This is a genomic window from Aeromicrobium sp. Leaf272 (assembly GCF_001422865.1).
GTDB lineage: Bacteria > Actinomycetota > Actinomycetes > Propionibacteriales > Nocardioidaceae > Aeromicrobium.
In genome coordinates, this window is the sequence record NZ_LMMY01000010.1 from 132540 (window position 1) to 189618 (window position 57079).

The 57079-nt window shown below is 71.9% G+C and carries 49 protein-coding genes and 1 pseudogene (1 of these 50 running past the window's edge); 16 read left to right on the top strand and 34 right to left on the bottom strand.

Annotated elements, in window-relative coordinates:
* From ASF38_RS19040 to ASF38_RS05965, 12 genes and pseudogenes are all read right to left on the bottom strand, one after another.
* Positions 1-923, bottom strand: a pseudogene (locus ASF38_RS19040) (preprotein translocase subunit SecA); the annotation flags it as partial.
* Positions 924-1032: 109 nt separating this feature from the next.
* A complete protein-coding gene (locus ASF38_RS05920) occupies positions 1033-2238 on the bottom strand; it encodes a winged helix-turn-helix domain-containing protein (RefSeq protein ID WP_235492859.1) in 1206 nt (401 codons plus the stop codon).
* A 77-nt stretch (positions 2239-2315) separates the two neighbouring features.
* A complete protein-coding gene (locus ASF38_RS05925; protein WP_235492860.1) occupies positions 2316-2981 on the bottom strand; it encodes a response regulator transcription factor in 666 nt (221 codons plus the stop codon).
* Positions 2982-3013: 32 nt separating this feature from the next.
* Complete coding sequence (gene hpf / locus ASF38_RS05930; protein WP_055968873.1) at positions 3014-3670, bottom strand: ribosome hibernation-promoting factor, HPF/YfiA family; 657 nt, start codon at positions 3668-3670, stop codon at positions 3014-3016.
* A 30-nt stretch (positions 3671-3700) separates the two neighbouring features.
* Positions 3701-4468 carry a ComF family protein gene (locus ASF38_RS05935; protein ID WP_056574380.1) on the bottom strand — a complete coding sequence of 256 codons (768 nt, stop codon included), beginning with the start codon at positions 4466-4468 and terminating at the stop codon, positions 3701-3703.
* A gap of 85 nt (positions 4469-4553) precedes the next feature.
* Positions 4554-6338: a GerMN domain-containing protein gene (locus tag ASF38_RS05940; RefSeq protein ID WP_055968877.1), complete on the bottom strand. Its 1785-nt coding sequence runs from the start codon at positions 6336-6338 to the stop codon at positions 4554-4556.
* A complete protein-coding gene (gene mtrB, locus ASF38_RS05945; protein ID WP_156366811.1) occupies positions 6335-7828 on the bottom strand; it encodes an MtrAB system histidine kinase MtrB in 1494 nt (497 codons plus the stop codon). The genes ASF38_RS05940 and mtrB overlap by 4 nt, the downstream gene beginning before the upstream one ends.
* 91 nt (positions 7829-7919) lie before the next feature.
* Positions 7920-8612, bottom strand: coding sequence for an MtrAB system response regulator MtrA (mtrA, locus tag ASF38_RS05950; protein WP_055968881.1), 693 nt, complete (start codon positions 8610-8612; stop codon positions 7920-7922).
* A gap of 49 nt (positions 8613-8661) precedes the next feature.
* Complete coding sequence (gene ahcY, locus ASF38_RS05955) at positions 8662-10104, bottom strand: adenosylhomocysteinase (protein ID WP_055968883.1); 1443 nt, start codon at positions 10102-10104, stop codon at positions 8662-8664.
* A 42-nt stretch (positions 10105-10146) separates the two neighbouring features.
* Positions 10147-10317: a Trm112 family protein gene (locus ASF38_RS17110; protein WP_082480477.1), complete on the bottom strand. Its 171-nt coding sequence runs from the start codon at positions 10315-10317 to the stop codon at positions 10147-10149.
* An 18-nt stretch (positions 10318-10335) separates the two neighbouring features.
* The gene (locus tag ASF38_RS05960; RefSeq protein WP_056574382.1) at positions 10336-11697 is read right to left on the bottom strand and encodes a phosphomannomutase/phosphoglucomutase; all 1362 of its coding nucleotides are present in this window, start codon (positions 11695-11697) and stop codon (positions 10336-10338) included.
* Entirely contained in the window at positions 11698-12033 is a 336-nt protein-coding gene (locus ASF38_RS05965; RefSeq protein ID WP_055968889.1) for a DUF3499 domain-containing protein, read from the bottom strand.
* A 49-nt stretch (positions 12034-12082) separates the two neighbouring features.
* On the opposite strand from ASF38_RS05965, the gene ASF38_RS05970 reads away from it, so the two are divergent.
* Complete coding sequence (locus ASF38_RS05970; RefSeq protein ID WP_156366812.1) at positions 12083-12532, top strand: metallopeptidase family protein; 450 nt, start codon at positions 12083-12085, stop codon at positions 12530-12532.
* A 36-nt stretch (positions 12533-12568) separates the two neighbouring features.
* Here the strand turns inward: ASF38_RS05970 and ASF38_RS05975 are convergent, their stop codons facing one another.
* From ASF38_RS05975 to ASF38_RS05985, 3 genes are read right to left on the bottom strand one after another with little or no spacing between them, the layout of a single operon-like run.
* The gene (locus ASF38_RS05975; protein WP_156366813.1) at positions 12569-13990 is read right to left on the bottom strand and encodes a DUF5719 family protein; all 1422 of its coding nucleotides are present in this window, start codon (positions 13988-13990) and stop codon (positions 12569-12571) included.
* Positions 13987-16818, bottom strand: coding sequence for a glycosyltransferase family 2 protein (locus tag ASF38_RS05980; protein WP_056574391.1), 2832 nt, complete (start codon positions 16816-16818; stop codon positions 13987-13989). The genes ASF38_RS05975 and ASF38_RS05980 overlap by 4 nt, the downstream gene beginning before the upstream one ends.
* A 54-nt stretch (positions 16819-16872) precedes the next feature.
* Positions 16873-17127, bottom strand: a complete 255-nt coding sequence (locus ASF38_RS05985; protein ID WP_055970219.1) for a WhiB family transcriptional regulator — start codon at positions 17125-17127, stop codon at positions 16873-16875.
* A gap of 149 nt (positions 17128-17276) precedes the next feature.
* On the opposite strand from ASF38_RS05985, the gene ASF38_RS05990 reads away from it, so the two are divergent.
* The 3 genes from ASF38_RS05990 to ASF38_RS06000 all read left to right on the top strand — a co-directional run bounded on the left by ASF38_RS05990 (position 17277) and on the right by ASF38_RS06000 (position 19672).
* Positions 17277-17948 (top strand): TIGR03089 family protein, encoded by a 672-nt coding sequence (locus ASF38_RS05990; RefSeq protein WP_056574394.1) that lies wholly within the window; start codon positions 17277-17279, stop codon positions 17946-17948.
* Between the two features lie 76 nt (positions 17949-18024).
* Entirely contained in the window at positions 18025-18897 is an 873-nt protein-coding gene (locus tag ASF38_RS05995; protein WP_055968907.1) for an ABC transporter permease, read from the top strand.
* The gene (locus ASF38_RS06000) at positions 18881-19672 is read left to right on the top strand and encodes an ABC transporter ATP-binding protein (protein ID WP_056574397.1); all 792 of its coding nucleotides are present in this window, start codon (positions 18881-18883) and stop codon (positions 19670-19672) included. Before ASF38_RS05995 ends, ASF38_RS06000 begins: the two co-directional genes overlap by 17 nt.
* 13 nt (positions 19673-19685) lie before the next feature.
* On the opposite strand, the gene ASF38_RS06005 is transcribed toward ASF38_RS06000, so the two are convergent.
* From ASF38_RS06005 to ASF38_RS06015, 3 genes are all read right to left on the bottom strand, one after another.
* A complete protein-coding gene (locus ASF38_RS06005; protein WP_056574400.1) occupies positions 19686-21320 on the bottom strand; it encodes a CDP-glycerol glycerophosphotransferase family protein in 1635 nt (544 codons plus the stop codon).
* Positions 21314-22789, bottom strand: coding sequence for an LCP family protein (locus ASF38_RS06010; protein WP_055968911.1), 1476 nt, complete (start codon positions 22787-22789; stop codon positions 21314-21316). The genes ASF38_RS06005 and ASF38_RS06010 overlap by 7 nt, the downstream gene beginning before the upstream one ends.
* A gap of 87 nt (positions 22790-22876) precedes the next feature.
* Entirely contained in the window at positions 22877-24334 is a 1458-nt protein-coding gene (locus ASF38_RS06015; protein WP_055968914.1) for an LCP family protein, read from the bottom strand.
* A 169-nt stretch (positions 24335-24503) separates the two neighbouring features.
* Here ASF38_RS06015 and ASF38_RS06020 point away from each other — a divergent pair, with 169 nt between their 5' ends.
* Positions 24504-25646, top strand: coding sequence for an LCP family protein (locus tag ASF38_RS06020; RefSeq protein WP_056574404.1), 1143 nt, complete (start codon positions 24504-24506; stop codon positions 25644-25646).
* Between the two features lie 48 nt (positions 25647-25694).
* Here the strand turns inward: ASF38_RS06020 and ASF38_RS06025 are convergent, their stop codons facing one another.
* The 3 genes from ASF38_RS06025 to ASF38_RS06035 all read right to left on the bottom strand — a co-directional run bounded on the left by ASF38_RS06025 (position 25695) and on the right by ASF38_RS06035 (position 28528).
* Complete coding sequence (locus ASF38_RS06025; protein WP_056574407.1) at positions 25695-25988, bottom strand: GNAT family N-acetyltransferase; 294 nt, start codon at positions 25986-25988, stop codon at positions 25695-25697.
* A gap of 780 nt (positions 25989-26768) precedes the next feature.
* The gene (locus ASF38_RS06030) at positions 26769-27311 is read right to left on the bottom strand and encodes a flavin reductase family protein (RefSeq protein ID WP_082480478.1); all 543 of its coding nucleotides are present in this window, start codon (positions 27309-27311) and stop codon (positions 26769-26771) included.
* 65 nt (positions 27312-27376) lie between these two features.
* Positions 27377-28528, bottom strand: a complete 1152-nt coding sequence (locus ASF38_RS06035; protein WP_055970226.1) for an acyl-CoA dehydrogenase family protein — start codon at positions 28526-28528, stop codon at positions 27377-27379.
* Between the two features lie 123 nt (positions 28529-28651).
* On the opposite strand from ASF38_RS06035, the gene ASF38_RS06040 reads away from it, so the two are divergent.
* The 3 genes from ASF38_RS06040 to mqo all read left to right on the top strand — a co-directional run bounded on the left by ASF38_RS06040 (position 28652) and on the right by mqo (position 31622).
* Positions 28652-29239 carry a hypothetical protein gene (locus ASF38_RS06040; protein WP_056574410.1) on the top strand — a complete coding sequence of 196 codons (588 nt, stop codon included), beginning with the start codon at positions 28652-28654 and terminating at the stop codon, positions 29237-29239.
* A gap of 70 nt (positions 29240-29309) precedes the next feature.
* Complete coding sequence (locus ASF38_RS06045; RefSeq protein WP_055968925.1) at positions 29310-29936, top strand: MSMEG_1061 family FMN-dependent PPOX-type flavoprotein; 627 nt, start codon at positions 29310-29312, stop codon at positions 29934-29936.
* A gap of 162 nt (positions 29937-30098) precedes the next feature.
* Positions 30099-31622: a malate dehydrogenase (quinone) gene (gene mqo / locus ASF38_RS06050; RefSeq protein WP_235497451.1), complete on the top strand. Its 1524-nt coding sequence runs from the start codon at positions 30099-30101 to the stop codon at positions 31620-31622.
* Between the two features lie 7 nt (positions 31623-31629).
* Here the strand turns inward: mqo and purE are convergent, their stop codons facing one another.
* The 5 genes from purE to ASF38_RS06075 form a co-directional block, all read right to left on the bottom strand.
* Entirely contained in the window at positions 31630-32124 is a 495-nt protein-coding gene (gene purE, locus ASF38_RS06055) for a 5-(carboxyamino)imidazole ribonucleotide mutase (protein ID WP_055968927.1), read from the bottom strand.
* Between the two features lie 218 nt (positions 32125-32342).
* Complete coding sequence (locus ASF38_RS06060) at positions 32343-33482, bottom strand: 5-(carboxyamino)imidazole ribonucleotide synthase (RefSeq protein ID WP_200914436.1); 1140 nt, start codon at positions 33480-33482, stop codon at positions 32343-32345.
* 44 nt (positions 33483-33526) lie between these two features.
* Positions 33527-34534 carry an adenylate/guanylate cyclase domain-containing protein gene (locus tag ASF38_RS06065; RefSeq protein WP_055968930.1) on the bottom strand — a complete coding sequence of 336 codons (1008 nt, stop codon included), beginning with the start codon at positions 34532-34534 and terminating at the stop codon, positions 33527-33529.
* Positions 34521-35027 carry a PH domain-containing protein gene (locus ASF38_RS06070; protein ID WP_055968933.1) on the bottom strand — a complete coding sequence of 169 codons (507 nt, stop codon included), beginning with the start codon at positions 35025-35027 and terminating at the stop codon, positions 34521-34523. The genes ASF38_RS06065 and ASF38_RS06070 overlap by 14 nt, the downstream gene beginning before the upstream one ends.
* Before the next feature lie 122 nt (positions 35028-35149).
* Entirely contained in the window at positions 35150-35974 is an 825-nt protein-coding gene (locus tag ASF38_RS06075; protein WP_056552413.1) for a biotin--[acetyl-CoA-carboxylase] ligase, read from the bottom strand.
* A gap of 51 nt (positions 35975-36025) precedes the next feature.
* Here ASF38_RS06075 and ASF38_RS06080 point away from each other — a divergent pair, with 51 nt between their 5' ends.
* The 5 genes from ASF38_RS06080 (at position 36026) to ASF38_RS06100 (ending at position 39587) form a co-directional block, all read left to right on the top strand.
* Entirely contained in the window at positions 36026-37624 is a 1599-nt protein-coding gene (locus ASF38_RS06080; protein ID WP_055968939.1) for an acyl-CoA carboxylase subunit beta, read from the top strand.
* Positions 37624-37893 (top strand): acyl-CoA carboxylase epsilon subunit, encoded by a 270-nt coding sequence (locus ASF38_RS06085; protein ID WP_082480479.1) that lies wholly within the window; start codon positions 37624-37626, stop codon positions 37891-37893. The genes ASF38_RS06080 and ASF38_RS06085 overlap by 1 nt, the downstream gene beginning before the upstream one ends.
* Before the next feature lie 7 nt (positions 37894-37900).
* Positions 37901-38557 (top strand): hypothetical protein, encoded by a 657-nt coding sequence (locus ASF38_RS18385; RefSeq protein WP_200914437.1) that lies wholly within the window; start codon positions 37901-37903, stop codon positions 38555-38557.
* Between the two features lie 144 nt (positions 38558-38701).
* Positions 38702-39304, top strand: coding sequence for a nucleoside triphosphate pyrophosphatase (locus tag ASF38_RS06095; protein ID WP_056552414.1), 603 nt, complete (start codon positions 38702-38704; stop codon positions 39302-39304).
* A gap of 70 nt (positions 39305-39374) precedes the next feature.
* Positions 39375-39587, top strand: coding sequence for a hypothetical protein (locus ASF38_RS06100; protein ID WP_055968944.1), 213 nt, complete (start codon positions 39375-39377; stop codon positions 39585-39587).
* 108 nt (positions 39588-39695) lie between these two features.
* Here the strand turns inward: ASF38_RS06100 and ASF38_RS06105 are convergent, their stop codons facing one another.
* Positions 39696-40877 (bottom strand): acyl-CoA dehydrogenase family protein, encoded by a 1182-nt coding sequence (locus ASF38_RS06105; RefSeq protein WP_055968947.1) that lies wholly within the window; start codon positions 40875-40877, stop codon positions 39696-39698.
* A 140-nt stretch (positions 40878-41017) separates the two neighbouring features.
* Between ASF38_RS06105 and ASF38_RS06110 the strand changes: the two genes are divergently transcribed.
* On the top strand, positions 41018-42796 hold the full coding sequence (locus tag ASF38_RS06110) for a biotin carboxylase N-terminal domain-containing protein (RefSeq protein ID WP_156364659.1): 1779 nt from the start codon (positions 41018-41020) through the stop codon (positions 42794-42796).
* Between the two features lie 6 nt (positions 42797-42802).
* Here ASF38_RS06110 and ASF38_RS06115 read toward each other — a convergent pair whose 3' ends face one another.
* The 7 genes from ASF38_RS06115 to ASF38_RS06145 all read right to left on the bottom strand — a co-directional run bounded on the left by ASF38_RS06115 (position 42803) and on the right by ASF38_RS06145 (position 53980).
* Positions 42803-43189, bottom strand: a complete 387-nt coding sequence (locus tag ASF38_RS06115; protein WP_056574413.1) for a phage holin family protein — start codon at positions 43187-43189, stop codon at positions 42803-42805.
* A gap of 35 nt (positions 43190-43224) precedes the next feature.
* On the bottom strand, positions 43225-44889 hold the full coding sequence (locus ASF38_RS06120) for an N-acetylmuramoyl-L-alanine amidase (RefSeq protein ID WP_056574416.1): 1665 nt from the start codon (positions 44887-44889) through the stop codon (positions 43225-43227).
* A 40-nt stretch (positions 44890-44929) separates the two neighbouring features.
* The gene (locus ASF38_RS06125; RefSeq protein ID WP_056574419.1) at positions 44930-47725 is read right to left on the bottom strand and encodes a SpoIID/LytB domain-containing protein; all 2796 of its coding nucleotides are present in this window, start codon (positions 47723-47725) and stop codon (positions 44930-44932) included.
* A gap of 121 nt (positions 47726-47846) precedes the next feature.
* Positions 47847-49202 carry an NAD(P)H-quinone dehydrogenase gene (locus ASF38_RS06130; RefSeq protein WP_056574421.1) on the bottom strand — a complete coding sequence of 452 codons (1356 nt, stop codon included), beginning with the start codon at positions 49200-49202 and terminating at the stop codon, positions 47847-47849.
* Positions 49203-49253: 51 nt separating this feature from the next.
* Positions 49254-52739: a transcription-repair coupling factor gene (gene mfd / locus ASF38_RS06135; RefSeq protein WP_056552430.1), complete on the bottom strand. Its 3486-nt coding sequence runs from the start codon at positions 52737-52739 to the stop codon at positions 49254-49256.
* A complete protein-coding gene (pth, locus tag ASF38_RS06140; RefSeq protein ID WP_055968966.1) occupies positions 52740-53306 on the bottom strand; it encodes an aminoacyl-tRNA hydrolase in 567 nt (188 codons plus the stop codon).
* Positions 53303-53980: a 50S ribosomal protein L25/general stress protein Ctc gene (locus ASF38_RS06145; RefSeq protein WP_055968969.1), complete on the bottom strand. Its 678-nt coding sequence runs from the start codon at positions 53978-53980 to the stop codon at positions 53303-53305. The genes pth and ASF38_RS06145 overlap by 4 nt, the downstream gene beginning before the upstream one ends.
* 256 nt (positions 53981-54236) lie before the next feature.
* Here ASF38_RS06145 and ASF38_RS06150 point away from each other — a divergent pair, with 256 nt between their 5' ends.
* Positions 54237-56036 carry a cell wall metabolism sensor histidine kinase WalK gene (locus ASF38_RS06150; RefSeq protein WP_056574424.1) on the top strand — a complete coding sequence of 600 codons (1800 nt, stop codon included), beginning with the start codon at positions 54237-54239 and terminating at the stop codon, positions 56034-56036.
* Positions 56036-57079 carry the 5' portion of a diguanylate cyclase domain-containing protein gene (locus ASF38_RS06155; RefSeq protein WP_055968976.1) on the top strand. The gene runs 36 nt beyond the window's last position, so the window shows 1044 of its 1080 coding nt (coding positions 1-1044); the start codon lies at positions 56036-56038; its stop codon lies beyond the right edge, outside the window. The genes ASF38_RS06150 and ASF38_RS06155 overlap by 1 nt, the downstream gene beginning before the upstream one ends.

Sequence of the window (57079 nt, forward strand, 5' to 3'; positions counted from 1 at the left end):
CCGTCGAGGACCACGTAGTCCTTGTCGAGCCGGAACAGCTCCTTGGCCTTGATGGCGTTGTTGAGGAAGCTGATGAGCGGGGTGTTCACCGCGTCGTAGAGGTTGTCGATGCCGAGCTGGTCCTCGACGCGGTCGATGCCCTCCTCGGTGACCGAGACGGTGCGCTTCTTCTCGTCGACCTCGTAGTGCACGTCGATGGTCATCGCGCCCACGATGCGCGCGAACTCGCCGTACCACTTCACCTCGTCCTCGGTGGGGCCGGAGATGATGAGCGGCGTGCGGGCCTCGTCGATGAGGATCGAGTCGACCTCGTCGACGATGGCGAAGTTGTGTCCGCGCTGGACGCAGGCCGCGATGTCGTCGGCCATGTTGTCGCGCAGGTAGTCGAAGCCGAACTCGTTGTTGGTGCCGTAGGTGATGTCGCACGCGTAGGCGTCGCGGCGCTCCGGCGGGGTCATGCTCGGCAGGATCATGCCGACGCTGAGCCCGAGGTAGGTGTAGACCCGCCCCATCCACTCGGCGTGGTACCGCGCGAGGTAGTCGTTGACCGTGATGACGTGCACGCCCTTGCCCGTGAGGGCGTTGAGGTAGCTGGGGAGCGTCGCGACGAGGGTCTTGCCCTCACCGGTCTTCATCTCCGCGATGTTGCCGAGGTGCAGCGCGGCGCCGCCCTGGACCTGCACGTCGAAGTGCCGCTGCCCGAGCACCCGGCTCGCGGCCTCGCGCACCGTGGCGAACGCCTCGGGCATCAGGTCGTCGAGGGTCTCGCCGTTGTCGAGGCGCTCACGGAACTCGGCGGTCATGCCGCGCAGCTCGTCCTCGCTCATCTCGCGGAACTCGTCCTCGAGCGCGTTGACCTGCTTGGAGATCGCGGCGAGCTGTCGCAGGATCTTGCCTTCGCCTGCGCGGAGGATCTTGTCGATGACCTTGGGCACGGTGGACGCACTCCTGAGTTGGTAAGTCGGGCTTCTCGCAGTCTATGCCGAGCGGCCTGACGTCCGGGGTCGGGTCGTGGACCCCGTCTCCGAACCACTACACCCGGTCGCGCAGCCCCTCGACGAGGTCGCCGCGGTGGCCGATCTCGATCGCGGTGAGACCGAGCCAGGCCGCCATGGTGCGCAGCTCCTCGGCGAGCTCGGCCGTGGTGTCGCCCGGCGCGCCGGCCTCGGCCCAGGCGCCGTGCACGACGAGCGTGCCGCGCGACCGGTCCGCCTTGAGGTCGACCCGGGCGACCAGGTCGTCGCCGAGCAGGAAGGGCAGCACGTAGTACCCGAACTCGCGCTGGGCCTCGGGCACGTAGATCTCGATGCGGTAGCGGAAGCCGAACAGCCGCTCCGCACGCTCGCGCTCGAAGACGACCGGGTCGAACGGGCTGAGCAGGGCGCGTGCACGCACCGCGCGCGGCCGGACGGCCTCGTGGTGCAGCCAGGCCGGCCGGTCCCACCCCCGGACCTGGACCGGCAGCAGGACGCCGGCGTCGGCCAGGTCCTCGATGGCGGCCCGCGTGGGTTCGGGGGCGGAGCGGAAGTAGTCGCGCAGGCACGGGGCGGTGGCGACCCCGTGGGCTCGCGCCGCGTGCTCGACCATGACCCGGTGCGCCTCGGCCTCGTCGAGCGCGGGTCGCGCCAGCACCGCCGCGGGGATCACCCGCTCGGGCAGGTCGTACTGGCGCTCGAACTGCGCGGTGCGTCGCGCCGACGTGAGCTGCCCGGTGTGGAAGAGGTACTCGAGCGCGTTCTTCGTGGCCGACCAGTTCCAGCCCCAGTGGGACCGGTCCCGATCGGCCTCCTCGCCGACGGCGGCGTCGACCTGGCGAGCGGTGCGCGGGCCGTGCGCGGCCACGTGCTCCAGCACGGCGTCGACGAGGTCGGGCTGCTCCTGCGCCACGCGCTCGGGTCCGCCCCACAGACCGCGCCGGCCCGCCATGCGGTGCTGCATGGCCGGCCACAGGTCGACGTCGACGAAGGTCGCGACGTGCGCCCAGTACTCGAACATCGCGCGCGGTGCGCGCCCTGCCGCGCGATGGAAGACCTCGAGGTCGTACGGCCCGACGCGTGAGTACAGCGGCAGGTAGTGCGCCCGTTGCAGCACGTTCACCGAGTCGATCTGGAAGAAGCCCAGACGGCGCAGGGTCGAGACCAGGTGGCGCCGCTCGACCGCGTCGGGGCGGGGCCGCGTGAAGCCCTGCGCCGCGAGGGCGATCCGGCGGGCCTGCAGGGTCGAGAGTCGTTCGGTCACACCGTCGATCCTGCCCTGCCGCACGGACGGATCCTGCAGGAGCCGTCAGCGCGGATCGACCACGACCCCGGGAGCGCTCAGACCGAGTCGTCGAGCAGGTTGCTGCGCACCGCGTACATGGCTGCCTCCATGCGCGACTTCATCTGCAGCTTCTCGAGCATGTTGCGGATGTGGTTCTTGACCGTGTTCTCGCTGATGTAGAGCTCCTCGGCGATCTCGCGGTTGCTCAGCCCCTTCGCGACCAGCCGCAGCACCTGCAGCTCGCGCTGGGTCAGCTGCGCCGTGGCCGGCGCCGGGCTGCGCGACATCTGCACGAACTCGTCGAGCAGCTTGGTGGCCATGCTGGGGCTGATCAGCGACTGGCCCGCCGCCACGAGCCGGACGGCCTCGGCGACCTGGTCGTAGGTCGATCCGTCCTTGAGCAGGTACCCGGAGGCGCCGCTGCGGATCGACTCGTAGAGGTCGGACTCCTCGTCGCTGGCGGTCAGCATGATGATGCCGGTCGAGGGCGAGATGGCCTTGATCGCCTTGCAGACCTCGACCCCGGAGCGACCCGGCATGCGGACGTCGAGCAGGACCACGTCGGCCGGGGTCTCCTCCACCGCTGCGATGGCCTGGTCGCCGTCGCCGACCTCGACGAGCTCGAGGTCGGCGTCGGCGCTCAGCACCATCGACACGCCACGACGGAACAGCTCTTGGTCGTCGACGAGCAGCACGCGGATACGAGGTGCCCGAGAAGTCACTCCCGCATCATGCCACGCAGCGCGCGTTCGCGTCAGGGGGCGATCCCGCCCTCGATCGAGCCCGACTCGTCGACGTCGAGGTGGATGACGCCGTAGTCGTAGCCCTTGCGCAGGTACACGACGCTCGGACGCATCGAGTCCTTCTCGAGGAACAGGTAGAAGTCGTGACCGACCAGCTCCATCTCGTAGAGCGCCTGCTCGAGGGTCATGGGGACGCCGCTGTGCGTCTTCTCGCGCACCACGAGCGGGCAGTCGCCCTGGACCTCCACGCCGGCGATCGTGGTGGTCTCCACGTCGGGGTCGTCCTGGCTGCCGTCGAGCAGGTCGGTCGAGAGGTCGGCCGGCATCTCCGCGATCGAGGTGGGTCGACGCTTGCCGTGGCTGATCCGGCGGCGATCGGTCGCGCGACGCAGCTGCGCCTCCAGCTTGTCGATCGCCGAGTCGAGCGCCGAGTGCTGGTCGGTGGAGCTCGCCTCGGCCCGGACCGCCGGCCCCCTGGAGCGCAGGGTCATCTCGACGCGGGCGGCGTGCTCGTGCTGACGAGGGTTCTTCTCGTGGGTGACCTCGACCTCGACGCGGTGGATCTTCTGGCGCTGGTCGTACTTCTCGATCCGGTGCAGCTTGTCCTGGACGTGCTCGCGGAATCGTTCGGAGATCTCGCTGTTCCGGCCGTTGACGACGATTTCCATGGAGGGCCTCCCTGCGCTCGGTCGTGCGTTTCACATATCAGTGACCGTAGACCGCCGGGGGCCCATATTCCAGAGGACGGCCGAGTTCGTCCCGAACGGCGGGTGTCCCCGCCCACGACCCCGGCCCTCGCGGACGTCCCTCGTGGTCGATCCGGGCGCCGGACGTGCTGTCACGACGGCGGCACCGAGCACACCGACGCCGTCGGAGACGAGCACGCGGACGGCCTCGGCCAGCGTGGCCCCCGTGGTGACGACGTCGTCGACGACCACCACGTCCGCACCACCGGTGAGGCGACGACGCGACCGTCGCAGCGCGCCGTCGAGATTCCCACGACGCTCCCGTGCAGCCAGGCCCACCTGGTCCCTCGGCTCCCGCTCGAAGGTCAGGGCGGGCACCACCGTCGACCGCAGCCCCACCGCCTCCAGGCGCCGCGAGGCCTCCTGCACCGCGCTCGTCAGCAGGTCACCACCGCGCCGACGTCGGCCGCGTCTGGTGGTCGGCACCGGCACCAGGCAGACGGCGGGGCCCGGCTCCAGCGCGCACACGGACGCCGCGACGAGCGCACCGATCGTCGGGCCCAGCCGCGTGTGTCCGCCCCGCTTCCAGGCCAGCATCACGTCACGCAGCACACCCTCGTGCTCCCCGACCGCCACGACGGGGACCGGTCGGTCCGCGACCAGGCGCGGTCGCGGTGCGATCCTGCGCCGGCACGGTCCGCACAGGTCCACGGCCGGGCACCCGCAGCCCGCGCAGGCAGCGCCGAGCAGCAGGTCGGCCGCGGCGAGCAGAAGATCCACCCCACGAGCGTGGGCCGGCCAAGGACCTCGCACCAGGGGTGCCCCGCAGGGTGTGGACGAGGGGGACCACGACCCGTCGGCGGGGTCAGACCCCTGGGGACAGCGTGCTCACCGCTCCGACGCCGAGCCGCGTCCAGGTGGCTCCGGGCCCGAGGTACCAGAGCCGGTCGCGCCGGTCGACGGCCCAGCGCTGCTCCCCCGCGACCACGAGGGTCCGAGCACCGACGTCGGGCAGCACCGGCGCTCCGCCGGCCCCGCCACCCTCCAGCTCCGTGCCGTCGGCCATGCCCTCGAAGACCTGCCGCCCCAGGTCGGTGTCACCGAGGAACGCCAGGCGCGCTCCGTCGACCCAGGCCACCGAGGCCGGCCGGCCGACGTCCCATCGCAGCGCGACGGACGCACCGAGTCCCACCACGCGGTCGTCGGCGGACCGCTCCACCGCCCCGATGCGGACCAGGCCGCCCCCGCCGGTGCCGTCCTCCGCCCCCGGCCCGGAACCCCCGCCCGCTCCGTCTTCCGCCCCCGGCCCGGAACCCCCGCCCGCGGTCGTGATGGCGTACCGCGACCCGTCGGGCGAGAGGGCGAACGACGTGACGTCCAGCGACGCGAGCGCCGCCGACGGGATCGACCGCGTGGCGTCGGGCTCGACGACCCGCACCCGCGACCCGCCGCCGGGGCGGTCGACGACGACGAGCACGTCGTCGGGGAGCCACCGGGCCGAGACGAGGTCCGTCACCGCGACCTCCACCCGATCCTCGCCCGTGGTCCTGCGGACCACGAGCACGTCGCCCGAGCGGGACAGCGTGGCCACCCGCGACGGCCCCACGTCGATGGCGGCGGTCTCGTCCGGCTCGACGGCCCACGCCTCGGGCACCGGGCGGATCGTGGCACCCACGATCTCGACGACGCCGGCGTCCTCCCCGTCGAGCACGGCGAAGGGCCCCGACTCCACGGCGCGGGGCACGTACCGCCGCCACGACCCGACCGGCTGGACCCGCTGTCCCCGCGGTGTCAGCACGGTGGCGCCCGCCGAGACCCGCACACCGGTCACGTCGCGGACCTGGCTCAGCGTCCAGACCAGCTGTGCCGCCAGACGCCCCTGGTCGGCGACCGACAGCTGCGCGGCATCAGGCCCCAGATCGACCTCGGCGACGCCCTCGGCGTCCACCGGGACCGACGGGCGCAGGTCGCCCAGGCCGGGCACGTAGGTCCGGAGCTGGGCGGTGGGGTCGGACGGACCCCGCGCCAGCGACGTCACGAGCGACGTCGCGAGCTGTTCACCCGCCGGCAGGTGCACCACCGAGGGCGCCAGACGCTCACCGGAGCGGTCGAAGAAGAACACCGGGAACGCCCGGTAGTAGTCGGTGTAGAACTTCTCGGTGACCAGCAGGCCCTCGGGTGGTGCCGAGATCCGCCACTCCCCGTCCACCTGCTGCAGGCCGAACGAGCGTCGTTCCCGGGTGGCGGCGGGCTCGACGCGACCGCGCGCGTCGAGGTCGAGCACCCCCCGTGCGGTCAGCTCCACCTGCATGCCGTCGTCGCGACGGTCCGCACGCACGGCGGACACCAGCGGGTCGCGGTAGACGTGCGTGGCGGCGGCCGGGTTCCAGCGCTCCGCCGCGCCCTGCGTGAGGTACTGCTCGGCCACACCGGTCGACGGCGGGAACGCGAGCATCGCGTCGAGGTAGCCGGAGACCACCTGCTGTGGCGTGGCGCCCGGGCTCGGCGGGGCCGGGGCGTAGCGCACCGTGCTCTGGCCGAGGTCGTCGTCCTCGCGGACCTGCTGCACGGTCCCGCCGGTCGGGATGCCCGAGCAGCCGGCCACGACCACCAGGACGGTCGCCGCGGCGACCAGCCGCAGGCCCCTCACGCGAAGACCCTGCGGACCACGGGCAGCGGCGCGACGGAACGTCTGGCCGGGTCGACGACGCGAGGGAGGGTCAGCACGAACTCGCTGCCCTCGCCCGCCCTGCCCCATGCCTGGAGGGTGCCACCGTGCAGCACGGCGTCCTCGCGCGAGATCGCCAGGCCAAGGCCGGTGCCGCCCTGGGTGCGCGCCGGATCGGCGCGCCAGAACCGGTCGAAGACCCGCAGGTTCTCGTCACCCTGCAGGCCCACGCCGAAGTCGCGGACCGCGAGCGAGACCGCGAACGCGTCCTGGGCGACCTCGATCTCGACGACGTCGGACCCGCTGTACTTCGCCGCGTTGGCGACGAGGTTGCGCACGATCCGGTCGATGCGGCGGATGTCGGCCTGCACCACCGCCGGACGATCTGCACCCACCGCACGGCCAACGATGCCGCCGCGCGCCAGGATCGGGTCCTCGGCCGCGGCGCGGGCCACCCGCGCGAGGTCGACGTCGGCGAGCTCGAGCTGCGCCGCTCCCGCGTCGAACCGGCTGAGGTCGAGCAGGTTCGACAGCAGCTCCTCGAACCGGTCCAGCTCCCGCTTGAGGAGCTCGGTCGAGCGAGCCGTCTGGGGGTCGAAGCGACGCCTTGCGTCGAACAGCACCTCGCTCGCCATCTGCACCGTCGTGAGCGGGGTGCGCAGCTCGTGGGAGACGTCGGAGACGAACCGCTGCTGCAGACGCGAGAGGTCCTCGAGACGTCGGATCTGGCTCTGCAGGCTGGCGGCCATCTGGTTGAACGACGTGGACAGCCGGGCGATGTCGTCCTCGCCACTCACGTGCATGCGCTGCTCGAGGCTGCCGGCGGCGTACCGCTCCGCGATGCGTCGGGCCAGCCGGACGGGCGTGAGGACCTGGCGCGACACGATGAAGGCGACCCCGCCGACCATGAGCACCATGGCCAGGCCGCCGAGCAGCAGCGCGTTGCGCACGAGCGACAGCGTCTGCTGCTGCTCGGAGAGGGAGAACAGGTAGAAGAGGGCGTAGGTGTCGCCCGTCCCCGGCGACCGCAGCTGGCTGCCGACCACCACGGCCGGGCTGGCGTCGGCACCCACGAGCGACAGCTCGGAGTAGCGCCAGAACACGCCCGGACCGTCCAGGACCTCCGCTCGCAGGTCCGTCGGCAGGGACCCCGGGGCGAGCTCGGCCGACGAGCGGACCGGCGGTGCCCCGCTGCCGGAGCCGAGCGGCCCCTCGAGCACGAGCTCGTAGGCACGGTTCTCGCTGTCGGTGTCTGTGACGGAGTCGACCAGCTGGGTCAGGGTGGGAGCCTGCGCCTGGGGCTGCGTCTCCACCGCCGCGTCGAGCTCGGCCTGGGCCTTCTCGAAACCCGTCCGGGCCTCGGCCACCGCGGTGTCGCTGCGGCTCTCGGTGAGACCGTCGGCGACCTGCTGCAGCAGCGCCCACCCCACGAGACCCACCACCAGCGCCACGAGCAGGACGGTGCTGGTCACCACCCGCGTCTGCAGCGAGCGACGCCAGAGCGAGGCGACCCGCCGGATCACGTGGCCCGCCGACGCCGGGTGGCCGGAGCCGGCGTCGTCGTCATGGCGCGATGGCCTGGTAGCCCACGCCGCGCACGGTGCGGATCACCTCGGGCGACTCGGCGTCGTCCTCGATCTTGGACCGCAGCCGGGTCATGTGGACGTTCACGAGCTTGGTGTCGCCCGGGTGGTGGTACCCCCACACGCGCTCGAGGAGCACCTCGCGGGTGAACACCTGCTCGGGGTTGCCCAGCAGGCACGCCAGCAGGTCGAACTCCAGCGGTGTCAGGTCGAGCGGACGTCCCTTGCGGCTCACGGTGTGGGCCGCCGGGTCGAGCACGATGTCGCCGAACTCGAGCACCTCGCCCACCGCATCGGTGCGACGCAGGCGCGCCCGCACCCGCGCCACCAGCTCGGTGTTCTTGAACGGCTTGGTGATGTAGTCGTCCGCCCCGGCCTCGAGACCGCGCACCACGTCGGGGGTGTCGGACTTCGCCGTGAGCATGATGATCGGCACGGCCGAGCCGGCACGGATCTGCCGACACACCTTCATGCCGTCCATGCCCGGCAGCATGAGGTCGAGCAGCACCACGTCGGGCTTGAACGCCCCGAAGGCCGTCATCACCTCGTCGCCGGACCGGCAGACGAGGGTCGTGAGCCCCTCGGCCTCGAGCACGATGGTCAGCATCTCGGCGAGCGACGCGTCGTCGTCGACGACGAGCACCCGGTCGCGCTTGCTGCGCCGGTAGCTCATCGACGCTCGACCGCCGTGTGCCGGACCATCGTGCTCGCTCTCACCACCCTCAGTAGCGGTAGAGGTCCGACTTGTACGGCCCCGCCACGTCGACGCCGAGGTACGCGGCCTGCTCCTTCGTGAGCTCGGTGAGCTCGACACCCAGGGCGTCGAGGTGCAGACGGGCGACCTCCTCGTCGAGGTGCTTGGGCAGCACGTGCACGCCCAGCTCGTACTGGTCGGCCTTCGTGAACAGCTCGACCTGCGCGAGCACCTGGTTGGTGAAGGAGTTGCTCATCACGAACGACGGGTGGCCGGTGGCGTTGCCGAGGTTGAGCAGGCGACCCTCCGAGAGCACGATGATCTTCTTGCCGTCGGGGAAGATCCACTGGTGGACCTGCGGCTTGATCTCGTCCTTGACGATGCCGGGGATCTTGGCCAGGCCCGCCATGTTGATCTCGTTGTCGAAGTGGCCGATGTTGCCGACGATGGCCTGGTTCTTCATCTTCTCGAAGTGCTCGACGGTGATGATGTCGAAGTTGCCCGTCGTGGTGATGAAGATGTCGGCCGTCTCGACGACGGACTCGAGACGCTTGACCTCGTAGCCGTCCATCGCGGCCTGGAGGGCGCAGATCGGGTCGATCTCGGTGACGATGACGCGCGCACCCTGGCCGCGCAGCGACTCCGCCGAGCCCTTGCCGACGTCGCCGTAGCCGCACACGACCGCGACCTTGCCGCCGATCATCACGTCGGTGGCGCGGTTGATGCCGTCGATGAGCGAGTGGCGGCAGCCGTACTTGTTGTCGAACTTGCTCTTGGTGACCGAGTCGTTGACGTTGATCGCCGGGAAGAGCAGCGTGCCCTCGCGGAAGCGGTCGTAGAGGCGCAGCACGCCGGTGGTGGTCTCCTCCGAGACGCCCTTCACGAGCGGCGCGCGGTTCGTCCAGCGCTTGGGGTCGTTCTCGAGCGAGCGGGCCAGGACGCGCAGCACCTCCTTGAACTCCTCGTTGTCGGTGGAGTCCTGCGGCGGCACGGCGCCGACCTTCTCGTACTCGACGCCGAGGTGCAGCAGCATCGTGATGTCGCCACCGTCGTCGAGGAGCATGTTCGGTCCGCCCACCTCGCCGTCAACACCGGGGAAGTCGAAGACCTTCTCGGCCTCGTCCCAGTACTCGGCGAGGCTCTCGCCCTTCCAGGCGAAGACCGGGACGCCCTGCGGGTCGTCCGGCGTGCCGTGGGGGCCGACGACGACCGCAGCGGCCGCGTGGTCCTGGGTGGAGAAGATGTTGCAGGTGGCCCAGCGGATGTCGGCACCCAGGTCGGCCAGGGTCTCGATCAGCACGGCGGTCTGGACCGTCATGTGCAGGGAACCGGCGATGCGGGCGCCCGCGAGGGGCTTCTTGTCCCCGAAGCGCTCGCGCATGGCCATCAGGCCCGGCATCTCGTGCTCGGCGAGCTCGATCTCCTTGCGTCCGAACTCGGCGAGCGACAGGTCAGCGACGTTGAAATCCATGTCGCCCAGGATACCCGGCCCGCCCCTGGTCCGTGGGGGGAGTCAGGAGAGAGCGCGCGCTTCCTCGACCAGCATCACCGGGATGTCGTCACGGACGGGGTAGGCGAGGCTGCAGGCCTGGCACACCAGCTCCGACGCGTCGTGGTCGACGAACAGCGACGACCGGCACTGCGGGCAGACCAGGATCTCCAGGAGTGCGGGGTCGAGGATCATGCGTCCACTCTAGAGGGCTCAGGACCGGATCGCGGCGAGCACCTCGTCGCGCACCCGTCCCATGGTGGCCTCGTCGGCACCCTCGACGTTGAGCCGCAGCAGCGGCTCGGTGTTGGAGGCCCGCACGTTGAACCACCAGTCGGCGGCGGTGACCGTCAGGCCGTCGAGTCGGTCCTGATCGTGGTCGGCGTACGCGCGGACGAGTCGTTCGATCACGGTGTCCGCGTCGTCGACCCGACTGTTGATCTCGCCCGACGCGCTGTAGCGGGAGTACTCCGCCATGAGCGCGCTGACCGTGGAGTCGGTCTCGGCCAGGGCGGCCAGGACGTGCAGCGCCGCCAGCATCCCGGAGTCGGCGAGGTAGAACTCGCGGAAGTAGAAGTGCCCGGAGTGCTCGCCGCCGAAGACCGCGCCGGTGCGGGCCATCTCCGCCTTGATCAGCGAGTGCCCGACGGGCGTCCGGACGGGCACTCCCCCGCGCTCGGTGACGATCTCGGGGACGGCCCGCGAGCAGATGACGTTGTGCAGGATGGTGGCGCCGGGCTCGAGGAGCAGGTGGCGCGAGGCCACGAGCGCCGTGATGGCGGACGGCGCGACGACGTCGCCGTGCTCGTCGATCACGAAGCAGCGGTCGGCGTCCCCGTCGAACGCCAGGCCGAGGTCGGCCCCGTGCTCACGGACCGCGGCCTGCAGGTCCACCAGGGTGGTGTGGTCGAGCGGGTTGGCCTCGTGGTTCGGGAAGGTGCCGTCGAGCTCGAGGTACAGACCGATCACCTCGAGGTCGAGGCGGCCCAGCACGGCGGGGACCGTGTGCCCGGCCATGCCGTTGCCGGCATCCACCACGACCTTCAGCCGACGGCCCTCGACCGGCGCCAGGCGCAACAGGGTGTCGGCGTAGGTGGTCAGGAACTCCAGCGTCTCGACCGTGCCGACCGGTGCCGGCACGGCGGACTCCTCGCGCTCGAGCAGCGGACCGGCCGCCTCGGCCATGGCCGCCAGGCCGGTGGACAGACCGATCGGTCGCGCGCCCGCACGGCACAGCTTGAGACCGTTGTCGGCCGCGGGGTTGTGGCTGGCGGTGACCATGATGCCCGGGACGTCGAGCACGCCGGACGCGCAGTACAGCATGTCGGTGGAGGCGAGCCCGATGTCGACGACGTCGGCCCCGCGCGACCGGATCCCGTCGGCGACCGCCCGGACGACGTCGGGCGAGGAGGCCCGCATGTCGCGGCCGACCACGGCGCGTCCCCCGCCGTCCGCGATGCCGACCTCGTCGGCGAAGGCCTCGCCCAGCGCCCGCGCGATCGTGGTGTCGAGCTGGTCGGGGACCCGACCACGGACGTCGTAGGCCTTGACGACAGGGCGCAGCCGTGCGTGCATTCAGTCCTCGTTCGGTGGGGGGACCAGGGTCAGTCCCGGTGGTCCCGGTGCAGGGCGCGGACGTCGGCGGCCCACCTCGCGCACCGCGTCGGCGAGCGCCAGGAGGTCGTCGTGGCTCGGGCGCACCGTGGACGGGTCGGGTGCGAGCCGCAGCACGCTCCAGCCGTTGGGCGCGGACAACCGGGCTGAGTGGGCCTCGCACAGGTCGTAGGTGTGCGGCTCCGCCGCCGTGGCCAGCGGGCCGAGCACCGCGGTCTGGTCGGCGTAGACATAGGTCAGCGTCGCCACAGCCGGCTGGGAGCACGCGGACCGCGTGCAGCGTCGAACAGCACCCACCCGCCGAGCGTAGCCGTGTGATCGGCCTCCGGGCCGCTAGGCTCTCGGTGTGGCGGGACGTCTGCAGCACCTCGGCGGGGCGGTGAGCGGACCCCGGCCCGGTCGGATGCGGGCGCGCCGACGCGCTGCACGCGGGCCACTCGCCCTGCCCGGCCCGTTGTCACCGGCGAGCGTCCCGGCCCACCGGACGCCCCGCGAGGAGTTCGACCACCTGGTCGCCGGTGTGCTCGCGCCGCTCGAGAAGCACTTCGACGCCGAGCCCGACGAGGTCGATGTCGTCGTCGAGGACGTCCCCCTGCTGCCGGCCGACTGGACCGACGAGGTGCCGCTGAGCAACCTGTCGCGACGCGGCGACGTGGCCCTCGTGGTGCTCTACCGCCGACCGCTCACCGACCGCTGCACGAGCCGGGTCGAGCTCGAGGACCGGGTCTGGGACGTCGTCCTGCACCGTCTCGCCGAGGTCTGGCAGGTCTCCCCCGACGACCTCGATCCTCGCTGACCACGACGACCGGCACGGCCGGGTCGTGGGCGGGGCTCAGGGCGCCGGTCGGACCCGTGGTGCGAGGACGTCCGTCGGGGCAGCGGTCAGCGCCAGGCTCGCTCTCCGGTCGCCGTCGCTGAACTGCGCCGCGCCCACCACGCCCCCGGTCGAGCGGACCACGAGCGACGTCACGCCGTCGAGGTCGAGCTCGTCGTCGGGGTCCACCCCGATCGTCGTGCCCGCGGGGACCGCGACCTCGGCACGCGACACCACCTCGAGGTCGGCGTCGCGGGCCTCGAGGACGACTCGTCGGTCCACGTCGGCGCCAGGGGCGCTGAGCACGAGCTCGGGCACGCCGAGGCCTCCCTTGACCGGCACGACCGCCGGGCCGGTCCACGGTCCGACCGCCTCCGTCGTCGCCGTGTCGTCACCGGTCGGGGACACCGAGGCCGTCGCGACGACCGGGGTGTCGGCGACCAGGCGGAGGGCGACGCGTCCCGACCCCGCGCTGCGCGGGACCTCGACCGACACGACCCGCCCGGCCCCGACCTTCACCTCGCCCAGGCCCTCGGGGACGAACGCACCGTCCGATCCCAGCACCTCGACCGCGACACGGGCCGTCGACCCCGACGGGTTGAGCACGTGGAGCGTGCGGCCGCGTTCCCCGGCCGGGAGCCCGGCCACCACGAGACGGCGCGCGGGCTCGGGTGCCGGGCTCACGAGCTCCGAGCCCTGCGAGGCGCCCGTGGAGGTGTCGAGCACGGAGACCGCGACGGCGCCTCGACGACGGGAGACGTGCACCCCGAGGTCGGGCTCGCCCGCCGCGAGGTCGGCCAGGGGCACCGTGCGGGTGTCGCCCGGCTCGACGACGAGACCGTCTCCGCCCACCGCGTCGACGGGGCCGTCCGCCGACCACAGCGACACGTCGACGACGGCCGGGGTGTCGGCGAGGTTCGTCAGCACGAGGTCGCTCAGGCGGCGCTGACCCGACCCGAGCCCGGCGTACCAGGCGTCGGCGACGACGCCCTGGCACCGGCCGACGACGAGACCCTCGCCCTGGTCCTCGTCGAGGGTCCCGGAGACGAAGCCGACCGCGCCGGACCCCGTGCCGCGCTGCGTGACGACGAGCGCGTCGGCGTCGTCGCCCAGCACGTCGTCGAGCTCCGAGCGGACCCAGCTCCGTGGGTCGGCGGCACCGTCGACGGCGGCGCCACCGGGCAGCGCTCGAGCCGAGGTCGAGGATCCGGCGTCGACCTGGCCCGTCGCGAGGTCGGGCGCACCGGTGCAGGCGTACGTGGTCTCGCGCGCGGGCACCGGGCGCGGCGCCTCGGTGGACCCGGGCGCGGCGGGCGTGAGCCCTGCCGCGACGACCAGGCCTGCCGCGATCACCGGCAGCAGGGCGAGGGCGAGCCCGCGACCACCGCCGGGGGCGGATCGAGATCGCGATCCACCGCGCACGCGTGTTCCGCCACTCATGCCCGGACCTCCTCGGCGTCGTCATCGAGCGCGCTCTCGCGGCGCCGGACCGGTGCGGTGAGCACGATGGCGAGCAGCCACAGCACGAGCTGACCGCCGGCGACCCACGGCCGCCACGGCACCCCGTCGACGGCGGGCGGCGCGGCCGGCTCGACCATCGTCCAGACGCGCGACGTCGGCGCGTCGCTGCCCGAGGGCTCCAGCAGGGGTGCGGCGTCGAGGGCCCGGGCCACGTCGGCGTCCACGTCGGGGGCGTACACCGCGTCGATGCCCAGGGCGCCCAGCCGCCGGATCCCGTCGGCGCCCGGCGCCGACAGCACCGACTCCACCGCTGCCGTGAGGCCCGCCGTGGAGCGCTCGGACGGTCGCAGGCCCTCCTCGCCGATCACGGGCCCCTCGCCGCGGACGACCGAGACCAGGACCCCCTCGGCCGTCGAGCCGGAGACGACCAGCGTGTCACCGGGACGCTCCGTGAGGAAGGCCGGGACGCTGTCGGGACGCGCCCGGTCGATCGGGTCGGCGACACCGCGGGCCATCCACCAGACCCCCGTGCCGACGGGCAGGACCAGCGCGACGACCAGGACCGCGACGCCTGCGCTCCGGCCCCGGTCGGCCATCAGGGTCGGCACGCCGACCAGTGCGGCCGTGCCGAGCGCCAGGACGACGGCCCCGACCGGGACGCCGACCCACGGCTGCACCGGGACCGGGCTTCCCGGGACGGCACCGTCCACGACGACGCCGACGACCGCGACCGCCAGGGCCAGCAGTCCGAGCACCCAGCACACCCCGGCGACCGAGCGCGTGGCCCGCGGCAGGAGCGCGAGGACCGCCAGGACGACGAGCCCCGCCCCGAGCCAGAGGGGCGACTGCTCCGGCGAGCCCGCCCGGCCGACGACGAGTCCGAGCGCGGTCCGCCACCCGGGCCCGGCGCCGGGAAGGAGCTCGCCGCTCTCCCACCACCACAGCATCGGGTGCAGCACCCGGGTGAGCAGCCACGGGCCCACCAGGACCACGGCGACCGCCATGCCGATCAGCGCCGGTCGGGCGAGCCTGCGGTCGACCAGCAGCAGGACCCCGAGACCGAGGACGGCCAGCAGGAGCACCACGGGGGCGAAGGCCGTGCCCACGGCCACCCAGATCCCCCACCGCAGGGCCGTGCGACGCGGTGCCTCCCCGTGATCGGCCAGCTGCAGCGTCGTGGTGACCACGACGGGCAGCACCACGAGGGCGACGACCGTGCCGAGCCGACCCTCGGAGACCGCTCCGGTGGCGACGACCGTCAGCGCGTAGCCGACCGCCCAGACGATCCGCAGCCTGCGGTGGTCGGTGAGGCGCCGTCCCAGACGGTGGGCCGTGAGCCCGGCCAGGGGGACGGCCAGCAGCAGGAGCGGTCCGACGACGAGCCCCGGCGCGAACCACACGGGCGTGGAGGCGAGGGCCAGCAGCAGCACCGTCGTGGGCACCGGGTCGGTGCTGCCCAGGCCGACGTCGTGGCTGCGCTCGAACCAGATCCGCCACCACTCCCCCGCCGAGCCGGGGGTGGCACCGAGCGCCCCACCGGTGAGCGAGCTCCCCGCCGGCCCGACGAAGAGCCCCCGGGCGGCCAGGAGCGAGAGGAGCACGAGCACCGACACCGTGACGAGCCAGGGCCTCCGCCTCCACAGCGACGGTCCGTCGTCGAGGGGCGCGTCGCCGACGCCCTCGTCGGCCGTGGACCGGCGTCCCGTCGTCTCGACGGACTCGGGTCGCACGAGCGCCACGACCGCGTCGCGCGCGGCGTCGTACCCGTGCCGGTAGGGCAGCCAGAACGGCGCGAACAGGTGTCGGACCTCCCGGTCGTCGCGGCGGGCGGTGCCGATCCGGCTCCGCCGGGCGTCGCGCAGCCGGCCGGGGTGTGCGTAGACGGAGACCAGCGCCTGCAGCTCGTCGCCGGCCGCCTCGGGGTCGCGGGCGACGAGGAGACCCAGCGTGCGCAGGAGGGTCCCGGCCAGCAGCCGGAGGTACTGCCACCAGAACCGGCGACCGGACACGTTCGCGAGCTGCACGTGGAGCGCTGCCCGTCGCTGCTCCCAGGGCTCGACGTCGCCCGCCACCCGGCGCCGGGTCCCGCGACGCGAGGCCTCGGCATGGAAGAGGACGGCCCGCGGGGCGATCCGGGTGCGGTACCCGGCCCGTGCCACGCGCCAGCCGAGGTCGACGTCGTCGAAGTACAGAGGGAGCTCGGCGTCGAGTCCGCCCAGCTCGTCCCACACGTCGCGACGCACGAGCATGCCGGCGGTGTTGACCGCGAGCACGTCGCGCGGCCAGTCGTGCTGGCCGGCGTCGGGCTCACCCGTCTCCAGCCCGGTCTCCCTGGCCCCGGTGGACGTGACGGTCAGACCCACCTCGACGAGGCGCCGCAGGGACGGCCACTCGCGGATCTTGGGACCGACCACGGCGATGTCGTCGGCCGTGGTGGCCTCGTCGAGGAGGGCGGCCAGCGTGTCGGGACGCACCGCCGCGTCGTCGTGCAGGAGCCAGATCCAGTCCGTGCGCGGCATGGCCGAGACCGCCCGGTGGACGGCCTCGCCGAAGCCGGTCCCGGCCGGCGCGTAGGTGATGCGGTCCGCACCGAACGAGGAGCGGACCAGGTCGGCCCCGTCGTCGGTGGAGCTGACGTCGACGACCCGCCACAGGGTCGGGTCGTGCTCGAGGGCGGCGAAGGAGGCCAGCACCTGAGGGAGCCACCGGGCTCCGTTGTGGGTGACGAGGACCGCCCCCACCGTCGGAGGCGACGATCGCCAGGCGGAGACGACAGGTGCCTCGTCGTCGGTACCGGGCTCGTCCATGCCCGCCAACCTAGCGGGGGGCGAAAGTGCGGCCGGGTGCGCCCGGACGCCGCCTCAGGCGCGCTTCTTGAGCTTGCGCCGCTCCCGCTCGGAGAGCCCGCCCCAGATGCCGAACCGCTCGTCGTGGGCCAGGGCGTACTCGAGGCACTCGCCCCGGACGTCGCAGGTGAGGCAGACCCGCTTGGCCTCCCGGGTCGAGCCGCCCTTCTCGGGGAAGAACGCCTCCGGGTCGGTCTGGGCACAGAGCGCACGCTCCTGCCACATGAGCTCCTCTTCGGGCGACAGTGGCAGACCCAGATCGAATGACATGTCCGTAATTACACGCCTGGCGCTGCCATACGTCAAGCGGAATTGCACGATCCGCGGAACCTCCGGCGTGTCGCGCCGCCTTCCAGGGGCCGCGCCGTGCTCACCGGCCCCACCCGACCGCGCTCGCGCCACGGCGGGAGGATGGACCCATGCCCACCCTCGCCGACCTCCTCCCCGCCGTCCGCGAACCCGGTCGACCGCTGCTCACCTGGGACGACCGCACGACCGGCGAACGGGTGGAGCTGAGTGCCACGACCACCGCCAACTGGGTCGCGAAGACGGCGTCCCTGCTCGTCGACGAGCTCGACGCCGAGATCGGGACCCGCGTCCGGATCGGCCTGCCGAGCCACTGGCTGCGCTTCGTGTGGCTGCTCTCCTCCTGGACCGTGGGGGCGGTCGTCGTCGACCGCGACGCCGACATCGGGGTCAGCGGCCCCGACCTCGTGGGCGACGAGCCGGTGCGTCTGGCCGCGTCGCTGCGTCCGCTCGGTGGCCCCTTCGTCAGCCCGCCGGAGGGATTCGTCGACCTCGCCACCGTCGTCCCGGGGCAGCCGGACGCGTTCACGCCCCTCGACGTCCCGCACGCCGGGTCGGCCGCGCTCGACCTGGCCGACGCGGACCCGCTCGACCACGCCGGGCTCGTCGAGCTCGGCGCTCCCGATCCGCGGCGGGTGCTCGTGGAGCCCGGCGACCTCCGCCGGGACGCGCTGCTCCTGGTGAGCGCCCTGCGTGGTGGTGGATCGCTCGTGGTCGTGGCTGGTGCCGACGCCGACCAGCTGGAGCGCGTGGCGCAGCAGGAGCGGGCCCATGTCCAGCCCTGACCCATCCACTACACTTTCGACGGCTGCATCCCCTTCCCCGCCCGCCGCCGCGACGACAGAAAGGCCCTCCGCCAGGATGAGTCGTCACCGCGCGATCGCCAGCAAGACGGGCGGGACCCACGGGCTCACGAAGGTGGGTGGACGGCCGCCGCTGCTCCGCTACCTCGCTGAGGTCCTCCGGCGCCGCGAGTTCATCTACTCGCTGGCGCGCTACCGGCTCGAGGCCGAGAACGGGCGCAACCGGCTCGGCATGGGCTGGGTCGTGCTCAAGCCCCTGCTCAACGCCGCGGTCTACGGACTCGTGTTCGGCTTCCTGCTGCAGACCAGCCGCGGCGTCGAGTCGTTCGTGGCGTTCCTCGTCATCGGGGTCCTGATGTTCGAGTACTTCTCCACGTGCTTCACCACCGGCGCGAAGTCGATCACCTCCAACGCCGCGCTCGTCCAGAGCCTCAGCTTCCCGCGCATGTCCCTCCCGCTCGCCCTCGTGGCGCAGCGGTTCATGCAGTTCGTGCCGATGGTGGTCATCATGGCCGCCGTGGCGCTGGCCTACGGCAGCGTGCCGGACGTCGAGTGGCTCCTGCTGGTGCCGCTCGTCCTGCTCTTCACGGTGTTCAACACCGGGCTCACGCTCATCACGGCGCGTCTCACGGTGCACTTCCGCGACCTGACGCAGCTGCTGCCGTTCGTCTCGCGGTTCTTCTTCTACACGTCGGGCATCTTCTACAGCATCGACCAGCGCTTCGACGCGAACTCGATCTTCCGGACCGTCGCCGACGCCCAGCCGATCCACGAGTTCCTGTCGCTGGGTCGGGCCATCCTGCTGGACGGGCCCTCGTACACGATGCCCTGGCACTTCTGGGCGTACGCCTCCGCCTGGTCGGTGGCCGTGCTGGTGTTCGGCACCATCTACTTCTGGGCGGCGGAGGAGCGTTATGGCCGAACAGACTGACGACACGGGCCTCGACAGCGCCGGGTCGACGGGGGAGCTCACCCGACGTCCCGTCGTGGAGGTCGTCGACGTGCACGTGGAGTACAAGGTGCTGGCCACCGGCAAGCGTGCGACCGCGGCCGACGCGGGGCGCAAGCTCATGCAGCGGTCCCGCAGCACCCGCACCGTGCACGCCCTCAAGGGGGTCTCGTTCACGGCCTACGAGAACGACAGCATCGGCGTCATCGGCTCCAACGGCTCGGGCAAGTCGACGCTCATGCGCGCGATCGTCGGCCTGACCCCCACCTCCAAGGGCGCCATCTACGCGTCGTCACGGCCGAGCATGCTGGGGGTCGGCGCCGCGCTCATCAAGGACCTCTCGGGCGAGCGGAACGTGATCCTGGGCGGACTGGCGCTCGGTCTGTCCCGCGACGAGATCGAGGCGAAGTACGACGAGATCGTCGAGTTCTCCGGCATCCGCGACTTCATCGACCTGCCGATGCGCACCTACTCCTCCGGCATGACCGCGCGCCTGAAGTTCGCGATCGCCACGGCGCGCGACCACGAGATCCTCATCGTCGACGAGGCGCTCGCCGTCGGCGACAAGGGCTTCCGCGACCGCAGCGAGGCCCGCATCCGCGAGATCCGCGACAACGCCGGCACCGTGTTCCTGGTCAGCCACTCGATGCGCTCGATCCGCGACACCTGCAACCGGGTGATCTGGATCAACAAGGGCGTCCTGATGATGGACGGACCGCCCGACGAGGTCATCCCCGCCTACGAGAAGTCCAAGTAGCCGCGCCCTCCGGTCACGACATCGCCTCGATGGCAGCGACCGCCCGGGCCGCGCTTCCCTGGTCGCCGGCATGGGCGAAGAAGCGGTGCACCGCGGCGTCGGCGGCGGGGTCACGGCGCCCGGCGTCCAGCCGCTCCACCACCGCTGCGACGGCGGCGTCGACGTCGCGCACGACGGTGGCGATGCCGATCTCGTCGACCTCGAACGCGTGCGGGCGCCCGGCCTGCTCGAACGCGGGGTCGACGTGGGCCGCCACCACCGGCAGGCCGAGGAGGGCCGCGTCGAACAACGTCGAGGAGTAGTCGGTGAGGAAGACGGAGGCGCGGCGCAGCACCGCACCGAACTCCTCACGCTCCTGGTCGACCAGTCGCACGTCCGACCGGGCGTCCACCAGGTCGGCGAGCAGCCCCCGCGCCTCGTAGTGGGGCAGGACCTCCAGCACGGCGCCGTGACGCTCGAGCGCAGCAGCCAGCGCGGGGTGCTCGACGACCCCACGGACGAGCTGCGCGTACCCGGACTCCTCCACGCCACGGACGGGGCCACCGCCGCCCTCCCGGTAGGAGGGCACGACCAGGTCGGCCCGCCACGTCGGCGCGAAGAGGACCCGAGGCCCCCCGGCGGCAGGCTCACGGAGGAGCAGGTCGTGGCGAGGCAGCCCGGTGAGCACCGCACGGTCCCCGTACCCGAGCCGTCCGGCGATCCAGTCACGCTCGGCCGCTGCAGACGTGAGCACGAGGTCGTACCCGGCGACCAGCCGCCCGATGACCGGCGCCAGGTCGCGGTAGACGACGCCGTGCTGGAGGAACACCCGGCGTGTGCCGACCCGGGGCCGGACGTGGCGCACGTAGTCGTCGCGTCCCCACGCCTCCGGGATGCCGTAGACGTCGGGGTCGAAGGCGTTGACGAGGTGGCTGGCGTGCCACAGCAGCAACCGGTGCCGCCACGACCCGTGGGCCACCACGCGACCGAGCGGACGCATCCGGGCCCAGCCCGGGGTGCCCCGCTCGACGACGTAGTACGCCCGCAGGTCGCGCCGGTGCCGGCGCAGGTGCGCGAAGAGCGCAGCGCCGTTGTCCTGCGCGGTGTCACGTCGCTCCCCCACCAGCCAGAGCGGGCGGCGGTGCATCCACCCGGTCAGGGCACGGACGACCCGCCAGCCCCAGAGCGGCTCACGCCGGCGCACCGCACGCAGGTCGGAGCGGCGCCTCAGCCGCGCCGCCGCATGCTCCCCACCGTCGAGCAGCTCGACCACGACCGCGTCGCCGTCGGCTCGCACGTCGAGGGCGACGTCGCCGTGGGCCCCGAGGGTGGCGTTCCTGAACAGGGCCCGTGTCGGGCGGAGCCGCAGCACCCGGCCCTCGACGGCCATCTCGGGGCGGACGACGCCGCGCGGCCACGCGGCGAGGGGCACCTCGACGACCAGTGCGGACCAGGGGCCGTACCGAACCCGGCGGTCCGGTCGTTCCACCCATCGCGCCCCGACCCGGACGTCCCCGAGCCGCAGCTCTGCGTCCAGGCCCGGCCGCTCGTCGACGCGGGTGTCCGGCACCCGCAGGTGGGCGTGCAGCGTGACCGTGCCTGCGTCGGCGTCCACGTCGATCGCGTCGACGAAGCCCTTCGAGCCCTCCAGGTCGGCGGCACTCAGCACGCGGCGTCCAGGTCCTCGACGTTGTTCGCCGCGGCCTGGCTCGGGTCCTCCGAGGGATCGGTGGAGGGCGTCTGCGTCGGGTCGCTCGGGTCCGGCGTCGCCGACGACTCGGGCTCGGCCGACGTCTCGCCCTTGTTGGCGTCGCCACCGTGCGTCTCGATGATGGCCTGCTTGATCATGTCCTGGATGAGCGGGTAGTCCGGGGTCACCGTGGAGACGACCGGCGGGACGAGCGAGACCGTGCGGATCTTCGTGTTGCGGGCCTTCAGGGCCATGTCGGCGAACTCGCCGAGCGCCTCCGAGGGCATGTTCGTCGACAGGAGCTCCGCGCCCGACTTGGCGATGTCGGTGGCGTTGAGCAGCACCGTCTGCGGACTCATCTGGTCGAGCATCGCGACCATGAGGCACTTCTGGCGTCCCATGCGCGTGTAGTCGTCGGACTGGATCCGGCTGCGGGCGTACCAGAGCGCCTGGTTGCCGTCGAGGTTCTGGCGTCCGGGCTCGATGTACGTCTGCTTGTAGGCGTCCTCCTTGCCGAACATCGCGAGCCGTGTCTTGACGTCCATCTCGACGCCGCCGACCGCGTCGACCAGGGAGCGGAAGCCCTTGAGGTTGATCATCACGTAGTAGTTGATGGAGAGGTCGGTGACGCCCTCGACGGCGTCGATGGTCGCCTCGAGCCCGGGGTCGGCGGCACCGGGGTAGAGGTCGCTGCGGTTCTCGGCGGCCGTGTGCACGGCGTTGAGCAGGCACTCGGAGCCGCAGTTGTAGCCGAACGGGTACAGCTGGTGCATCGGCGACGACTCGCGGAACGGCACGTTCTGCAGGTTGCGCGGCAGCGAGACCAGGACCGTCTTGCCGCTCGAGGCGTCGATGCTGGCCACCGTCATGGAGTCGGGCCGGATGCCGGTGCGGTCCTTGCCGGAGTCCGAGCCGATGAGCAGGATGTTGTAGCGACCGGCCAGCGGAGGGCTCGTGGTCTCGGCCGAGAACACCTCCTGCACGGCGTCACGGCTCGCCGTGCTCACGCGCGAGGCGTAGACCGCCGAGCCCAGCACACCGACGACCAGGGCGGTGTTGAGCACCACCACGACGCCGGCCCGCGCGGGCGTCAGGCGCAGCGGACGCGCGAGGCGCCAGGCGTCGATGAAGAGGGCGGCCCAGGCCACCGCGAGCACGCCGACGCCGATGCGGAAGACCTGGAGCACGTCGGGGTCGGTGACCAGCCCGATGATGCCGGCGCGGTCACCTCGGTAGGTCCACACGAGGTAGCCCAGCCCGGCGAGCAGCAGCACGTACACCGTGAGAGCGATACGACCGACCCAGCGGTTGCCGACGGCCAGCTGCGCCGATCCCGGTGCCACGGCCGACATGAGGCACAGGCGGAGGGCGCGACGGAACCTCAACCGGGGTGTCAGGTCGTCGACGTCGGGTCCACGGCTGAGCACCTTCGCGCGACGACGTGTCATGGTTCCTCGGTCTCGAAGTGCTGGCGACGCACCATTATCGCTCACCGCGCCAAGCCCTCTCGTCCACGACCCGTGAGCACGGCGTGATCAGCAGGACGAGTCGAGGTCGTCGCTCTGGTTCGCCTTGGTCGGGTCCTTCGCGTCACCCGCCGACGAGGGCACCGACAGGGACGCGGCGAGGATGCCGTCCTTCGCCTGCTTCTTGCCCTCGGCCTTGTCGATCGCCTTGGAGATGAGCGAGCGCACCTTGTCGTAGTCGGGGTTGCCGGTGAAGATCACCGGAGGCACGAGCGAGACCGACGAGATGGGCTGCGCCTTGGCCTTCAGCGCGAGGTCCATGAACACGTTGAGGTCACGGGCCGGGATGTCGGTGTCGAGCAGCGTCTTGCTCGAGTCGGCGATCTTCTCCACGTTCATGAGGACCTTCTTGGGGCTGAGCTCGCGCAGCATCGCCGTCATGACGCACTTCTGGCGGCCCATGCGCGAGAAGTCGTTGTTGAGCACGCGGCTGCGGGAGTACCAGAGCGCCTGGTCGCCCGTGAGCTTCTGGCGTCCGGGCTCGATGTACCCACGGATCGGCGAGCCGATGCCGCCGATCGCCGTGCGCTCCTGGACGTCGATGCTGACACCGCCCACGGCGTCGATCAGGTCGGAGAAGCCCGCCATGTTCACGAGGGCGTAGTAGTTGAGGTCGAGCCCGGTGATGGCCTCGACGGCGTCGATCGTCGCCTGGATGCCGGGAGTGCGGTGCCCGACCTTCTTCACGCCCATCTGGGCCGCGTTGTCGTCGGCCCACGTGTTGACCGCGTTGAGGTAGCAGCCGTCGCAGTCGAACGTGGACGGGAACTCCTTCTTCATGAACGAGTCGGAGGGGAACGGCACGTCCTCGAGGTTGCGCGGCAGGCCGATGAGCACCGTGCGGCCGGTCTCGGCGTCGATGCTGGCGACGTTGAGCGAGTCGGGGCGCATGCCCGAGCGGTCCTTGCCGGAGTCGGTGCCCATGAGCAGGACGTTGTAGCGGCCGTCGACGGGCTTGGAGGTCGTGGAGGCAGCGAACACGGTGTCGAGCACGCCGGTCTGGACGCCCACGAGGTGCGCGCCGAAGAACATGGCGCCGGCGGTGACGAAGCACAGCGCGCCGTTCAGCCCGGCGACCCAGAACCGGTGCCGACGGGCGAGGCGCAGCGGCTGGCCGAGGCGCCAGGCGTCGACGATGAGGACCATCCAGAACAGGGCGCCGCCGATGAGGGCGTACCGGACGGGCGTCAGGATCCGCCCGTCGGTGAGGAGCATGAACAGGCCGGACCGTGAGGTCAGGGCGAGCACGAGCACGAGGGCACCCACCGCGAGGCAGCCGAGCCAGATGCGCAGGGCGATACGGCCGATGCGCTTGTTGCCGGTGACGATCTGGGCCGAGCCGGGCATGACCAGCGTCATGACGGTCAGCGTGAGGGCGCGGCGCAGCTGGATGCGCTCGGAGGCCGCGTGGGCCGCCGCCGGGCCCGTCGAGGGCGAGTGGGGCGAGGTACGGGTGTTCTCGTGCATGTCGTCCTCAGAGGTCGCTGCCGGGGGAAGAGCAGGGCGAGCAGGTCGCGTCGATCGTCACACAAACTCTGTACCCGAGGTCGAGGGCGCGCCGGGACGAGCAGGTTTCTGCGTGGCGCCACCGCGCAGAAGCACCGCCGACGGGTACCGCTCGGATAGGTTCGGACCCATGCCAGAGCAACGCCCCGAGGACAGCTACGGATGGTTGTACGGCTCGGGCGACGACCGCGACGCCGATCGCGACCAGACCCGGCAGCAGCCGCAGCAGACCGTGCGCCGAGACGAGCTGCCGCCCCCCAACCTGCCCCCGCCCGGGTCGAGCCGCCGACCCGCGGCGGAGCCGCCGCGCAGGAAGCGCGGCCGACGCGGGCCCGGGCGCGTCGTGGCTCTGCTGCTGCTGGCCTGGCTCGCCTTCCTGGTCGGCACGCCTCTCTACGCCTACTCGACCGCCTCGAAGATCCCGTTCCAGCCCGAGGCCGAGGGTCCGGGCGACCAGCCCGGGACCACCTTCCTCATCGTCGGCTCGGACAGCCGGGCCGGACTCAGCAAGGAGGAGCAGTCCGAGCTGAGCACGGGCGGGGACGGCGGAGGTCGCGGACGCACCGACACGATCATGCTGCTGCACACCGGCGCCGGTCCGTCGATGCTCATGTCGATCCCCCGTGACTCGATCGTCGACGTGCCGGGCTACGGCTCGACCAAGATCAACGCGGCCTACGCCTACGGAGGCGCTCAGCTGCTGACCCAGACCGTGGAGCAGAACACCGGCATCACGGTCGACGACTACGTGGAGATCGGCTTCGGCGGGCTCGTGAAGGTGGTCGACGCCCTGGGTGGCGTCGAGATCTGCCCGAAGGAGGACATCAAGGACAAGGACTCCGGGCTCGACGTGAAGGCCGGGTGCCAGGAGGCCGACGGTGCGACGGCGCTGGCGTACTCGCGCAACCGCCACAGCTACGCCACGCAGGACATCCAGCGCGTGCAGAGCCAGCGCGAGGTGATCAGCGGCATCGCGAAGAAGGCGGCGTCGCCGTGGACGATCGTGAACCCGGTCCGGTACTGGGGCGTCAACACCGGCGCGGCCAGCGCGGTGCAGATCGGCGAGGGCACCAACCCCTACGACCTGGTCAAGTTCGCCCTCGGTCTGCGCTCGGCCATGGGGTCGGACGGTCTGAGCTGCACCGTCCCCCTGGCCGACTTCTCGGTCCGCTGGGACGCCGAGCGCAGCCAGCAGATGTTCGACCTCGTCAAGGCCGACCGCACCGGGAGCATCGGCGACCTGTGCACGGCCGACGGCCTGCCCAAGGACTGAGCGGCCGAGCCGCCGGCCACCGGGCCGGTCGGCGCGGGTCCCAGCAGGTCAGCGTGGGGCGTTGAACTGCAGGTCCTGGTAGTCCGGGTGGCGCCCGATCCAGGCGAGCACGAACGGGCACGTGACGAGCGCCTTCGCCCCCCGGGCCCGCGTGTGGTCGAGGATGCCGCGTGCCAGGAGGGAGCCGATGCCACGGCCCTCGTTCTCGCGCGGCACCTCGGTGTGGGTGATGACGACCAGCTCGTCGGTGCGCTGGTACTCCACGAAGCCGAGGAGCTCGTCGCCGAGGCGCGCCTCGAACCGGTTCTTGCCGGGCTGGTCCTCGACGGTCAGCTCTGCCATGGGACATCCTCTCGGTCGTGCGCCGCACCAGTTCCGTACGAGTGCCGCACCAGGATCCTGTCACGTCACGGAAGGGCCTCAGTCGGTCCGGGTGGTGCGGGTGGGTCCGCGGGGCGGGGGTCGACTTCCGCTCGCTGCTGCGTCGCTGTGGCCGCGAGTCGGGGTGGTCTCCCAGGGCCTCGACCGGAACGGTGGGTCTCGAATCGGCTGGGTCTGCGGGGCGCGACTGGGCCTTCTCCTGTTGCTGCGTCGCTGTGGCTGCGAGGCCGGTCGGTCTCCGAAAGGGCCTCGACCGCAGCCGGGGGTCTGGGCTCGGTTGGGTCTGCGGGGCCTGGCCACGATTCTCCATCTGCGCGTGATCCACGCACGGTTCTTCCTTCGCGTGGACCGTGCCACACAGAGGAAGAATCTCTGCCCAACCCCACACGCACCGGGGCCCCGGCGGACGCAGGATGCTGCCTTCGCGTGCAGAAGCCCCAACGATGCTGCGTTCACGACGGGATCCGACCGCGAACGCAGCATCCTCGGCCCCTCACGCACGAACGCAGAATCTTGCGTCACCGGGAGCCGCGCTCCGAGTGCTCGACCGAGCCCGGACCCCGCCGCCGGTCGAGGCCCTTTCGGAGAGCAGGTCGACGACGGGCCACAGCAACGCAGCCGCAAGGCACGACCCAGCCGGAGCAGCGAAGCAGCAACCGAAAGCCCACCTCGAGCAACGCACCCGCAGGAGAACACGGAGACCACCCGACCGCGACGCGGCGGCCGAGTGGAACCGCCTCGTCAGCGGTCGCTGATCGCGCCCACCGTCCGGTACGTCCGGTCGTGGTAGACCAAGGGCTCGCCCACGGGACCGAGCTGCACGTCACGGACCTCGGCGACCACGACGACGGACTCCCCCACCGGCACCCGCGCGAGGGGCACGCACCGCAGCGACGCGACCGCCTCGGGAAGCGTGGTGCCGACGTCGTCGGACGCCCAGCCCTGCTCGGGGACGAAGCGCGCGCCGGCCGACCGACCGTAGGCGTCGGCCAGGTCGGCGAGCCCCGAGGGGAGCAGGTGGACGTCGAGCTCCGCCGCCTCGGCGATCGCGCTGCCGGACGTGCTGGACGTCAGGACCGAGAACGAGAGCGCCGGTGGGTGGGTGGACACCGAGGCCACGCTGGAGGCGGTGAGTCCGACCGGACCGTCCGGACCCATCGCCGTGATGATCGCGACGCCGCTGGCGTGGCGTCGGAACGCCGCCTTCAAGAGCTCGGCCACACCGGCGGAACCGTGGCTCGAGATCGCGTCGGCCCCGGTCTCCACGTCCGTGCGCGTGCCCATGCCGTCTCCCTTCGTCGTCCTCACGAGCCTAGAACCTCAAGTCCACTCGAGGTCAAGCGCTCCGCTCAGAGGTCCGACTGGATCCCCGCGAGCAGCTGACGAGCCATGACGATCCGCTGGACCTGGTTCGTGCCCTCGTAGATCTGGGTGATCTTGGCGTCGCGCATCATCCGCTCCACCGGGTAGTCGCGGGTGTACCCGTATCCGCCCAGGAGCTGCACGGCATCGAGGGTGACCTGCATGGCGGTGTCGGAGGCGAAGGCCTTCGCCGCGGCGCCGAAGAACGTGAGGTCCTTGTCGCCGCGCTCGGACCGACCCGCTGCGGCATAGGTGAGCTGGCGCGCGGCCTCGATCTTCATGCCCATGTCGGCGATCATGAACTGCAGTCCCTGGAAGTCACTGATCGGCTTGCCGAACTGCTGGCGCTCCTGGACGTAGCCGAGCGCGTAGTCGAGCGCGCCCTGCGCGACGCCGACCGCCTGCGCCGCGATCGTCACGCGGGTGTGGTCGAGCGTCTGCATGGCGAGGGCGAAGCCCTGGCCGACGTCGCCGATGATGCGGTCCTCGGGGATGCGGACGTCGTCGAGGTAGACCTCGCGCGTGGGCGAGCCCTTGATGCCCAGCTTCTTCTCGGGCGCTCCGAACGAGACGCCCTCGTCGGACTTCTCCACCACGAAGGCCGTGATGCCCTTGCTGCGCTTCTCGGGGTCGGCCTGCGCGAGGACGGTGTAGAACTCCGACTCCCCCGCGTTGCTGATCCAGCGCTTGGTGCCGTTGAGCACCCAGTGGTCACCGTCGCGCACCGCGCGGGTCTTCTGGTTCGCGGCGTCGGACCCGGCGTCGGGCTCGGAGAGGCAGTAGCTGAAGCCCTCGCCGGCAGCGAGGCGCGACAGGTAGTCCTTCTTGATCCGCTCGTCGCCTCCGAGGATGACCGGGAGCGACCCGAGCTTGTTCACGGCCGGGATGAGCGACGCCGAGACGTCGACGCGGGCGATCTCCTCGATGACCAACACGGTGGCCAGTGCGTCGGCACCGGCTCCGCCGTACTCCTCCGGAACGTGGGGGGCGTGGAAGTCCGCCGCCACGAGCGCCTCGTGGGCCTCGCGGGGGTACCGAGCCTCCTCGTCGACCTCGGCGGCGAAGGGCGCGACCTTGGCCTCGGCCACGGCCCGGACCGCCTCGCGGATGGCCTGGTGCTCCTCGGACAACACGAACATGTCGGACACGGTGCGGCTCCAGATGCTTGACGAGATCGAAATACTAGGACGACCTAGCAATAGTACGTCGCCCGCCCGCCACTGACACTGCCGGGACGCGTGGGATCGCCCACACTGTGAGGCGTGATCCAACGATTCGACGGCCACATCGTCGGCCTCGGCACCACCAGCGGCACCCGGGTCGTCGTGGGCATGTGGGACCGGAGCCCGTACGGCCGCTTCGCCGATGCGATGGTCGAGCGCCCCGACGGGCACCGCGTGCTGCTCGCCCCCGACGAGCGCATCGCCGACCTGGTCTCGACCACCTACACCTTCGACGACGTCCGGATCGTCCCCGTGGCGCTCGCCGGATGGGGCATCGACGCCGGCCCGCTGAGCGCCCGCTGGACTCCCGGGACGCGTGCGCCGATCGGCTGGCTGCTGCAGGCCGTCCCGACTCCCCTCGCGCACCGCGAGGCCTGGGCGCGCTTCTGCGACCCGATCGCACGACGCGTGATGCCGGGCGTGCGCACCCACGGCAGCGCCGGTCGGGGACGCACGGAGTGGTACGCCGCCTCCGACGCGTGGGGCGTGGAGTCCGCCTCCGTCGCGTGGGACGGCGAGGACCTCGGCCCGCTGGCGCCCGTGGACCCGCCCGTCCGGTTCGGCTTCGGCTCGGCGCCTCGGACCCCGACCCTCACCCGCGTCACGTCGTTCATCCGCGACCACTGACCCGAGCCGCGACCGCCGACCCGCGGCGGAGCGCCTCGGCTGCGCACCGGTCGGGGGCTAGCGTGTCGCCATGGCCGAGATCCACGACGTCGACGAGCTCCGCGAGGTGCTCGGCACCCCCCTGCCCCGCACCGTCGCGAAGGACCGGGACCGCCTGCACCCGCTCCACGTCGCGTGGCTCGATGCCTCCCCGCTCTGCCTGCTGTCGACGTCGGCAGCCGACGGCTCGTGCGACGTGTCACCCAAGGGCGACCCGGCCGGGTCGCTCGTGCACGTGGTCGACGAGCACACCATCGCCCTGGCCGAGCGGCCGGGCAACCGTCGGGCCGACGGCTACCTCAACGTGCTCACCAACCCCCACGTCGGACTGCTGTTCGTCGTGCCGGGTCGCGGCGACACGCTGCGCGTCAACGGGCGGGCCCGGCTGCTGCGCACCGACCACGCGCCGCCGCCCTACCTCGAGCACCTCGAGGTCAAGGGACACCGACCGGTGCTGGTCTGCGAGGTCGCGGTCGAGCAGGTCTTCTTCCACTGCGCCAAGGCGTTCCTGAGGTCCGAGCTGTGGGAGCCGAGCACGTGGCGGCCGGACTCCGTGCCGTCACGGCCCGAGATCGCCCACGCCCTCGAGCGGCCCGACGAGACGCTCGAGGAGATCGCCGCCTACTACGGCGAGTCCTATCGCGCCGCCCTGTACTGACGGGCCGCAGGGCCCGGCGGCCCCGACGCGAGGAACATCACACGCCTCCTGAGCAAGATCACACCGTTTCGAGTCGCGCTCACCGTGCCTCACGCGGGAGATTTGACGGTGCTGCAGACGTCGACCACGTCGTTGCCCCGGTGAGATCCAGGAGAGTCCGCGTTGAACACGCCCGCATCCCCCGTACGTCAGTCCGCCACACCCACGCGCATCACGACCGACGTGCTGCTCGTCGGCGCCGGCGTCATGAGCGCCACGCTCGGCTCGCTGCTGAAGACCCTGCAGCCCGACTGGTCCGTCACGGTCCTGGAGCGCCTCGAGGCCCCGGCGCTGGAGAGCAGCGACCCCTGGAACAACGCCGGCACCGGCCACTCCGCGCTCTGCGAGCTCAACTACACGCCGCAGCAGCCCGACGGCAGCGTCGACGTGTCGAAGGCGATCACCGTCAACGAGCAGTTCCAGCTGTCGCGCCAGTTCTGGGCGCACGGTGTGGACAACGGCCTGCTCAAGGACCCGTCGACGTTCATCAACCCCGTGCCGCACGTGAGCTTCGTGCGCGGCGCGGAGAACGTGGAGTACCTGCGCAAGCGCCACGACACCCTCGCCGGCCACCCGCTCTTCGCCGGACTCGACTTCATCCACGACCGTGACGAGTTCGCCCGGCGCCTGCCCCTCATGGCCGAGGGGCGCGACGAGCGCGAGGACGTGGCCATCAGCTGGACCGACCACGGCACCGACGTGGACTTCGGCTCCCTGACCGCCCAGATGCTCGGCAACCTCACCGCCCAGGGCGCCGACGTGCGCTACGGCCACGAGGTCAAGAACCTCGGCCGCGACACCGATGGCACCTGGCGCGTCAAGGTCAAGGACCGGACCGAGGACCGCACGGTCACCATCTCCGCCAAGTTCGTGTTCGTGGGCGCAGGCGGCGGCGCGATCCAGCTGCTCCAGAAGTCCGGCATCGAGGAGATCAAGGGCTTCGCCGGGTTCCCCGTGAGCGGGCAGTTCATCCGCTGCCTCGACGACACGGTCACCGAGAAGCACGAGGCGAAGGTCTACGGCATGGCCGCCGTCGGCGCCCCGCCGATGTCGGTGCCGCACCTCGACACCCGCGTGATCGGCGGCAAGCGGTCGCTGTTGTTCGGCCCCTACGCCGGCTGGACGCCCAAGTTCCTCAAGGAGGGCTCGTTCACCGACCTGCCCCTCTCGATCCGTCCGCACAACCTCATGCCGATGGCCGCCATCGGCGTCACCTCGTGGGGGCTCATCAAGTACCTGGTCCTCGAGCTCGCCAAGACCCGCGGCCGCAAGGTCGAGGACCTGCGTGCCTTCGCCCCGCTCGCCGAGGAGGAGGACTGGGAGCTCATCACGGCCGGTCAGCGCGTTCAGGTGGTGCGCAAGAAGGGCCGCTTCGGCGGGTCCCTCGAGTTCGGCACCACTGTCGTGAATGCCGCCGACGGGTCCATCGCCGGCCTGCTGGGCGCCTCGCCGGGCGCCTCCACCGCGGTCTCCGCGATGCTCGACGTGCTGGAGCGCTGCTTCCCCGGGCAGATCGAGGGGTGGCGGCCGCAGCTCAAGGAGATCGTGCCGTCCTACGGCCTGTCGCTCGGCGAGAACCCGTCGCTGTACTCCGACCTCAAGGACTGGACGGACCGCACGCTCGGGCTCACCGGCACCACCGTCTGAGCCCTCCTCAGCGGTCGCGGATCGCCTCGCCCTTGGCGCGGGCGGCGTCGGCCAGCTCGGCCTGGAAGTCCAGCATGCGCCCGGTGAGCACGTCGTCGCCGACGGCGAGGATGCGCACGGCGAGGAGTCCGGCGTTGCGGGCGTTGCCGATCGAGACCGTGGCCACGGGGACGCCCGCGGGCATCTGCACGATCGAGAGCAGCGAGTCCATGCCGTCGAGGTACTTCAGCGGCACCGGCACCCCGATGACGGGCAGGGGCGTGACCGCGGCCAGCATCCCGGGCAGGTGCGCCGCGCCGCCGGCACCGGCGATGATCACCTCGATGCCGCGCGTGTGCGCGTCACGCCCGTAGGCGAGCATCTCGTCGGGCATCCGGTGGGCCGAGACGACGTCGGCCTCGTACGCCACCCCCAGCTCGGCGCACGCCTGCGCCGCTGCCTCCATGACCGGCCAGTCCGAGTCCGACCCCATGACGATGCCCACGCGGGGCGTTGCGCTCATGGCCGCGATCCTAGCGAGGTCCGGCGCCGCCCCTCCCCCCGAGCGGTGAGTTCTCCACCGAGAGGTGCCGGGTGCGGTCGAGCGGTGCGGACTCCACCGCCCCAGCGCTGAGACGGTGGAATCCGCACCGCGCACCGGGTCTCCGCGCATTCGGTGGAGAAGTCACCGCTCAGGGGGGCGGTGCCGGCGGGTGGTGTCGGGAGGGCGACGTGACGTCGTCAGCCGTCCTGGAGGAGGGCGGCCGCGCGACGGGCGTCGGCCAGCACCACGTCGAGGTCGTCGCCGACGACGGTCACGTGGCCGACCTTGCGACCGGGCTTCACGGCCTTGCCGTACAGGTGCACCTTGGCGTGCGGCACGGCGGCCAGGACGACGGCCTCCTGCGCCTCGAGGTCCTGCACCGCGCCACCGAGCACGTTGACCATGACCGACCAGGAGGCGTGCGGCGTCGCCGGGCCGAGGGGCAGGTCCAGGACGGCGCGCAGGTGGTTCTCGAACTGGCTCGTGGCGGCGCCGTCGATGCTCCAGTGACCGGTGTTGTGCGGGCGCATCGCCAGCTCGTTGACGAGCACGCGTCCGTCGCTGGTCTCGAACAGCTCGACGGCGAGCATGCCGGTGACCCCCAGCGCGGTGGCGACGCGCACCGCGACGTCGGTGGCCTCCTGCGCGAGGGCGGGGTCGAGGTCGGGAGCCGGCGCCACGACCTCCTTGCAGATGCCGTCGACCTGCGTCGACTGCACGACCGGGTAGGCGACGACCTCGCCGGAGGGGTTGCGGGCCACCTGGGCACTGAGCTCGCGACGGAAGTCCACCAGCTCCTCGGCGACGAGCTCCTGGCCGTCGGCAGCGGCCAGGACCTCGGCCGCCTCGTCCTCGGACCGGACCACCCAGACACCCTTGCCGTCGTAGCCGCCCCGGGTGGTCTTGAGCACCGCGGGGTAGCCGAAGTCCTCGAGCTCGGCGAGGGCCTCCTCCGCCTCGCTCGGCAGCAGGAGGAAGAGCGGGCACGGCAGGCCGAGCACGCTGAGGCGCACCCGCATCTCGCCCTTGTCCTGTGCGTACAGCAGGGCGTCGGGCCCGGGCCGAGGCAGGTGTCCCTCCGCCTCGAGCGTGCGCAGGTGGGCCGGCGGCACGTGCTCGTGGTCGAACGTCACGACGGGCACGCCGTCGCACACGGCACGCAGGTCGGCGAGGTCGGTGTGGTCGCCCACCAGCTGGTCGGGCACCACCTGTGCGGCCGAGACGTCGGGGCCCTCGGCCAGCAGGCGGATGCGGAGCCCGAGGGCCACGGCGGGCACCTGCATCATGCGGGCGAGCTGGCCGCCACCGACGACGGCCAGGTGCGGGGTCAGCGGCATGGCAGGAGCCTACTGACCCCTCGTCCGCCCTCCGACGTCCCCCGCTACCAGCGCCGCACCGTGCGCGGACGGAACGCCCGCCGGCGGCTGATGGTGATGGGCGAGACGTTGCCGAAGCCGCGCAGCGGCCGTGGGGGCAGCGCGCGCATCTCGAACTCGTCGTCGGTGAGGTGTCCGGCGGTCTCGTCGTCGACGAGCACCCGGTTGCTGCGGGCCACGTGGGAGAGGCGCGCGGCCAGGTTCACGGGCGGGCCGAAGACGTCGCCCAGCCTGCTGATGACCGAGCCGGTGGCCAAGCCGACCCGCACGTCGGGCAGGTCGTCGCGCGAGCCGATGTTGGCCACGAGCTCGAGCGCCGTGAGCGTGGCCTCACGCGGATCGGGGTTCACGAACAGCACGGCGTCGCCGAGGGCCTTGATGACCCGGCCGTCACGCGACGTGACGACGTCGGTGCACCGGGTCTCGAAGTTCTCCACGAGCTCGCCGAGGCGGGCGTCGTCGAGCGTGTTGGTCATGGCGGTGAACCGCGACAGGTCGGCGAAGCCGATGCTCATGGTGGTCGACAGCAGCTCGGCGTCGACGGCCCCGAGCGCCTCGAGGCGGCCGGCCGCGGCGGCCAGGTGACGCCGCCAGGCGTACAGCAGGAGCCGTTCGAAGCCCGGCCCCACGTGCTCGGCGATCGCGACGGCGCTCTCCAGGCGGCTCGCGGCCCGGCCCGACTCGACGTCGGACTCCACCTGGTCGACGATCGTCTGGACCTCCCAGTCGGCCAGCCGCGCCAGCGTCTGGCCGAGCGCCCTGGTCATCCGGAAGATGGTGCGTTCCTCGAGGACGCCCTCCTCGAGCGCCAGCGCAGCGAGTCGCGCGGCGGCCACGTCGTGCTCGCCGTAGGCCGGATCGTCGCCGCTGTCGGCGAAGCCCAGCGAGCGCCAGAGCCGCTCGGCGCGGTCGAGGTCGAGCCCGGCCTTCCCGGCGACCTGCTCACCCGTGAGCTCCATGCCCTCCTGCAGGATCAGGCGGGCGAGCTCGTCACGCAGCTCAGACCGATTCATCGCTCTGGCGGTGCGAGTCGAACACGAGGTTGCTGACGGTGCGGTGGAAGCCCTCGATGCGCGGGATGTCGCGCAGCTCCAGGCCGGCCTCGTCGCTCGCGTTGTGGATGATGAGGGTCCCGCAGCCGAGGATGCGGTCGTTGAGGTTCTTCTCGAACGAGACGTCGTTGATGCGGCTGAGCGGGATGACCCGCCCCTCGCGCGTCAGGATGCCCTTCTGCTCGACGATGCGCTTGTTGGTCAGCGTGTAGGTCCAGAGGAACCAGCGCACGAACGGCAGCACGCTGCCCCACAGGACGAGCACGACGGCGATGCCGATGATCACCCAGCGCACGTACCCGTCCCCGCTGTTGCCGACCTGGGCGGCGAGGAAGCCTCCGGCGAAGGCGACCGCCAACAGGATGACCAGCGGCACGAACAGCACCTTGACGTGCGTCCGGGTCGTCGCGACGGTCTGTTCACCGTCCATCATCAGCTTGCGTGAGAGGGCCATGGGCTGATCCTCCCACGTGGCGCACGGGCCGCGGGTGACGTCTGGGCAAAGGCCTCCGTCGTCGAGCCTCCCGACGACGTGGGTGACCTGGGGACCCGCTGGTCGCACGGGCGGCGGAAGGCTCAGCCGACGGCACGGACGTGGGTCACGTCGCCCGCGCTGATCGCCCGCCCGTCCACGACGAGCCGGCCGAGCGGGTCGATGTCGTGGGCGACGCCGGTCAGCGTGGACCCGTCGGGCAGCTCGACCCGCACGCGCGACCCGAGGGTCACGCTCTGCTCGAGATAGTCGCGCCGCAGGAGCGCCGGGTCACCGGCGCTCGCCAACCACGGCCGGTAGAGCCGCTCGAGGTGGCCCAGCAGGAGCTGGAGGACGACCCCCCGGTCGACGGTGGTGGCCCCCTCGATCGCGAGGGAGGTCGCCGTGGGCACCGGCAGCTCGTCCGGCGTCGACGACACGTTGAGGCCGATCCCCACCACGGCGGCAGGACCGGCGGGCCCGTCGGCACGCTCGAGCAGGATCCCGCTGATCTTGCGGCCCTCGACGAGCACGTCGTTGGGCCACTTCAGCCCGGAGGTCACACCGCAGTCCCGCGCCGTCAGGTCGACCGCGAGGCCCGTCAGCAGCGGCAGCCAGGTCCACTGCGGCAGGGCGACGCCGTCGGGGCGCAGGAGCACCGAGACCATGAGCCCCGCCCCCGGCGGCGTCTCCCACCGCCGGTCGAGCCGCCCCCGGCCGGCGGTCTGGTGCTCGGTCGCGACCACGAGGCCCTCGGGAGCGCCGGCACCCACCGCGGCGACGACGTCGGCGTTGGTGCTCGTGGTGGACGCGGAGACCTCGAGGCCCGTCCACACGCTCCCCTCGAGCAGCAGCACGCGACGCAGCTCGTCGACGTCGAGGGGATCGCGCCCCCCGGGCCCCGGCGTGTCGCGACGGTCGCTGCTCATGCGTCAAGCCTCACACACCACGGCGCGTCGAGGATCGTTACTCTGACCCACGTGAGCGAAGCAGAGGCAGAGATCGAAGAGCGTCCGGAGCTGCACACGACCGCCGGGAAGCTGGACGACTTCCGGCGCCGGCACCACGAGGCGACCGTCGAGGTCGCCGAGCGGGCGGCCGAGAAGCAGCACGCGAAGGGCCGCCAGAGCGCCCGCGAGCGCATCGACCAGCTGTTCGACGAGGGCTCCTTCGTCGAGCTCGACGCACTGGCCCGGCACCGCTCCACCAAGTTCGGGCTCGAGAACAACCGGCCGCTCGGCGACGGCGTCATCACCGGATACGGCACGATCGACGGCCGCCAGGTGTGCGTCTTCAGCCAGGACTTCAGCGTCTTTGGCGGCAGCCTCGGCGAGGTGTACGGCGAGAAGATCACCAAGGTCATGGACCTCGCCATCAAGTCGGGCTGCCCCATCATCGGCATCAACGAGGGCGCCGGCGCCCGCATCCAGGAGGGTGTGGTCTCGCTCGGCCTGTACGGCGAGATCTTCCGCCGCAACGTGCACGCGTCGGGCGTCATCCCCCAGATCTCGCTGATCATGGGCTCGTGCGCCGGCGGCCACGTCTACTCCCCCGCGGTCACCGACTTCACGGTCATGGTCGACGAGAAGTCGAACATGTTCATCACCGGGCCCGACATCATCAAGACGGTCACCGGCGAGGACGTGACCATGGAGGAGCTGGGCGGTGCCCGCACGCACAACACGCGCAGCGGCAACGCCCACTATCTGGCCTCCGACGAGGAGGACGCCCTCGAGTACGTGAAGGCGCTCATCTCGTTCCTGCCGCAGAACAACATGGAGGAGGCGCCGGTCTACGACGAGGGCGTCGACCTGGAGCGCAACGAGACCGACCTGGCGCTCGACACGCTGATCCCGGACTCGGCCAACCAGCCCTACGACATCCGCACCGTGATGGAGTCCGTGCTCGACGACGGCGACTTCCTCGAGGTCCAGCCGCTGTTCGCGCCGAACCTCGTGATCGGCTTCGGCCGGGTCGAGGGTCGCAGCGTCGGCGTGGTGGGCAACCAGCCCATGCAGCTGGCCGGCTGCCTCGACATCGACGCCTCCGAGAAGGCCGCCCGCTTCGTGCGCACCTGCGACGCGTTCAACATCCCCGTGCTCACGTTCGTGGACGTGCCGGGCTTCCTGCCGGGCACCGAGCAGGAGTGGAACGGCATCATCCGCCGCGGCGCCAAGCTCATCTACGCCTACGCCGAGGCCACGGTCCCGCTCGTCACGATCATCACGCGCAAGGCCTACGGCGGCGCGTACGACGTCATGGGCTCCAAGCACCTCGGCGCCGACGTGAACCTGTCGTGGCCCACCGGCCAGATCGCCGTCGTGGGCGCCTCCGGTGCCGTCAACATCCTGTACCGCCGCGAGGTGGCTGCGGCCGACGACCCCGAGGCCAAGCGTGCCGAGCTGATGACCGAGTACGAGGACACGCTCTGCAACCCGTACGTGGCGGCCGAGCGCGGCTACATCGACGGCGTGATCGAGCCGTCGCAGACCCGCGCCGAGGTCACCAAGGCCCTGCGCCTGCTGCGCACCAAGCGCGAGACGCTCCCGCCCAAGAAGCACGGGAACATCCCGCTCTGATGAGCGACGAGACGACGCCTGTGGCCGACGCCGCCGAGCAGACGCCCGCAGCACCGGTCACGCCGGTGCTGCGGGTGGTCCGCGGCGACCTGTCGCCCGAGGAGCTGGCGGCGCTCGTGGCCGTCGTGGCCGCACGCAACGCAGCTGCCGCGAACGCCGCAGCGGGCGCGAAGCCGGCACCGCGCAGCGAGTGGGGACACCCGGTGCGCGCGCACCGCACGCCGCACCGTGTGGGCCCCGACGCCTGGCGTCGCTCCGCCTGGGCCTGAGTCCTGCATGACCCTGCGCCACGAGCCCGACGTGTCGGCGGCGGACTGGATCGTGCGTGCCGACGCGGACTGGGGTGTCATCGCCGGCCAGGGACCGCCGGGCTCCGAGGCGTACGCGCAGGTCCCGTTCGACAGGGACGACTCACCGGAACGAACTGACGACGTCGTCCACGCCGACGTCGTCCACCTGGCGACCGCCCACACCTCGACGCCCGACGACGCGGTCTTCGCCCTCTGGGAGGGGTGGGGCGACATCGAGGGTGGCGATGCCGTCTCGATGCTCTACCAGAGCCCGGCGCTCACCGGCTTCGGCCGGGTCTTCCGCCGCCCCAGGCCGCCGCGGATCCCGCCGGCGTTCGACGACGCCGTGATGAAGGCGCCGCGGGCCGACCTGGACGGGTTCCGGGCCTACCTGCTCTTCCGCGGCCCGCTGTCGGACGTCGGTCGCTGGGGCGCCCGCCCCGAGGCGCCGGACTGGCCACGTCGGTTGGCTCCCGCCTCGTTCGTCTGGCCGCAGGACCGGTCGTGGTGCATCGCCCAGGACGTGGACGACGACAGCCTGACGATCGGCGGCTCGCAGGCGCTCGTCGACGCCGTCCTAGCCCACCCGGACCTCCGCGCCGAGCCCGCGACGTACGGGTCCCCACCGCCGTTGCCCGACTGACGCCGCGCCGCCCTCGTCATCGGTGGATCCTCAACCGCAGGGACGGCGCTGAGGTTGCCGATCCACCGATGGCCGCCCCGAAGCACCCCTGATGTTGCGGATCCACCGATGGGGGGTCGAGAGCGGTCCTGCCACGATGGGCCCATGGTGCGCATGGTCCTGGCCTCACAGTCCCCCGCCCGGCTCGCGACGCTGCGAGCGGCCGGCATCGAGCCGGAGGTGGTCGTCTCCGGGGTCGACGAGTCGCAGGTGCAGTCACGCGACGCCGCGAACCTGGCCGCGGCCTTGGCGCAGCTGAAGTGCCGCGCGGTCGCGGCGACGGTCGACGACCCGGACGCGCTCGTCGTCGGCTGCGACTCGGTGCTCGCCTTCGAGGGCGAGATCCTGGGGAAGCCCGGCGACGCCGCGACCGCGCGCGCCCGGTGGCGTCGGATGCGTGGTCGCTCGGGCGTGCTGCACACCGGGCACTGCGTCCGCCGTGCCGGCCGGGAGGTCGTCGACGCGGCCTCCACCGTCGTGCACTTCGCCGACGTCGGCGACGCCGAGATCGACGCGTACGTCGCCACCGGGGAGCCGCTGCACGTGGCCGGAGCCTTCACGATCGACGGCCTGGGCGGCGCGTTCGTCCGCGGGATCGAGGGCGATCCCCACACCGTGGTGGGCATCAGCCTGCCGCTCCTGCGCGACCTGGTGGCCGATCTCGACGTCGTCTGGACCGACCTCTGGAATCGTCCCGGCGCGGTGTGACGAGCCCGGCGAGCGAGCGTGTGACGAGAACTCGGTACCGGAACGTGCAGGAAGATGAGAGAATGAGGACATGGCCCCTCGTCGCAAGTTCCACGCGTCCAGCCCCTTCCAGCCCCAGGCGGTGGAGCCGGACGCGGTCTACGAGGTGGCTTCGCGCGTCAGCCACGACACCTACGGTCTCGGCCGGATCGTGAGCCTGCAGGGCACCCGGTCGGCCCAGGTCGACTTCGGCGACCAGGTGCGCCACGTGCCGCTTCCCTGCCGCGCGCTGGTCAGCCTCTGACGGAGTCCGGGGCCTGGTCGTCGCCTGGGAACGGCCGGCAGCGGCACGCCCGGTGACGGTCGCGCACGGATCTGTGCGACGGCACCGCAGGCCTGACCTGCCCGTGAGTCACTCGACGGGCAGACCCAGCCCGCGGGCGATCAGCATGCGCTGCACCTCGCTGGTCCCCTCGCCGATCTCCAGGATCTTGGCGTCGCGGTAGAACCGGGCCACGGGGTACTCCTCCATGAAGCCGTACCCGCCGAAGACCTGCGTCGCGATGCGGGTGCCGGTCACGGCCGACTCCGTCGCGTGCAGCTTGGCCACCGACGCGGCCTGCTTGACCACGGCGTACGGGGCTCCGGCGTCCTTCAGGGCTGCGGCCCGGTAGGTCAGGGCCCGCGCCCCCTCGAGCAGCACGGCGAGGTCGGCGATCTGGAAGGCCACACCCTGCTTCGCACCGATCGGCACCCCGAACGTCTGCCGCTCCCCCGCGTACTGCACGCACAGGTCGAGGCAGGCCTGCAGGCAGCCGACCGAGAGCGCCGAGATCGCGATGCGGCCGTCGTCGAGCGTGGCGAGGAACTGGGCGTAGCCACGGCCGCGCTCGCCGAGCAGGTGGTCGGCGGGGACGCGCGCCCCCGTGAAGGCCAGCGGGTGGGTGTCGGAGATGTGCCACCCGAGCTTGTCGTAGGCGGGCTCAGCCACGAACCCGGGCGTTCCCGCGGGCACCATGATCGCCGAGATCTCAGGACGCCCGTCGGCGCGCTCCCCGGTACGTGCGGTGACGGTGACGACCGACGTCAGGTCGTTGCCGGAGTTGGTGATGAACTGCTTGGCGCCGTCGACCACCCAGGTGTCGCCGTCGAGCACGGCGCGGGTGCGCGTGGCACCCGCGTCGGAGCCGGCTCCGGGCTCGGTGAGGCCGAAGCCCGCCAGGGCGCGACCGGCGACCAGGTCGGGCAGCCAGCGCTCCTTCTGCTCCGCGGTGCCGAACGCGACGATCGGGTTGATCCCGAGACCGACCCCGGCCTGGAGCGTGATGCCCATCGACTGGTCGACGCGACCGAGCTCCTCGATCGCGACGCACAGGCTGGTGAAGTCCGCGCCTGCGCCGCCGTACTCCTCCGGCGCCGTGAGGCCGAACAGACCGAGGTCGCCCATCTCGCGCACGACGTCGACCGGGAAGTGGTGCTCGCGGTCCCACTGCGCGACGTGCGGCGCGATCCTCGACTCGGCGAACTCCCGCACCGTGCGGCGGAAGTCCTCGTGCTCGCGGGAGAGACCGGACAGCTGTGCGACGTCGACCATGCCCCCAGGTTAACACTCGTTAACCCGACGGTCGGACGTCCGCGTGACGTACCTCATCCACCCTCGGGCCGTCCTGCCCCCTACACTCGGCAGGCAGTGCCCGCCCCCGCCCAGCCTGTCCATCCCGAGGAGAGCCGTCCGTGAGCAAGCCCCTGCAGAAGGTCCTGATCGCCAACCGTGGAGAGATCGCGGTCCGCGTGGTCCGAGCCTGCAAGGACGCCGGCATCGGCAGCGTCGCCGTCTACGCCGAGCCCGACCGCGACGCCTTGTTCGTCCGGCTCGCCGACGAGGCCTACTCCCTGGAGGGCTCGACCCCGGGCGACTCCTACCTCTCGATCGAGAAGATCGTGGCCGTCGCCCAGCGCTCGGGCGCCGACAGCGTGCACCCGGGCTACGGCTTCCTCGCCGAGAACGCCGAGTTCGCCCAGGCCGTCATCGACGCCGGACTCGTCTGGATCGGCCCCCCGCCCGCGGCCATCGAGGCCCTCGGCGACAAGGCCAAGGCCAAGCAGATCGCCCAGACGGCGAACGCCCCGCTCGCTCCCGGCACCAAGGACCCCGTCAAGGACGCCGACGAGGTCGTGGCCTTCGCCCAGGAGAACGGTCTGCCGGTCGCCATCAAGGCCGTCTTCGGTGGTGGCGGTCGTGGCCTCAAGGTCGCCAAGACCCTCGAGGAGATCCCCGACGCCTACGAGTCCGCCGTCCGCGAGGCCGTCAGCGCCTTCGGTCGCGGCGAGTGCCTCGTGGAGAAGTTCCTCGACAAGCCCCGCCACGTCGAGACGCAGTGCCTGGCCGACAGCCACGGCAACGTCGTCGTGGTCTCCACGCGCGACTGCTCGCTGCAGCGCCGCCACCAGAAGCTGGTGGAGGAGGCCCCCGCGCCGTTCCTGTCCGACGACCAGCTGGCGCGCCTCTACGATTCGTCGAAGGCCATCCTCAAGGAGGCCGGCTACGTGGGCGCCGGCACGTGCGAGTTCCTCGTCGCCGCCGACGGCACCATCAGCTTCCTCGAGGTCAACACGCGCCTGCAGGTCGAGCACTGCGTCTCCGAGGAGGTCACGGGCATCGACCTCGTGCGCGAGATGTTCCGCATCGCCGCCGGCGAGGAGCTCGGCTACGGCGACCCGGAGATCATCGGCCACTCGATCGAGTTCCGCATCAACGCCGAGGACGGTGGCCGCGGCTTCCTCCCGGCTCCGGGCACGCTCACGAAGTGGGCTCCCCCGAGCGGCCCGGGCGTCCGCCTCGACGGCGGCTACGAGGAGGGCGAGACCGTGCCGGGCGCGTTCGACTCGCTCATCGCCAAGCTCATCGTCACCGGGCGCACCCGCGAGCAGGCCATCGAGCGCTCCCGCCGTGCCCTCGACGAGTTCGTCGTCGACGGCATGCCGACGGTCATCCCCTTCCACCGCGACGTGCTGGACGACCCGGCCTACAACGCGTCCGACGGATCGTTCGACGTCTACACGACGTGGATCGAGACCGACTACGACAACCAGCTCGAGCCGTACGCGGGCGCCTCCGAGACCGACGAGCCCGCCGAGCGCGAGCGGGTCGTCGTCGAGGTGGCCGGCAAGCGCGTGGAGGTCGTCCTCCCCGGCGGGCTCGGAGCCGTGGCCGGCGCCGCGAGCGGTGGCGCCAAGAAGCAGAAGCGCAAGGGCGGCAAGGCCGCGGGCGCCGCTGCGTCCGGTGACTCCCTCACCTCGCCCATGCAGGGCACCGTGGTCAAGGTCGCCGTCGAGGAGGGCCAGGAGGTCGCCGCCGGCGACACCGTGCTCGTCATCGAGGCCATGAAGATGGAGCAGCCCATCACCGCGCACAAGGCGGGCACCGTCACCGGGCTCTCGGCCGAGATCGGCGCCACGATCGGTGCCGGCGAGGTCGTCGCGACGATCGCCGACGCCCCCGCTGCGGAGTAGCGGCCCTCAGGCCTCGACGGGCGGCACGTCCGCCGGGGCCTGGGTGTCGACCTCGCCGTAGGCCACCCCTGCGGCCCAGACGACCAGGATCACGATCGCCCAGGTCCACGGCCCCTCCAGGTCGAACCCACGGCGGGGCACGACGGCGTCCGTCAGCACGAGGGCCGCTGCCGTGACCACGAGGCCCCCGATCACGGCCGACGGTCGAGCGAGCCGCGGCGCCATGGTGGTGGTCGCGCGACGCAGTCCGACCGCGAGCACCGTGAACAGGACGACCGCTGCGACGAAGCCGCCGAGGCGGATGTCGAACCCGTCGAGCAACCAGGCGGTGAGACCGAAGGAACCGATGTTCGCGAGGGCCGCGATGGCCAGGGACCGCCCGATCGACTGCATGGTGCGAGTATCCACGACGCTGCGCGCCGCCGCGCTCACCGGTACGCGACCTCCGCAGGGCTGCCGTCACGCTGCGTGATGATGCCGCCGTCGAACCGCGCTCGGGACAGGCCCGGCTTGCGGTAGACCCGCGACTCGGGAGCGCCGAGGCGTCCCTCCGACTCCCCCAGCTCGCGGTACAGGTCCTCGATGCCGCCGTGGATGCCGAGCGCGATCGTGCCCGAGCCGCGGACCACCCGGTAGACGCTGCCCCGCTCGAAGCGCTGCACGCTCACGGCCGGATCCGCGGTGCGGACGTGCAGGGCCGTGGGGAACCCCATGACTCCAGCGTGCGCGCCGAGGTGGTTGTACTCCCCACGCACCAGGCCGCCGACCCAGAACACGCCGACGCCCTGCTTCCAGTACAGCTCCATGGCCTGGAAGAAGGTCTTGCGCTGGGTCGCGTTCCCGTACTCGCTGGCGTACGGGTAGCCCGTCAGGTCGCGGCCGAGCTTCGCGGCGTACCGCTTGATCTCGGAGTCGTAGTCGGCGATGTACGACGCGACGCTGTTGCGCAGCGTCGGCAGGTAGGCGTAGCCGTTGCGTCCCGGGCACGCCGTCCCCAGGACGTCGCGGTGCCCGTGGATCACCTGGTAGGTCTTGCCGTCGGCCGACCAGGTGCCCTTGGCGCCCCGGTAGAACGTGCCCAGGCGCCAGCCGATGACCTTCACCAGGGCGGAGCGCGTGGCCGTGCCGACGTTGGCGGTGTCGTAGTTGCCCATCATCGACACCCCCATGGAGTAGGTGTTGACCTTCGCGTTCCCTGCGTGGGCGCCGCGGACGGTGCGATCGAGTCCGCCCTTGCGGCCCTCGAAGATCTGCCCGTACTTGTCGACGAGCACGTTGTACCCGATGTCGCACCAGTCGCGGCTCTTCACGTGGTACGACTGGATGCCCCGCACGATCGAGCGCGACTGCGCCTTCGTGTAGGAGTTCGAGCCGGCCGTGTGGTGCAGCGTCACGCCGAACGTCGTCATGCCGACGCGGGGGCTGTCGCACGAGCCACCCGCCGAGGCCCCCCAGGAGGAACGGCTGATGACGGCCGGCTTGGGCGTGAACGTGGGCGAGGCGTCGGCGGCCTGGGCCAGGCTGCTCACGGGTGCGCTCGCCGAGGTCGCGGAGCCTGCGCCGTCGGACCCGAGGTCGAGGGTCTCGAGCCTGAGCCCACGAGGCACCGATCCCGAGCTGGAGGCGACCTGCAGCGCCACGGCGTCGGACTCCCCCACGTACATGGGCTCGGTGCCGGGCCGCCCGGCCTCCACCGTCTCCTCGTCCTGCGGGATCTCCTGCCAGGCCCCCCACCCGTCGGCGGTGCGCGTGCGCACCTGCACCACCACGTCCCCCAGGCCGGGGGTCGGCGACCAGGTGGCGCCGACCATCGAGAACGACGGGACGGTCCGGGGAGCGATCTCCGAGACCACGGGTGCGCTCGGGACGGCGGTGCGCGCCGTGGTCCGTGCCAGACGGCGTTCACCGCGGCTCCGCGCCGCCTCCACCGCGCGGTGCTTCGGGCGCTCGAACCGTTCCAGCGAGACGTCCTGTCCGGACGACGCCGCGCGCGCCGGCGCAGCACCGGTCGCCGGGGTTGCGGACGCCGCTGGGGCGACCAACCCGCCCCCGGCCAGGACGAGCGTGGTCAGAGCGACGGACAGGTGCCTCATCAGGTCGATTCCCCCTCGGATCGAGCCGGTGGACCGAGGTTCAGCCCAACCGGAAGTAGTGCGAGCGTAGCCCGAGCGCGAACCGGAGCTGAGGCCCCGTGACCGTCGTCGACCCCTTCGTGCCCGTGAGCGTGATCGACTCGACGCGGCCTGCCCAGTCGCCCATCAGGTCGCGCTTGGTGACCTTGAGGCTGCGCAGGGTCCCGACCTGCGGGTAGGCCTTCTCGATCGTCGCGGCCGGGACGGACGCGGTCCAGTCGTGGTTGGCGTTGCCCGACCAGTCGTCCCAGGCGTCGAGGCGTCCCTTCAGGTACGGCTGGCTGCCCGGCGCCGAGGCGCCGCCCGAGGACGACGAGTACTGCGTGAACGCCGGCGTGCCCTGGTAGGTGAGGATCGCGCCGAGGGTCGCCAGCACGGCCTTGTCGGTGGTCGCGGTCTGGCCGGCCACGCCCTTGTAGACCTGGCAGGACGTCGTGTCGCACACGTCGTAGTAGCGCGACGGGGTGAGCGAGCGGACGCCGTAGGTGCGAGCAGCGACCGACTGCGCCTTGAGCGCCTCCGGCTCCCAGCTCGACGGCATCTCGGCCGCCACGACGCCGAGGGTGTAGTTGTCGATCGACGTCACGTTCACCGTCTTGCGCGTGGTGGCGCCCTTCGACGGCACGGCCGAGCGCACGCTCGTGCGGTACTCCCGCACGCTCCCACCCGGCATCACGAGTGCCACCTTCGTGGCCTCGAACTGCGCGTCGCCCGTCCAGAAGTTCCGGTCGTAGGCGGTCCAGGTGGATCCGGTCCGGTACTGCAGCGCGGACTTCTTCGGGTCCGCGGTGAGCGGGATGATCCGCCACTGCGAGACGGTCTTGCCGTTGCGGGTGGCGGGCAGGACGATCCGCTTGCCCGACACCATGTTGCGGTAGGCCAGGCCCGACCGAGCCGTCACCGTCACCGTCGACGAGGTCGCCGCGCCGAGCAGCACGCGGATGCTCCCGGTGCGCTCGGACAGGGTCGTGCCGGGGTAGTAGGCGGCCAGGATCTCCTTGAACGTCTTGCCGGAGCGGGCCGCACCCTGCGCGCCGTACTGGCTCATGCCGATGCCGTGACCGAAGCCGTGGCCTCGGAAGGTCACGGTGCGACTGCTCGGCACGGTGAGCCCGTCGGGACCGATGCCGCCCGCGTACCAGGTGCTGACGTCGCCCGAGGCCTCGGACAGCTCCAGGTAACCCTTGGTCAGCTTGAGGCGCTGGTAGCCCGTGCGTGCGCGATAGACGGTCGACCGCGGCACGCCGAGCTTTCCGGCGGACTCCTTCTGGGCCTGGTACTCCTTGTACAGCGGTCCGTAGAGCGCGTAGCCGGCGGTGCTCGACCCGCTGGTGACCAGGTAGACCGCTCCCTTCTGGAAGCGCTGGACCTTCGTGCCCGTGACCGAGGTCGCCACCGGATCTCCGGTCGGGAAGCCGAGCGAGCCGTTGTGCTCACCGGTGCGGTAGAACTCGGTCTTCGCCGGACCCGAGACGGCGTAGGCGCCTGCGGCCTTGGTCCAGAGCAGGTCCATGTTGGCGTAGATCGCGCGACGCTGGGTGGAGTTGCCCCACTCGGCCCGCACGACCTTGCCGAGCTTGGTGCTGCCGATCTTGGCCGCGAGCTTCTGGATCTCGGTGCCGGGGGCCGGCGTGCTCGGGGTCGGGGTGCTCGTCGACGTGCCGGCGAGGCGCTTGGCCACCTCGCTGCGCAGGCCGCCCGACTGCGTCAGCCACGCGTACCCGTAGCGCCCGGGGCACGCCGTGCTCTTGACGTCGCGGTGACCCATGATCCGGTTCACCGTCTTGCCCCCGAGGGAGTACGTGCCGGTGGCCTTCAGGCCGGCGAGCGAGTGGCGCCACGCGATGAGGTCCGCGACCGCGGTCTTCATGGCTGCGGGGACCTGCGCGACGTCGTAGTTGCCCATCATCGAGACGCCGACCGTGCGCTCGTTGGCGGCGTTGACGCCGGCGTGGGCACCGCGCACCATCTTCGTGATGCCGCCCTTGCGACCCTCGAAGATCTGGCCGTACTTGTCGACGAGGAAGTTGTAGCCGATGTCGCACCAGCCCTGGCTTCCCGTGTGGTACGCCTGCGTGGATCGCACGATGCCGGCGGACTGGGCCTTGGTGTAGCTGTTCGAGCCGGCGGTGTGGTGCAGCGTCGTGCCGAGCATGGAGGCCCCGTACACCGGCGCGCTGCAGGACGATCCGCTCTTGGCGCCCCACGAGGCGCGGCTGATGATCTTGGGCTGGCCGACGGCGGCCGCCGTCGGCACGGTCGCGCTGCCGTTCTCGCCGTCGGTGACCGTGGACACCCGCACACCGCTCGGCGAGCGCCCGGACGGGGTGCTGACGCGGACGTCGACGCCGTCGGACTCCCCGACCCAGAGCGGGTCGGTGCCGGGACGCACGTCGGTGGACGCGGGATCGGTCGGTGAGGTCTCCAGGGTGGTCCAGTCGCTCCAGCCGTCGGCCAGCGAGCGCCAGCGCACCTCGACCGTCGGGTCCTCGTCGGTCGACCCGGCGTCCCAGGTCACGCCCAGGAGCGAGAAGGTCTCGGTCGACCGGGTCAGCTCCGCGGCCGGCTGGGGCTCCTCGGCCTCGGGGGTGCTCGGCGCCGTCCTCTGGTCGGGGCGAGCCTCGTCCTCGGTCGGGTCGACCGGGGGCACCACGGTCTCGGTCACCTCGGCCGGCTTCGCCTCGGCGGTGACGACGGCCGGCGGCGCGGCATCGGACGTGGAGACGAGGGAGGCCACCGCGACGGCGGAGACGACGGCGAACGGGACAGTTCGCCGGACCAAGGTCCAGGGGCGCATGGGGAAGACCGATCCTGTGACAGATGTGACGGATGTGACGAGCGAGCCAGGCCAACGGAACCACACATCGGCGGCGACTTCCACCGGTGTGAGTGAACTACACGCCTGTCATTTCCGCAGGTCAGCGGGGGTGCAGACTGCGAGCCGCCTCCGCCACCGAACCCGACAGCGAGGGGTACACCGTGAACGCGTCGGCCACCTGGTCGACCGTCAGGGAGGCGGACACGGCGAGCGAGACGGCGTGGATCAGCTCGCTCGCTCGCGGGCCCACCACCACTCCCCCCACCACGACGCCCATGCCGCGGCGCGAGAAGAGCTTGACGAAGCCGTGACGGACGCCCTGCATCTTGGCGCGCGCGTTCGTGGCCAGCGGCAGCATCACGACGTCGACGTGCAGGCCGGCCTCGTCGATCTTGCGCTGCGACAGGCCGACGGTCGCGATCTCCGGCGACGTGAAGATGTTGCTCGAGACCTTCTGCAGGTCGAGCGGGTGCACGGCGTCACCGAGCAGGTGCGCCATGGCGATGCGGCCCTGCTGGGCCGCGACGGAGGCGAGCATGAGCACCCCGGTGCAGTCGCCGGCCGCGTAGATGCCGGGCACGCTCGTGCGCGAGACGCGGTCCACGCGGACGAAGCCGTTCTCGTCGAGCACGACGCCGGCCTCCTCCAGCCCGAGGTCCGCGGTGTTCGGGATGGAGCCGAGGGCGAGCAGGCAGTGCGACCCGACGACCTCGCGACCGTCGGTGAGCGTGACCACGACCTGGTCGCCGTCGCGCCGCACGGAGGCCATGCGGGACTGGCCCATGACGGTCATGCCACGCTCGGTGAAGACGTCCTCGATGAGCTCGGCGGCTTCCTCGTCCTCACCGGGCAGCACCCGGTCGCGGCTCGAGACGAGCGTGACGCGGGCGTCGAGCCCGTTGTAGGCACTCGCGAACTCCGCGCCGGTGACGCCGGACCCCACGACGATCATGTGGTCCGGGATCTCGCGCAGCGCGTAGACCTGCTCCCACGTGAGGATCCGCTCGCCGTCGGGGAGCGCGTCGGGGCTGACCCGAGGGTGCGCTCCGGTGGCGACCAGCACGGCGTCGGCCTGGATCGTACGACCGTCGACCTCGACGGAGCCGGCGGAGACCAGCCGGGCGGATCCCTTGACGAACTCGATGCCCTCGCGCTCGAGGCGCCCGGCGATGTCGGCGGACTGGGCCAGTGCCAGCTTCATGACCCGGTCGTTCACCGCGGCCAGGTCGGCGCGGACGTCACGCGGGACCTCGACCCCCAGCTCGGCCGAGGACTCGACCTCGGTCAGCAGGTCCGACGTCGCGATGAGCGTCTTGCTGGGCACGCAGTCCGTGAGGACGGTCGAGCCGCCCAGGCCGTCGCGTTCGACCACGGTGACCTGAGCCCCCAGACGCGCCGCCACGAGCGCGGCCTCGTAGCCGCCTGGTCCCCCGCCGATGATCACCACATGAGTCACGGCGCCATTCTCGCACCGTGCGACGCCCTGCCCCGCCGGGGGCGGGCCTGCTCAGGCGACGAGCGTCTGCACCACGGTGTCGACCCACTCGAGGAGCTCGCGCCCCCGCAGCGGACGGCCGCCCACGGGCGCCGTGCGCGGCGCCGGGACGAGGGCCACGTCGGTGGCCGGCTTGTAGATGCTCTTCGGGTACACCCGACGCAGACGCATCTGCGCCGACTCCGGGAGGGAGAGCCCACCGAAGCGGATCTGCGACCCGGCGGAGGTGACCTCGGTGAGGCCGGCAGCACGCACCGCGACCCGCAGCCGCGCGACGTCGAGCAGCACCTCGGCGACCTCCGGCGGCTCGCCGTAGCGGTCCACCAGCTCGGCACGCAGCTCGGCGACGTCGTCGAGGGAACGGACGTCGGCCAGACGCTTGTACATCTCCAGACGCAGCCGCTCGCTCGGCACGTAGTCGTGCGGGAGGTGGGCCTCGACCGGGAGCTCGAGCTTGACCTCGCGCGCACCCTGCGGTCCGGCCTCGCCCTCGCCACGGAACTCCGCGACCGCCTCGCCGACGAGCCGGACGTAGAGGTCGAACCCGACGTCGGCGATGTGCCCTGACTGCTCCCCGCCGAGCAGGTTGCCGGCGCCGCGGATCTCGAGGTCCTTCATGGCCACCTGCATGCCGCCGCCGAGCTCGGAGTGCTGGGCGATGGTGGCCAGGCGGTCGTGCGCGGTCTCGGTGAGCGGCTTGTCGGGCGGGTACAGGAAGTAGGCGTAGGCGCGCTCGCGCCCTCGGCCCACGCGGCCGCGGAGCTGGTGCAGCTGCGACAGGCCGAGGGTGTCGGACCGCTCGATGATCATGGTGTTGGCGTTGGAGACGTCGAGGCCGGACTCCACGATGGTCGTGCAGACGAGCACGTCGTAGCGCTTCTCCCAGAAGTCGACCATCACCTTCTCGAGCTGGTGCTCACCCATCTGGCCGTGCGCGGCCGCGATGCGTGCCTCGGGCACGAGCTCGCCGAGCCGTCGGACGACCTTGTCGATCGACTGCACCCGGTTGTGGATGAAGAACGCCTGGCCCTCGCGCAGCAGCTCGCGCCGGATCGCCGCGGCGACCTGCTTGTCGTCGTAGGCGCCGACGAAGGACAGCACCGGGTGCCGCTCCTCCGGAGGCGTGGCGATGGTGGACATCTCGCGGATCCCCGTGACCGCCATCTCGAGGGTGCGCGGGATCGGGGTGGCCGACATGGCCAGCACGTCGACGGCCGCCCGCAGGTGCTTGAGGGCCTCCTTGTGCTCGACGCCGAACCGCTGCTCCTCGTCGACGATGACGAGTCCGAGGTCCTTGATGCGGACACCGGGCTGGAGCAGGCGGTGGGTGCCGACCACGAGGTCGACGCTGCCGTCGGCCAGGCCGTCGAGCGTGGCCTGCGACTCCTTCTCGGTCTGGAACCGCGACAGCGGCTTGATCGTGACCGGGAACTGGCCGAAGCGCTCGGCGAAGGTGGCGTAGTGCTGCTGCACGAGCAGGGTGGTCGGGACCAGCAGGATCACCTGCTTGCCGTCCTGGATGGCCTTGAACGCCGCGCGCACCGCGATCTCGGTCTTGCCGTAGCCGACGTCGCCGCAGACGAGCCGGTCCATGGGGACCTGCCGCTCCATGTCGCGCTTAACCTCGTCGATCGTGATGAGCTGGTCGGGCGTCTCGACGAAGGCGAAGGCGTCCTCGAGCTCGGCCTGCCACGGCGTGTCGGGGCCGAAGGCGTGACCCTTCGTGGACTGCCGTGCCGCGTAGAGCTTGATCAGCTCGCCGGCGATCTGTCGGACGGCCTTGCGCGCCTTGTTCTTGCGCGCCGTCCAGTCCGCGCCGCCCAGCTTGTCCAGGCTGGGGCTCTCGCCGCCGACGTAGCGGCTGACGAGGTCCAGCTGGTCCATGGGCACGAACAACCGGTCACCGGGCTGTCCGCGCTTGCTGGGGGCGTACTCGATCACGAGGTACTCGCGGGCCGCGCCCTGGATCGTGCGGTTGACCAGCTCGACGTACCGACCCACACCGTGCTGCTCGTGCACGACGTGGTCGCCCGCCTTGAGCTCGAGCGGGTCGACCTGCTTGCGGCGGCGCACGGGCATGCTCGAGCGGTCGGGGCGCTCGGCGGCCCGCTGGGCCACGAGGTCGTCGTGGGTGAGCAGGACGGCCTTCGCGGCGACGAGCCCGTGGTCCACGTCGGCGACGAGTACCGCCACGACACCGCTCCCCGCCTCCGGCGCCGGGGTGTCCCCGTCCACGAGTGCGGCGGGCACGTCGTGCTCGGCCAGCCACTCGACCGTGCGCTGGGCCTGCCCGGCGGCCGGCGCGGCCACGACGACGAACCGGCCGTCGGCCAACCAGCCCCGGACGTCGGCGACGGCCTGCTCGGTGTCGCCGCGGTACAGCGGCGCCGCCTCGGCGGGCACGACCACGGTGTCCTCGTCGTCCAGACCGAACGGGGACAGGTTCCACCACGCCAGGCCACGCGCCAGGGCGACGGCGCGAACCTCCTCCAGCTCCTTGAACGCGGCCGCGCCGAGGTCGATGGGAGCGGCGGCGCCGGTGGCCGCGGCCGCCCACGACGCCTGCAGGAACTCCTCGTTCGTCGCATTCAGGTCGGCCGCACGCGCCCGCACCTTCTCGGGGTCGTTGACGACGACCACGGCATCGGAGGGGAGCACCTCGACGAGGAGCTCCAGCTCGTCCACGAGCACCGGGGCCAGCGACTCCATGCCCTCGACGGCGTGCCCCTCCGCCACCTTGCCGAACAGCTCGGCGAGCGCCGGGTGCTCCGTCGCCAGGGCCGCCGCGCGGCCGCGCACCTCGTCGGTCAGCAGCAGCTCACGGCACGGCGGCGCCCAGAGGCGCTCCACCGCGTCGGTGGTGCGCTGGTCCGCGACGGAGAACCACCGGATCTCCTCGACCTCGTCGCCCCAGAAGTCGATGCGGAGCGGGTGGTCCTCGGTGGGCGGGAAGACGTCGACGATGCCGCCGCGCACCGCGAACTCGCCGCGACGCTCCACGAGGTCGACCCGCACGTAGGCGGCGGCAGCCAGGTCGCGCACCACGTCGTCGAGCGGGGCCTGCTGACCGACCACCAGCTCGACCGGGGTGAGGTCGGCCAGGCCGGCCACCTGCGGCTGGAGGATCGACCGCACCGGCGCCACCACCACGCGCACGGGCGGCGCGCCGGCGCCGGGGTGGGCCAGCCGCCGCAGGACGGCGAGCCGTCGGCCCACGGTGTCGGAGCGCGGCGACAGCCGTTCGTGCGGAAGGGTCTCCCACGCCGGGTACACCACCACGGCGTCGTCACCGAGCAGCACCGAGAGGTCAGCGGCGAGCTCGTCGGCCTCGCGGGCCGTGGGGGTGACGGCGAGGACGGTGGAGGCGTCGGCCGCGGCACGTGCCACGAAGGGGCGCAGCGCGGCCGGTCCCTGCAGGGTGACGGTGCGCGGGCGCTGCGACACGACGTCGGCGAGCGACCCGGCCAGGTGGGGCGAGAGCAGTGCGTGGAGGTCCATCTACCGGTTGAACGCGCTCTGTGTCTCGGATAGTCCTCGCGTGAGGAGGCTCTCGACGGCGTCGGCCGCCTCCTCCAGCAGCACCGGGAGCTCCTTGCGCTCGGTGGACGAGTACGGCTTCAGCACGAAGTCGTGCACGCTCTGGCGACCGGGCGGACGACCGATGCCCACGCGGACCCGGTGGAAGTCGCCGGTGCCGATCGACTGACGGATCGACTTCAGCCCGTTGTGGCCGTTGTCGCCTCCGCCGAGCTTCAGACGGAGAGCACCGAAGTCGATGTCGAGCTCGTCGTGGACCACCACGAGGTGCTCGGGCTCGACGTCGAAGTACGACGTCAGGGTCTTGACCGGTCCGCCGCTCTCGTTCATGTACGAGCGGGCCCGACCGAGCACGGCGCGCTCGCCGGCGAGCCGGCCCTCGACCACCTCGGCGCGGCCGGACGTGTGGGCCTTGAACCGACCGCCCATGCGGTCGGCGAGCACGTCGGCCACGAGGTAGCCCACGTTGTGCCGGGTGGCGGCGTACGTGGGGCCCGGGTTCCCGAGCCCCACGACCAGCCAGGTCACGACTCGGAGTCGGCGTCCTCGGCAGGCGCCTCGGCGTCGTCACCCTCGGCGGCCGCGGCGGCCTCCTCGTCGGACTCGTCACGCTCGATGCCGGCCTCGGCCTCGGCCTCCTCCAGCTCGGCCTCGACCTCCTCGGCGGTGGGCGCAGCGGTCACGTTGACGATGAGCAGCTCGTCGTCGACGACGAGGGTCGAGCCCTCGGGCAGCGTGAGGTCGGAGGCGAGCACCTGGGCGCCGACCTCGAGGCCCTCGACGGACACCTCGACCGACTCCGGGATGGCCGTGGCCTCGGCCTCGAGGGAGACGCTCGCGTTCTCGAGCACCACGAGGGTGCCGGGCGCGGCCTCGCCCTCGACGTGCACGGGGACGTCGACGGTGACCTTCTCGCCCTTCTTGACGATGAGCAGGTCGGCGTGCTCGATGAAGCCCTTGAGCGGGTCGCGCTGGACCTGCTTGGGGATCGCGAGGTGGGTGGTCGAGCCCAGCGCGATGGAGAGCAGTGCGTTGCTGTTCTTCAACGCGAGCATGAGCGCGTGGCCCGGCAGGGTGACGTGCACCGGGTCGCTGCCGTGCCCGTACAGCACGGCGGGCACCTGGTCGGCGCGACGGATGCGACGGGCAGCGCCCTTGCCGAACTCGGTGCGGGTCTCTGCGGGGATCTTGATCTCGGCCACGGGAAGCTCCTGGGGTGGTGGTGCGGGAAGACGTGTGGGGCGGCCGCGTCGACGGCCGGGACGTCGCGACAGGCGCTCGAACACGACACTCCGTGGAGCGCCCTGTCGATCACGGTCGGACGGGCCGACCCTCGCCGAGGCAACTGCCGCAGCCTACCGCAGCCGGTCCTCGCCGGTGAAATCGGCCACCGCCCGCACCAGGTCGACCTCGGCCGAAGCGCCCTCGCGCCCGGCCTGGAATTGCTAGGGTTTCCCCATGCTGATGCCGACCTTCCCGGGACGTTCGGGACGGGTCACGTCGGGCGACGACGCCCCACCCCACGAGGCACCGCTCCACGAGGCACAGCCCCAGGTCGCGCCCAGCGAGGTCTTCGCTGCGCAGTTCCTCTTCCTCACGGCCCTCGCCTTCCCGGTCGTCGCCGCGATCGCCACGTCGCTGCCCGCGCACCCCGCGGTCTTCACCGTCGGTGTCGTCCTGGCCGGGTTCACGGCGATCCTGTCGGCCCTGCTCGGCTCGCTCGGCATCGAGCGTCGCGGCGCCACCGTGGTCGCGGCGACCCTGATCTGCCTGCTCGACGTCGTGGTCTGCAGCCTGCTGTTCTTCGCCGCACCGGGGTCGGGCTTCTTCGTCCTCGCCGTCCTCCCGGTGGCCTGGGTCGCCGTCCAGCTGCCGACGCCTCCGCGTGTCATCGTGCTCTCGGCGAGCCTCGTCGGACTGCTCACGGCCCAGGCCGTCAAGGACCTGAACGGCGACCAGCCCTGGCGGGCCGGCGTGGCGACGGTGCTCAACCTCGGCCTGCTCCTGTGCATGTCGTCGTGGGCGGGAAGCCGTTGGACCCGGCGGAACGTCGCGCAGCGTCGCCTCCTGGAGGCCCAGACCCGGCTCGTCGGGTCGGCGCTGGACTCGGCGCGCACCCAGGAGCGGGTGCTCGCGGAGGTGCTCGACGTGGTCGACTTCGTGGTGGTGACGTTCAACGCCGACGGCACCACGTCGGCCAACCGTGCCGCCGAGGACCTGGCCCGTCGCATCGGCGCGGTCGACGCCGCGTCGGTCGTGCGCGACGGGCCGTTCTACCTCGCGGACGGCACCACCCCCCTGGACTCCCGGTCCCACCCGCTCACGCTCTCGCGGGCGGGCGAGGAGGTCGAGCGCGCCCTGGTGCGCCTCGGCCATCCCGGGCCTTCGCAGGTGCCGCTCCACGTGAGCGTGCGTCGGGTGGCCAGCCACCGGTCGGAGCGGTACGTCGTGGTCGCCCGTGACGTGAGCCGCGAGCTGGCCGACGAGCAGGCGCGCGACGACGCCGTGGCGGCCGTGTCGCACGAGATCAAGACGCCTCTCACGTCGGCCCTCGGCTACCTGGAGCTCGCGCTCGCCGAGCCCGACCTCGGCGACGAGGCGCGCGAGCTGATGGAGGTCGCGCTCGAGAACACCGAGCGCATGCTGGCGCTCTCGCGAGACTTCCTGACCGCCCGCAGCCGCACCCCGGGCGTCCCCCTCAGGATCGTGCGCGAGTCCTGCACCCCCAGCGCGGTGGTCCGGCAGGCGGTCGAGGGCGTCCGTCCCGTGGCCACCGAACGTCTGGTCACGGTCCGCGTCGACGCCGCCACCGAGATCGACATCGCTGCCGATCCGCTGCGTCTGCGCCAGGTCGTGGACAACCTGCTCACCAACGCCGTGAAGTACAACCGGTACGACGGCACCATCGAGGTGTCGGTCCGCGAGGCGACGCGGCCTCGACCGGTCGAGGCCGACGGCGGCGCCGGGTCGCCCCACGGAGCCCCCGCGGTCCCGGGGGTGGAGATCGTCGTCGCCGACACCGGCCACGGCATGACCGAGGACGAGCTGCAGGCGCTCTTCACGCGCTTCTACCGCACGCGGGGCGCACGTGACTCCGGCGTGCAGGGCACCGGCCTCGGGCTGAGCATCGCGCAGCAGATCGTCGAGGCGCACGGCGGGATCATCGACATCCGCAGCCGCCCCGACCAGGGCACCACGGTCTCGGTGTGGCTGCCCGCCTCCGCCGACGTCTCGGCGGCGGAGCAGGACGTGGCCTGATGACCTCGTCCGAGCTGTTCCTCGCCGGGACCCTCACCGCCTTCCTCGCCGTCGCGGTGCCCTTCGCCCTGACCACGGCGCTGCGGCACAACGACCCGGCCAACCGGCTGTGGTGCGGGAGCCTCATGGCGGCCCTCGGTGCCGGTCTCGCCCCACTGATCGACCAGGTGTTCGTGCCGACGGTCGACGTCGAGGCCGCTGGGGCGGCGTGCGCCGTGATGACCTTCGGGCTGATGTGGTCGGGAGTGCGCTGGTTCCGCGGGGCCACGCCCCTGCCGGCGGCACCCCTCCTGGTCGCCACGGCCGTGCTGGTCGCCTGGTTCGCCCTCTCCGCCGCCGGGTCGGCCGTCATCCCGTCGGGCTACCTCGCCGCCTCGGGCTTCGCGGTCGCCACCATCGTGGAGCTGCACCGCGGGCCCATGCGCCTCAACGTCAACGTCAGCCTGCTCCAGGTCGTCCTCGGTCTCTTCGCCGCCGCCGCGACGATCAACTCCCTCCTGCGCCGCGGCGACGACGGCTCCACCGTGCTCCCGGCGACGTTCCTGGTGGTCGCGACCACGGTCGGCCTGCAGCTGCTGGTGTCGATGCGCGCCGAGCGGGACGGCGCGTGGTGGTCCGAGGACCACGGCACGGGACGCGTGTTCGGCGTGCACTCCCGGGAGCAGTTCCTCGAGGCCGCTGCCGACCGGCTCGGCCGTCTGGAGCTGCGTGGCGGACATGCCGCACTCCTGGTGGCCGAGGTCACCGATCTCGTGGAGCTCAACGAGGCCTTCGGTCGACGCGGTGGCGACCTCGCTCTCTCCACCCTCGCCGACACCCTGCGCCGTCACGTGCCCGCCTGGTCGGTGCTGGGCTACCTGGGCGTCGGCCGGTTCGCCGTCCTCGCCCCGGCGGACGCGCCCGAGCGCGCTGCGGAGATCGCCGCTGCCGTCGAGCACGCTCTCTACACCCGGTCCACGGAGCCCGGCCAGCCGCAGGAGGTCCCGGTCCCGGTGCTGCTGGGCACCGCCGACACCTACACGTCGCGCGCCGACCTGACCGCG

What these genes read in the sequence shown, in the direction of transcription:
- hpf (WP_055968873.1), bottom strand. Translation starts at nt 3,670, where the DNA reads ATGGAAATCGTCGTCAACGGCCGGAACAGCGAGATCTCCGAACGATTC.
- mtrA (WP_055968881.1), bottom strand. Translation starts at nt 8,612, where the DNA reads ATGAGCTACCGGCGCAGCAAGCGCGACCGGGTGCTCGTCGTCGACGAC.
- ahcY (WP_055968883.1), bottom strand. Translation starts at nt 10,104, where the DNA reads ATGGATTTCAACGTCGCTGACCTGTCGCTCGCCGAGTTCGGACGCAAG.
- ASF38_RS17110 (WP_082480477.1), bottom strand. Translation starts at nt 10,317, where the DNA reads ATGATCCTCGACCCCGCACTCCTGGAGATCCTGGTCTGCCCGCAGTGC.
- ASF38_RS05960 (WP_056574382.1), bottom strand. Translation starts at nt 11,697, where the DNA reads ATGCACGCACGGCTGCGCCCTGTCGTCAAGGCCTACGACGTCCGTGGT.
- ASF38_RS05975 (WP_156366813.1), bottom strand. Translation starts at nt 13,990, where the DNA reads ATGAGTGGCGGAACACGCGTGCGCGGTGGATCGCGATCTCGATCCGCC.
- ASF38_RS05980 (WP_056574391.1), bottom strand. Translation starts at nt 16,818, where the DNA reads ATGGACGAGCCCGGTACCGACGACGAGGCACCTGTCGTCTCCGCCTGG.
- ASF38_RS05985 (WP_055970219.1), bottom strand. Translation starts at nt 17,127, where the DNA reads ATGTCATTCGATCTGGGTCTGCCACTGTCGCCCGAAGAGGAGCTCATG.
- ASF38_RS05990 (WP_056574394.1), top strand. Translation starts at nt 17,277, where the DNA reads ATGCCCACCCTCGCCGACCTCCTCCCCGCCGTCCGCGAACCCGGTCGA.
- ASF38_RS05995 (WP_055968907.1), top strand. Translation starts at nt 18,025, where the DNA reads ATGAGTCGTCACCGCGCGATCGCCAGCAAGACGGGCGGGACCCACGGG.
- ASF38_RS06000 (WP_056574397.1), top strand. Translation starts at nt 18,881, where the DNA reads ATGGCCGAACAGACTGACGACACGGGCCTCGACAGCGCCGGGTCGACG.
- ASF38_RS06010 (WP_055968911.1), bottom strand. Translation starts at nt 22,789, where the DNA reads ATGACACGTCGTCGCGCGAAGGTGCTCAGCCGTGGACCCGACGTCGAC.
- ASF38_RS06015 (WP_055968914.1), bottom strand. Translation starts at nt 24,334, where the DNA reads ATGCACGAGAACACCCGTACCTCGCCCCACTCGCCCTCGACGGGCCCG.
- ASF38_RS06020 (WP_056574404.1), top strand. Translation starts at nt 24,504, where the DNA reads ATGCCAGAGCAACGCCCCGAGGACAGCTACGGATGGTTGTACGGCTCG.
- ASF38_RS06025 (WP_056574407.1), bottom strand. Translation starts at nt 25,988, where the DNA reads ATGGCAGAGCTGACCGTCGAGGACCAGCCCGGCAAGAACCGGTTCGAG.
- ASF38_RS06030 (WP_082480478.1), bottom strand. Translation starts at nt 27,311, where the DNA reads ATGGGCACGCGCACGGACGTGGAGACCGGGGCCGACGCGATCTCGAGC.
- ASF38_RS06035 (WP_055970226.1), bottom strand. Translation starts at nt 28,528, where the DNA reads ATGTTCGTGTTGTCCGAGGAGCACCAGGCCATCCGCGAGGCGGTCCGG.
- ASF38_RS06045 (WP_055968925.1), top strand. Translation starts at nt 29,310, where the DNA reads ATGGCCGAGATCCACGACGTCGACGAGCTCCGCGAGGTGCTCGGCACC.
- purE (WP_055968927.1), bottom strand. Translation starts at nt 32,124, where the DNA reads ATGAGCGCAACGCCCCGCGTGGGCATCGTCATGGGGTCGGACTCGGAC.
- ASF38_RS06060 (WP_200914436.1), bottom strand. Translation starts at nt 33,482, where the DNA reads ATGCCGCTGACCCCGCACCTGGCCGTCGTCGGTGGCGGCCAGCTCGCC.
- ASF38_RS06065 (WP_055968930.1), bottom strand. Translation starts at nt 34,534, where the DNA reads ATGAATCGGTCTGAGCTGCGTGACGAGCTCGCCCGCCTGATCCTGCAG.
- ASF38_RS06070 (WP_055968933.1), bottom strand. Translation starts at nt 35,027, where the DNA reads ATGGCCCTCTCACGCAAGCTGATGATGGACGGTGAACAGACCGTCGCG.
- ASF38_RS06075 (WP_056552413.1), bottom strand. Translation starts at nt 35,974, where the DNA reads ATGAGCAGCGACCGTCGCGACACGCCGGGGCCCGGGGGGCGCGATCCC.
- ASF38_RS06085 (WP_082480479.1), top strand. Translation starts at nt 37,624, where the DNA reads ATGAGCGACGAGACGACGCCTGTGGCCGACGCCGCCGAGCAGACGCCC.
- ASF38_RS18385 (WP_200914437.1), top strand. Translation starts at nt 37,901, where the DNA reads ATGACCCTGCGCCACGAGCCCGACGTGTCGGCGGCGGACTGGATCGTG.
- ASF38_RS06095 (WP_056552414.1), top strand. Translation starts at nt 38,702, where the DNA reads ATGGTGCGCATGGTCCTGGCCTCACAGTCCCCCGCCCGGCTCGCGACG.
- ASF38_RS06100 (WP_055968944.1), top strand. Translation starts at nt 39,375, where the DNA reads ATGGCCCCTCGTCGCAAGTTCCACGCGTCCAGCCCCTTCCAGCCCCAG.
- ASF38_RS06105 (WP_055968947.1), bottom strand. Translation starts at nt 40,877, where the DNA reads ATGGTCGACGTCGCACAGCTGTCCGGTCTCTCCCGCGAGCACGAGGAC.
- ASF38_RS06115 (WP_056574413.1), bottom strand. Translation starts at nt 43,189, where the DNA reads ATGCAGTCGATCGGGCGGTCCCTGGCCATCGCGGCCCTCGCGAACATC.
- ASF38_RS06120 (WP_056574416.1), bottom strand. Translation starts at nt 44,889, where the DNA reads ATGAGGCACCTGTCCGTCGCTCTGACCACGCTCGTCCTGGCCGGGGGC.
- ASF38_RS06125 (WP_056574419.1), bottom strand. Translation starts at nt 47,725, where the DNA reads ATGCGCCCCTGGACCTTGGTCCGGCGAACTGTCCCGTTCGCCGTCGTC.
- mfd (WP_056552430.1), bottom strand. Translation starts at nt 52,739, where the DNA reads ATGGACCTCCACGCACTGCTCTCGCCCCACCTGGCCGGGTCGCTCGCC.
- ASF38_RS06150 (WP_056574424.1), top strand. Translation starts at nt 54,237, where the DNA reads ATGCTGATGCCGACCTTCCCGGGACGTTCGGGACGGGTCACGTCGGGC.